At 45.5% G+C, this 53,703-nt stretch carries 51 protein-coding genes and 1 other annotated feature; of the genes, 13 read left to right on the top strand and 38 right to left on the bottom strand.

The window, feature by feature from the left end; genetic code table 11:
• Positions 1-360 (top strand): IS3 family transposase (locus BMW43_RS21405; protein WP_218140728.1); only part of this gene is annotated, 360 nt, incomplete at its 5' end.
• A gap of 154 nt (positions 361-514) precedes the next feature.
• On the opposite strand, the gene BMW43_RS18310 is transcribed toward BMW43_RS21405, so the two are convergent.
• The 6 genes from BMW43_RS18310 to BMW43_RS18285 form a co-directional block, all read right to left on the bottom strand.
• On the bottom strand, positions 515-1,897 hold the full coding sequence (locus BMW43_RS18310) for a hypothetical protein (RefSeq protein WP_091751192.1): 1,383 nt from the start codon (positions 1,895-1,897) through the stop codon (positions 515-517).
• Positions 1,898-1,985: 88 nt separating this feature from the next.
• On the bottom strand, positions 1,986-3,740 hold the full coding sequence (gene pyk, locus BMW43_RS18305; protein ID WP_177173670.1) for a pyruvate kinase: 1,755 nt from the start codon (positions 3,738-3,740) through the stop codon (positions 1,986-1,988).
• Positions 3,741-3,809: 69 nt separating this feature from the next.
• Positions 3,810-4,010: a putative signal transducing protein gene (locus BMW43_RS18300; protein ID WP_091751185.1), complete on the bottom strand. Its 201-nt coding sequence runs from the start codon at positions 4,008-4,010 to the stop codon at positions 3,810-3,812.
• Positions 4,011-4,143: 133 nt separating this feature from the next.
• Positions 4,144-5,151: an electron transfer flavoprotein subunit alpha/FixB family protein gene (locus BMW43_RS18295; RefSeq protein ID WP_091751183.1), complete on the bottom strand. Its 1,008-nt coding sequence runs from the start codon at positions 5,149-5,151 to the stop codon at positions 4,144-4,146.
• Positions 5,152-5,210: 59 nt separating this feature from the next.
• Positions 5,211-6,002, bottom strand: a complete 792-nt coding sequence (locus BMW43_RS18290; RefSeq protein ID WP_091751181.1) for an electron transfer flavoprotein subunit beta/FixA family protein — start codon at positions 6,000-6,002, stop codon at positions 5,211-5,213.
• A gap of 96 nt (positions 6,003-6,098) precedes the next feature.
• Positions 6,099-9,488 carry a DNA polymerase III subunit alpha gene (locus BMW43_RS18285; protein ID WP_091751179.1) on the bottom strand — a complete coding sequence of 1,130 codons (3,390 nt, stop codon included), beginning with the start codon at positions 9,486-9,488 and terminating at the stop codon, positions 6,099-6,101.
• Between the two features lie 414 nt (positions 9,489-9,902).
• Between BMW43_RS18285 and BMW43_RS18280 the strand changes: the two genes are divergently transcribed.
• The 3 genes from BMW43_RS18280 to BMW43_RS18270 all read left to right on the top strand — a co-directional run bounded on the left by BMW43_RS18280 (position 9,903) and on the right by BMW43_RS18270 (position 14,091).
• Positions 9,903-10,772, top strand: a complete 870-nt coding sequence (locus BMW43_RS18280) for an ABC transporter substrate-binding protein (RefSeq protein ID WP_091751176.1) — start codon at positions 9,903-9,905, stop codon at positions 10,770-10,772.
• 16 nt (positions 10,773-10,788) lie between these two features.
• Entirely contained in the window at positions 10,789-12,705 is a 1,917-nt protein-coding gene (locus BMW43_RS18275) for a peptidase U32 family protein (RefSeq protein WP_091751173.1), read from the top strand.
• A 93-nt stretch (positions 12,706-12,798) separates the two neighbouring features.
• Entirely contained in the window at positions 12,799-14,091 is a 1,293-nt protein-coding gene (locus BMW43_RS18270) for an aspartate aminotransferase family protein (protein WP_091751170.1), read from the top strand.
• 5 nt (positions 14,092-14,096) lie between these two features.
• On the opposite strand, the gene BMW43_RS18265 is transcribed toward BMW43_RS18270, so the two are convergent.
• The 11 genes from BMW43_RS18265 to BMW43_RS18215 form a co-directional block, all read right to left on the bottom strand.
• Positions 14,097-14,402, bottom strand: a complete 306-nt coding sequence (locus BMW43_RS18265; protein WP_091751167.1) for a hypothetical protein — start codon at positions 14,400-14,402, stop codon at positions 14,097-14,099.
• Between the two features lie 138 nt (positions 14,403-14,540).
• Positions 14,541-14,957: a cell division protein SepF gene (locus tag BMW43_RS18260; protein ID WP_091751164.1), complete on the bottom strand. Its 417-nt coding sequence runs from the start codon at positions 14,955-14,957 to the stop codon at positions 14,541-14,543.
• A gap of 182 nt (positions 14,958-15,139) precedes the next feature.
• Positions 15,140-16,954 carry a translational GTPase TypA gene (gene typA, locus BMW43_RS18255; RefSeq protein ID WP_091751161.1) on the bottom strand — a complete coding sequence of 605 codons (1,815 nt, stop codon included), beginning with the start codon at positions 16,952-16,954 and terminating at the stop codon, positions 15,140-15,142.
• Positions 16,955-17,163: 209 nt separating this feature from the next.
• Positions 17,164-18,771, bottom strand: coding sequence for an MBL fold metallo-hydrolase RNA specificity domain-containing protein (locus BMW43_RS18250; protein ID WP_091751158.1), 1,608 nt, complete (start codon positions 18,769-18,771; stop codon positions 17,164-17,166).
• Positions 18,772-18,949: 178 nt separating this feature from the next.
• A complete protein-coding gene (gene murB / locus BMW43_RS18245; RefSeq protein WP_091751198.1) occupies positions 18,950-19,873 on the bottom strand; it encodes a UDP-N-acetylmuramate dehydrogenase in 924 nt (307 codons plus the stop codon).
• Entirely contained in the window at positions 19,860-20,210 is a 351-nt protein-coding gene (locus BMW43_RS18240) for a YlbF/YmcA family competence regulator (protein WP_091751155.1), read from the bottom strand. The genes murB and BMW43_RS18240 overlap by 14 nt, the downstream gene beginning before the upstream one ends.
• A gap of 243 nt (positions 20,211-20,453) precedes the next feature.
• Positions 20,454-21,320 carry a TIM barrel protein gene (locus BMW43_RS18235; protein WP_091751152.1) on the bottom strand — a complete coding sequence of 289 codons (867 nt, stop codon included), beginning with the start codon at positions 21,318-21,320 and terminating at the stop codon, positions 20,454-20,456.
• 4 nt (positions 21,321-21,324) lie between these two features.
• A complete protein-coding gene (gene trmL, locus BMW43_RS18230; protein ID WP_091751149.1) occupies positions 21,325-21,783 on the bottom strand; it encodes a tRNA (uridine(34)/cytosine(34)/5-carboxymethylaminomethyluridine(34)-2'-O)-methyltransferase TrmL in 459 nt (152 codons plus the stop codon).
• Positions 21,784-21,882: 99 nt separating this feature from the next.
• Positions 21,883-23,046, bottom strand: a complete 1,164-nt coding sequence (locus tag BMW43_RS18225; protein WP_091751146.1) for a M20 metallopeptidase family protein — start codon at positions 23,044-23,046, stop codon at positions 21,883-21,885.
• A gap of 346 nt (positions 23,047-23,392) precedes the next feature.
• Positions 23,393-25,045 carry a dihydroxy-acid dehydratase gene (gene ilvD / locus BMW43_RS18220; RefSeq protein WP_091751144.1) on the bottom strand — a complete coding sequence of 551 codons (1,653 nt, stop codon included), beginning with the start codon at positions 25,043-25,045 and terminating at the stop codon, positions 23,393-23,395.
• Between the two features lie 266 nt (positions 25,046-25,311).
• Positions 25,312-25,755, bottom strand: a complete 444-nt coding sequence (locus tag BMW43_RS18215) for a YmaF family protein (protein ID WP_091751141.1) — start codon at positions 25,753-25,755, stop codon at positions 25,312-25,314.
• A gap of 382 nt (positions 25,756-26,137) precedes the next feature.
• Here BMW43_RS18215 and BMW43_RS18210 point away from each other — a divergent pair, with 382 nt between their 5' ends.
• Positions 26,138-26,416, top strand: a complete 279-nt coding sequence (locus BMW43_RS18210; protein ID WP_091751139.1) for a TM1266 family iron-only hydrogenase system putative regulator — start codon at positions 26,138-26,140, stop codon at positions 26,414-26,416.
• Positions 26,409-27,836 carry a [FeFe] hydrogenase H-cluster radical SAM maturase HydG gene (gene hydG, locus BMW43_RS18205; RefSeq protein WP_091751136.1) on the top strand — a complete coding sequence of 476 codons (1,428 nt, stop codon included), beginning with the start codon at positions 26,409-26,411 and terminating at the stop codon, positions 27,834-27,836. Before BMW43_RS18210 ends, hydG begins: the two co-directional genes overlap by 8 nt.
• Positions 27,837-27,894: 58 nt before the next feature.
• On the opposite strand, the gene BMW43_RS18200 is transcribed toward hydG, so the two are convergent.
• The 10 genes from BMW43_RS18200 to BMW43_RS18150 form a co-directional block, all read right to left on the bottom strand.
• Entirely contained in the window at positions 27,895-28,764 is an 870-nt protein-coding gene (locus tag BMW43_RS18200) for a prephenate dehydrogenase (RefSeq protein ID WP_091751133.1), read from the bottom strand.
• Entirely contained in the window at positions 28,761-29,777 is a 1,017-nt protein-coding gene (gene aroF / locus BMW43_RS18195) for a 3-deoxy-7-phosphoheptulonate synthase (protein ID WP_091751130.1), read from the bottom strand. Before aroF ends, BMW43_RS18200 begins: the two co-directional genes overlap by 4 nt.
• Positions 29,778-29,849: 72 nt before the next feature.
• Positions 29,850-30,087, bottom strand: a binding site (T-box leader).
• 66 nt (positions 30,088-30,153) lie between these two features.
• Entirely contained in the window at positions 30,154-30,393 is a 240-nt protein-coding gene (locus BMW43_RS18190) for a MoaD/ThiS family protein (protein ID WP_091751127.1), read from the bottom strand.
• Positions 30,394-30,573: 180 nt separating this feature from the next.
• Positions 30,574-31,272, bottom strand: a complete 699-nt coding sequence (locus BMW43_RS18185; RefSeq protein WP_091751124.1) for a C40 family peptidase — start codon at positions 31,270-31,272, stop codon at positions 30,574-30,576.
• A 576-nt stretch (positions 31,273-31,848) separates the two neighbouring features.
• Positions 31,849-32,664, bottom strand: a complete 816-nt coding sequence (speD, locus tag BMW43_RS18175) for an adenosylmethionine decarboxylase (RefSeq protein WP_091751121.1) — start codon at positions 32,662-32,664, stop codon at positions 31,849-31,851.
• A 284-nt stretch (positions 32,665-32,948) separates the two neighbouring features.
• The gene (locus BMW43_RS18170; RefSeq protein WP_091751117.1) at positions 32,949-33,401 is read right to left on the bottom strand and encodes an N-acetyltransferase; all 453 of its coding nucleotides are present in this window, start codon (positions 33,399-33,401) and stop codon (positions 32,949-32,951) included.
• A 180-nt stretch (positions 33,402-33,581) separates the two neighbouring features.
• On the bottom strand, positions 33,582-34,244 hold the full coding sequence (nth, locus tag BMW43_RS18165) for an endonuclease III (RefSeq protein WP_091751114.1): 663 nt from the start codon (positions 34,242-34,244) through the stop codon (positions 33,582-33,584).
• A 2-nt stretch (positions 34,245-34,246) separates the two neighbouring features.
• On the bottom strand, positions 34,247-35,605 hold the full coding sequence (locus tag BMW43_RS18160) for a PFL family protein (RefSeq protein ID WP_091751110.1): 1,359 nt from the start codon (positions 35,603-35,605) through the stop codon (positions 34,247-34,249).
• Between the two features lie 25 nt (positions 35,606-35,630).
• Positions 35,631-35,900: an ACT domain-containing protein gene (locus BMW43_RS18155; RefSeq protein ID WP_091751195.1), complete on the bottom strand. Its 270-nt coding sequence runs from the start codon at positions 35,898-35,900 to the stop codon at positions 35,631-35,633.
• A 389-nt stretch (positions 35,901-36,289) separates the two neighbouring features.
• Positions 36,290-37,201 (bottom strand): NAD(P)/FAD-dependent oxidoreductase, encoded by a 912-nt coding sequence (locus tag BMW43_RS18150; protein WP_091751107.1) that lies wholly within the window; start codon positions 37,199-37,201, stop codon positions 36,290-36,292.
• Positions 37,202-37,456: 255 nt separating this feature from the next.
• Between BMW43_RS18150 and BMW43_RS18145 the strand changes: the two genes are divergently transcribed.
• Positions 37,457-37,666: a DUF896 domain-containing protein gene (locus BMW43_RS18145; protein WP_091751104.1), complete on the top strand. Its 210-nt coding sequence runs from the start codon at positions 37,457-37,459 to the stop codon at positions 37,664-37,666.
• Between the two features lie 148 nt (positions 37,667-37,814).
• Here the strand turns inward: BMW43_RS18145 and BMW43_RS18140 are convergent, their stop codons facing one another.
• From BMW43_RS18140 to BMW43_RS18130, 3 genes are read right to left on the bottom strand one after another with little or no spacing between them, the layout of a single operon-like run.
• Positions 37,815-38,198, bottom strand: a complete 384-nt coding sequence (locus tag BMW43_RS18140; protein WP_091751101.1) for a DUF1540 domain-containing protein — start codon at positions 38,196-38,198, stop codon at positions 37,815-37,817.
• A 56-nt stretch (positions 38,199-38,254) separates the two neighbouring features.
• A complete protein-coding gene (locus BMW43_RS18135) occupies positions 38,255-38,482 on the bottom strand; it encodes a hypothetical protein (RefSeq protein WP_091751098.1) in 228 nt (75 codons plus the stop codon).
• Between the two features lie 45 nt (positions 38,483-38,527).
• Entirely contained in the window at positions 38,528-39,835 is a 1,308-nt protein-coding gene (locus BMW43_RS18130) for an APC family permease (protein WP_091751095.1), read from the bottom strand.
• Positions 39,836-40,146: 311 nt separating this feature from the next.
• Between BMW43_RS18130 and BMW43_RS18125 the strand changes: the two genes are divergently transcribed.
• Positions 40,147-41,499, top strand: coding sequence for a pyruvate carboxylase subunit B (locus BMW43_RS18125; RefSeq protein ID WP_091751092.1), 1,353 nt, complete (start codon positions 40,147-40,149; stop codon positions 41,497-41,499).
• A gap of 50 nt (positions 41,500-41,549) precedes the next feature.
• Here the strand turns inward: BMW43_RS18125 and BMW43_RS18120 are convergent, their stop codons facing one another.
• From BMW43_RS18120 to BMW43_RS18100, 6 genes are all read right to left on the bottom strand, one after another.
• Positions 41,550-43,211, bottom strand: coding sequence for a nucleoside kinase (locus BMW43_RS18120; RefSeq protein WP_091751089.1), 1,662 nt, complete (start codon positions 43,209-43,211; stop codon positions 41,550-41,552).
• A gap of 153 nt (positions 43,212-43,364) precedes the next feature.
• Positions 43,365-43,541: a hypothetical protein gene (locus BMW43_RS21250; RefSeq protein ID WP_177173669.1), complete on the bottom strand. Its 177-nt coding sequence runs from the start codon at positions 43,539-43,541 to the stop codon at positions 43,365-43,367.
• A 207-nt stretch (positions 43,542-43,748) separates the two neighbouring features.
• Positions 43,749-43,955, bottom strand: a complete 207-nt coding sequence (locus BMW43_RS18115) for an alpha/beta-type small acid-soluble spore protein (RefSeq protein WP_091751086.1) — start codon at positions 43,953-43,955, stop codon at positions 43,749-43,751.
• Positions 43,956-44,074: 119 nt separating this feature from the next.
• Positions 44,075-45,304 (bottom strand): aspartate kinase, encoded by a 1,230-nt coding sequence (locus BMW43_RS18110; protein WP_091751083.1) that lies wholly within the window; start codon positions 45,302-45,304, stop codon positions 44,075-44,077.
• A 195-nt stretch (positions 45,305-45,499) separates the two neighbouring features.
• Complete coding sequence (locus BMW43_RS18105; protein ID WP_091751080.1) at positions 45,500-45,892, bottom strand: class II SORL domain-containing protein; 393 nt, start codon at positions 45,890-45,892, stop codon at positions 45,500-45,502.
• Positions 45,893-46,004: 112 nt separating this feature from the next.
• Complete coding sequence (locus BMW43_RS18100) at positions 46,005-47,132, bottom strand: hypothetical protein (RefSeq protein WP_091751078.1); 1,128 nt, start codon at positions 47,130-47,132, stop codon at positions 46,005-46,007.
• Positions 47,133-47,438: 306 nt separating this feature from the next.
• Here BMW43_RS18100 and uraA point away from each other — a divergent pair, with 306 nt between their 5' ends.
• Positions 47,439-48,692, top strand: a complete 1,254-nt coding sequence (uraA, locus tag BMW43_RS18095; protein ID WP_091751075.1) for a uracil permease — start codon at positions 47,439-47,441, stop codon at positions 48,690-48,692.
• A gap of 159 nt (positions 48,693-48,851) precedes the next feature.
• Here the strand turns inward: uraA and BMW43_RS18090 are convergent, their stop codons facing one another.
• Complete coding sequence (locus BMW43_RS18090; protein ID WP_091751072.1) at positions 48,852-49,346, bottom strand: YajQ family cyclic di-GMP-binding protein; 495 nt, start codon at positions 49,344-49,346, stop codon at positions 48,852-48,854.
• 13 nt (positions 49,347-49,359) lie between these two features.
• Positions 49,360-49,611, bottom strand: coding sequence for a hypothetical protein (locus BMW43_RS18085; RefSeq protein ID WP_091751069.1), 252 nt, complete (start codon positions 49,609-49,611; stop codon positions 49,360-49,362).
• A 254-nt stretch (positions 49,612-49,865) separates the two neighbouring features.
• Here BMW43_RS18085 and BMW43_RS18080 point away from each other — a divergent pair, with 254 nt between their 5' ends.
• The 4 genes from BMW43_RS18080 to fba all read left to right on the top strand — a co-directional run bounded on the left by BMW43_RS18080 (position 49,866) and on the right by fba (position 52,754).
• Entirely contained in the window at positions 49,866-50,198 is a 333-nt protein-coding gene (locus tag BMW43_RS18080) for a hypothetical protein (protein ID WP_091751063.1), read from the top strand.
• 65 nt (positions 50,199-50,263) lie between these two features.
• Positions 50,264-50,731 carry a hypothetical protein gene (locus BMW43_RS18075; protein WP_091751060.1) on the top strand — a complete coding sequence of 156 codons (468 nt, stop codon included), beginning with the start codon at positions 50,264-50,266 and terminating at the stop codon, positions 50,729-50,731.
• 84 nt (positions 50,732-50,815) lie between these two features.
• Positions 50,816-51,700: an RluA family pseudouridine synthase gene (locus BMW43_RS18070; RefSeq protein ID WP_091751057.1), complete on the top strand. Its 885-nt coding sequence runs from the start codon at positions 50,816-50,818 to the stop codon at positions 51,698-51,700.
• A gap of 118 nt (positions 51,701-51,818) precedes the next feature.
• Positions 51,819-52,754, top strand: coding sequence for a class II fructose-1,6-bisphosphate aldolase (gene fba / locus BMW43_RS18065; protein ID WP_091751053.1), 936 nt, complete (start codon positions 51,819-51,821; stop codon positions 52,752-52,754).
• The last annotated feature ends 949 nt before the right edge of the window (positions 52,755-53,703 follow it).

Here is a 53,703-nt window from a genome sequence, read left to right as displayed (position 1 = left end):
GACCAGGGGTTTCAATACACCTCACAAGCATATTTCAACCTGACTAAAGAATATGGCATTATGCCCTCCATGTCAAGACGAGGAAATCCTTACGATAATGCTATGGCTGAAAACTTCTTTTCTATTCTCAAAGCAGAGTGCATTCACCGCCAGAAGATCCAAACCTTAACACAGGCTCAGGAACTGATTGACGACTACATCCATTTTTACAATTTCGAGCGTTTCCAAATCAACTACCGACTGACGCCATCCGAAAACGGCGTCAGTCGGCTTAACACAAAGATATTCTACGATTGGCTTTTCTCTTTTGTGTCTATCTTTCCTGGGGCGGTCCAGACCGGCCAAGCTTTTTTATTTTAGGAACCGCTGATTTAATGATCTTGCCGGCCTGATTAGAGATTTTTTATCTGGCAAGCAAGCAAAACTGCAGGAATCATTGGGCTGTTGCAGTTGCAAGGTTTTGCTGACAGAGCCAAACGGAAAAAGATCCTTCAGGACGCTCAGTGCGAATTAATCAGTAGCTCCTTAGAAAAAAGAACAGTTCCTTCTCTCGTTCAGTCAAGAACTGCGGTTCCAGGAGCGGGTCGTTTGCCGTTCTCTCTTTTTTAGCCTGTCTATGATGGGTCTTAGTCCAATAGGCAAAAAGAAGCTGACAAAATTTTGAAATTGTTTTTCTTCGCCCACTATACTCGGGAATCTCAAGCCACCACGCTCTGAGTTGCCTGATGCACTCTCCTTGCAAAACAGTGTAATCCTGCCGCGCAACATAAGCCACCAGCATTACGCATTCTTTCAGGATTTGGAACAATACCTGCTGACGAAATCCATCGGAATATTCGCCAAATTTTACTTCCATAATAAAAAGCTTACGACCCGCGTCCAATAAGGGCACAAACACACAAAATGCATCCCTGAAACTGCGTTGGACAATAGCTGTTTTTATCACTTGGGCCGTCTGACGGATGATTAAGGTCCAAAGCGACAAATCAGCTTTTGCTTCAGCCAGTTGTAACATGAACCGCAAAATTCCCACAGCAAGCGGATTGTAAGGATTCAAGCAAGCAATACCCGCTTGCTTATGCCATTCCAAGACCAAATAATTGATATCCTCATCGGTTAGCCGCCCCGCCCGGAAAAGTTGCCAGGTTCCCTCTACCATCAAATCAAACATGTCCTGGTTTTCTACTTTGACAATCCGATGCAGCCAGGCTGTCCAAACCTGCAAAACAGCCTGTGTAACCTCATGTTCTTCATAAGTAAGCAGGTTTTCACTCCAGCATTTACAGATTTCCCGAAATAACGAAAAATCTTTTCGCCGTAAAGCCAGTAAACCTAACACCTTCAAAACCCGCAAAATATCAAAAATGTGAGAGGCATTAGCCTTCACAAGACTTTTATTTTGCAAAATGAAAAATACATAATCCGCAATGCGGGAAATAAAAAAATGTTGCCTAGCACGAAAGGCAACGACTGCAATCAATACAAACTGCTCCGCAATCACCGGAAAATGCTGCGCCGGCAACTGCAAAAGCATGGGGCGGAAGGTATTCAGTAAAGCAGCAGCAGCATTATACCGACCGGCATGAATTGCCTTGACAACAATACCCATCAAGCGGATAGGCTCATCACTGCGTAGCATCCCTTCTGCATAGGCTGTCTTGAGCAATTCCGCAGCCTTATAGACAATAATATCATTCTCCCTGATCATGCCTTCATTAATAAAGCCGTAAACTTTAGACAAACTTCGGGAGACTTGCCGTTTCGTTTTTTTACCAGACAGCGCTGCTGCCACACGTTCTATACGCCGTTCCAAACGCATAAACCGTATGTAGAAGAGCGCAATAAAACAAACTGTAAAAACGCTGCATAGCAATGCTACTATCCACACGGCCGACATAACCGCCCCCACCCTCATCAGATTCTCTTTACTAAAGAGTCAGCCCGAAACCAAATTCCGGGCTGACAATCTATTACTTAGTTTACTTTTATCGTGCGTTTATTTCTCCCTGGAATACCAGTCCCCTGCCAGCGTCCACCGTAACGGTCGAACCATCGTGCAAGCGGTCGGTAGCACCATCTACACCGACAATCACTGGTATACTATAGCTAATGCCAACAATGGCGGCCTGCGAGGTGAGTCCGCCTTCCACAGCCACAATAGCAGCAGCTTTCGAAGCATAAGGTGCGGTTTCTTCATCAATGCTATGGACAACCAGAATATCACCGGGCTGCAATTTATTTTGAACGTCATTGATCGAGGTGGCAATGCAGATTCTTCCCGTAACTGCCTTTTGTCCGATGCCTGTGCCGCGGAGCAGAATATTGCCCACGATATGAACCCTGATCATATTGGTCGTACCGGTCATACCGGCTGGAACACCGGCGGTCAAAACTACTAAATCACCATCGTTAACCGCACCGGCGGCCAATGCGTACTGCACCGCATTATTTACCATTTCATCACTGTTTTCAGAGGTAACCCCCAGTACCGGAATAACGCCCCACAACAGCATAAGCCGGCGCATGGTCTTTTCAAAAGGCGTTACGGCAACAATATTGGCCGACGGCCGGTACTTGGACACCATCCGCGCCGTGTGACCGAACTGAGTGGAGGTAATGATGGCCGCCGCCCCCAGCTCATGACCAATTTGTACGGTTGCATGACTGATTGCATCGGTAGTTGTACGCTGTGGTACAATTCCCTTGGCCAACAAAATGGAGGAATAATTCAAAGCGGCCTCAATACGTAGCGCAATACGGGCCATGGTTTCCACCGCTTCCACCGGATACTTGCCCTGTGCGGTTTCGCCACTGAGCATAATGCAATCGCTGCCATCCATAATGGCATTGGCAATATCACTGGCTTCCGCCCGGGTAGGACGCGGATTATTGATCATGGACTCTAGCATTTGGGTAGCCGTAATAACTGGTTTTCCAGCTTTATTGCATTTTTCAATGATACGTTTTTGCACTACCGGAACATCTTCGGCCGGAATTTCCACACCCAAATCACCGCGAGCCACCATAATGCCGTCGGCAACTTTCAATATTTCATCAATATTTTTTACGCCTTCCGCATTTTCAATTTTCGCAACGATATCCATCTGCGCTTTGGCATTTTCCAGCACCTTGCGGATAGCAAGCACATCAGCCGCCCGCTGTACAAAAGAAGCGGCGATAAAGTCCATATTTTGTTCAATACCGAATTGAATGTCCAAAACATCCTTGTCGGATAAGAACGGCAGATTAAGGCTTACGCCGGGAGCAGCCACTCTTTTGCGGTCGCCGATTTCACCGGAGTTCAGTACGGTGGTAATAATATCGTTTCCTTTAACAGCCTCCACATTGAGACAAACCAGGCCGTCGGCCAAAAGGATTTGGTTGCCCGGAGAAACTTCCTGCGGCAGCATGCTGTGATTAACCATAGCCCGTTCCGTAGTCCCCAGAATTTCCTCACTTGTCAGGACAAAGGTTTGTCCTTCAACTAATTTTACTTTACCTTCGGCAAACATACCCAGGCGCATTTCAGGCCCTTTTGTATCTAACAGCAAAGCAATCGTCTTACCGGTTTTTGCTGCCGTTGCACGCACATATTGAATACGTTCGGCATGTTCCTGATGGTTGCCATGCGAAAAATTGAATCTGGCGACATTCATTCCCGCTTCCATCATATTTTCCAAAATACCGGCCTTTTCTGTACTCGGTCCCATTGTACAGATAATCTTTGTCTTTTTTAACATATACACACTCTCCTCAAGTAATCTTTAACGTAAAAATCTCAAACTATTCGCACTAAAAATATTCTTTAATTATTTCACCGCATGTTGACAGAGAACGGCATGAGCTTCATCCGCTTCCGATTCTAATACTAATATTTCGTACATCCCATCACCGAGGGCTGATGCTACTCCGGTGGGTCTGGCATTAGCAAGAATGCCTTCGTTGCACAACAAATTTTTTAACATCTCGGCCTGAGCGCGATTAGCTGCTATATATATGGCTATCCACATATTGCCGCCTCCTACCAATTACAGCTTAGCTAGCTGAATAACTAAATATATAAAATGCTTTTCTCCATAGTAAACAGTATTCCTGCTTACTTCCCCTTTTTACCGGAAATATTGCGAACATATCGATGACAAATCAGGATAGTTGTTCAATTAAGGCAGGAATAACTTGTTCGACCTCACCGACTATCCCATAATGAGCCCGCTTAAAAATAGGCGCTTTAGGATCTTTGTTTATCGCCACAACCGTCTTTGCCGCCGCAATTCCGGCAAGATGGTGCACGGATCCGGAAATTCCGCAGGCAATATATAATTTCGGTTTAATAATCTGACCCGTTTGTCCTATCTGACAGGCCGGGTCACTCCAGCCCTCATCTACGGCGGCCCGCGAGGCCCCCACCACACCGCCTAACTTCTTAGCCAGCGTCTCTATCAACAAAAACTGTTTTACATTCCCAACTCCTCGTCCACCTGCAACGACTATGTCCGCTTCTTTTAACGAATTATTTCTGAATTGTTCCTCCAGAGTTTTTACAATCAATGTACGAATCTCGTTAAAACGAACCGGACTATCTACTTGAATGATTTCACCCAACCGACAAGCGTCTCTTACCGGAAGCTCAAAGACTTGCGGCCGGACCGTTCCCATTTGAGGACGGCGTTCCGGACAAACAACCTCCGCTACGACAGCCTCCCCATAGGCGGGACGCGTCCAGATAAGCTGTTTATCATCAGCGGCAAAATAGATTCCAGTGCAATCCGCTATCAGCCCGGTTTTCACCCGACAGGCAACACGCGGCGCCAAATCACGGCCAACCTCTGTTGACCCCAAGAGAAATACTGCAGGTTTATATGTATAAATTAACTTAGTGCAAACAGCCGAAAAGGCATCTGTGGAGTAATGCTCATATTCCGGTCCGTCGACTAAGAAAATTTTGTCGGCACCGAAAGCGATCGCCTCTCTGGCCACCTGGTTCACACCATGACCAATGACTACGGCGGCTACCGTCAGCTTCATCCGAGCAGCAAGCCTGCGGGCTTGTCCCAATAATTCACAGCTGACTTCTTTCGGCTTGTTGTCGGCTTGTTCAATAAAGACCCAAATGTCCGAAGAACAGCTTTTGTTAGTACCATCTATGTCCATTATGGCCTTGACTCCTCATAAGCTACCTACATCTTAGCAAATTCATTCGCAAATATCTATTAAAGAATACGATTTTCGCGCAACTTTCCGATTAACACCCGGGCCGACTGTTCCGGCGTCTGTTCGGTAATCAGTTGGCAAGGCACTGTAGTATCGATAAAAGGGGTAGTAATGCGGCGCACCCTGGTCGGCGACCCGCTGATACCGGTAGAATTTTGGGAAACCGCCAAATCGGCTGCATTCCAGGCAGTGATCTCTTGGTTTCTAGCCCTAATTGCTCCCTTAACAGTCGGCGACCGGGGACTTTGCGGTGCCTGCGAGATTGTGACCAGAGCCGGCAGCGAAGCGGTAAGCCATTCCAAGCCATTCTCTGCTTTACGTTGAACGGTAAGAATATCGCCTTCTATATCAATATTAATCCCCCTGGTAATTTGCACAAAATCCAATTGTGCCGCCAACTCAGGGCCAACCTGCGCCGTGTTGCCATCCAGAGCGCACTGTCCGCAAAGAATCAGATTCGACCCGCCAAGTTTACGTACACCGGCAGCCAGGATATAACTGGTCGCCAGCGTATCTGAGCCGCTAAAACAAGGATCACTTAGCAAAACAGCCGCATCAGCCCCCATAGCCAGACACTCACGAAGGATTTCCCGGGCCTGTTCAGGCCCCATGGATAAGGCATATACCTGGCCGCCATGTTTTTCCCGCAAAGCCAATGCCGTTTCCAAAGCTTCTTTATCATAAGGATTCAACATCCCCAAGGCACTTTGCCGCAGCAACGTATACTTCTCAGGATGAAGGGCGACATCACCGGTCAAAGGCACTTGTTTGACACATACTATGATTTTCATGGTCCTTTTTCCCTTTTACAATTGTCAATTATATCATCACTCACTGAAATGATTCCACAAAAATCTACTTATATTTCTGCAATAAAACATCTTTTATCAAATAATATTCACAACCTGATCGCCCAAGACAGCTTCAATGGCCTTTGTCGCATCCGGTGAAGGGTCAATCCAATATTGCGGCTCGGTTTTAATCACACGCCGGCTGTCAACCAAGTGCAAATAAACAACCGCCGAACCGTGAAAATTGGCAAACACCTTTTTCAAGTCAGCAAATACTTCTGGATTTTCTTGCTCTTTGCGGATTTTAACTCTCACCTCAGGACCGAATTGGTCCAGTAGCACGACATCTTCCGCGATGACTTTACTGCTTTCTTCATTGTTGTTGACTTTTCCAATGACCGCCACAGGCATATCCATGGCAAGAATGGCTCCCTTTCGCTGAAAGAGACGGGGAAAAACAATCACTTCTACCTGGCCGGTAAAGTCCTCCAGCGTCAGAAAGCACATCATGTCACCACTTTTTGTATTGATCCGCTTAGCGCTGCTAATAAGACCGGCTAGTTTTAGTACTTTACCGTCGGGGCAATCGGCAAGCTGGCTGATCGGCACCAAGGATTTCATCTTATCGCGGTATTTATCTAAAGGATGCCCCGTAACATAAAAACCTATCATTTCTTTTTCATAGGCCAGCAATTGATCCAAGGCCAGTTCTTCCATCGGCGGCAATGCGACAGAATCAACATGCTGAAGCGTTTCTTCCCCAAATAAACCCAGCTGGCCGCTGGCCTGATCTTTCTGGCGGCCTGCGGCAACATCCACCGCCTTTTCCAATACCTGAAGAAGCTGGGATCGTTTGGCGCCTAGCGAATCAAAGGCACCACATTTAATCAGACTTTCAATAACCCGTTTATTGACCACCCTCATATCCACCCGAGTGCAAAAGTCAACCAGCGAAATAAACTTTCCGCCCTTTTGGCGGGCAGATAATAAGTTATTGATAGCGTTTTCCCCTACATTTTTTACTCCCGCCAGACCAAAGCGGATATCCTTGTCATCTACGCTGAAGCCGGCCAGACTGGCGTTGATATCCGGCGGCAGAATGCGAATTCCCATCCGCCGGCATTCTTCAATATAGAAGCCCACCTTATCATTCGTGCCCATGACACTGGATAGTAACGCCGCCATAAACTCACAAGGATAATGAGCCTTTAAATAAGCGGTCTGATAGGCAACCAAGGCATAGGCGGCGCTATGGGACTTATTGAATCCGTAATCGGCGAAATGGGCCATCAGATCGAAAATCTCCGTCGCCAGCTTATCGTCAATTCCCCGTTCACGGGCACCTTTCATAAAGTTCTCGCGCTGTGCAGCCAGCACTTCGTGCTTCTTCTTGCCCATGGCGCGCCGGAGCAAATCAGCCTGTCCCAGTGAAAAACCCGCCAGTTCGGAGGCGATTTGCATAACCTGTTCCTGATAGAGAATAACGCCGAAGGTATCCTTCAGTATCGTCTCCAGCCGTGGATGCAGGTAAGTAACCTTCTTTTTGCCATGGCGGCCCTCAATAAAGTCGGTAACCATACCACTGCCCAGAGGACCGGGACGGTACAGGGCAACCAGCGGGATCAGGTCGTCAAAGCTCTCCGGTTTTAAGTCTTTTACCAGGTTGGTCATGCCGCCTGATTCCATCTGAAACACGCCGGCCGTATCGCCGCTGGCCAGCATTTCATTGACTGCCTGATCGACAAGCGGAATGTTGTCTATATCAATGTGAATATTCCGATTTTCACTCAGAAGGGTCAATGCATCACCAATAACAGTCAAGGTACGCAACCCCAGCAAATCCATCTTTAATAGCCCGATCTCTTCAACCCGGTCTTTGTCATATTGCGTGGTAAGAAATCCTTCGGTCGAATTCTGCAGCGGCACATAATGAGTCAACGGTTCTTTTGCAATAACCAACCCGGCCGCATGAGTGGAGGCATGACGCGGCAGCCCTTCTACCGCCATCGCCAGATCAACCAGCTTGGTCACTGCCGGTTCCTGCTGATAAGCTTCTTTCAATTCCGTACTGCTTTGCAGTGCTTTACTAAGCGTAATGCCCAGCTCATTGGGTACCAGCTTGGCAACCCGGTCAACTTCACCATAGGACATATTCAACGCCCGGCCTACGTCCCGGATGGCAGCTTTAGCCGCCATGGTACCAAAGGTAATAATCTGCGCTACCCGGTCCGCGCCATAACGTGCCGACACATACTCAATAATCTTGCCGCGCTTAACGTAGCAAAAATCAATATCGATATCAGGCATGGTTACCCGTTCAGGATTTAAAAACCGTTCAAACAGCAGACCGTATTTCAGGGGATCAATATTCGTTATCCCCAAAAGATAAGAGACAATACTGCCTGCCGCCGAACCTCTGCCCGGCCCTACCGGAATGTTGTTTTGTCTGGCATAATTGATAAAATCCCAGACAATCAAAAAGTAGCTGGAATATCCCATTTTTTGAATGACATCCAGTTCAAAGACCAGCCGTTCAGTAATTACTTCCGTAATATCAGCGTAGCGAAGCGGCAATTTTTCCTGGCATAGCCGGCGCAAATAGGCATCGGCCGTCAGCCCGTCCGGCACCGGAAATTCCGGCAGATGGAAAGTATTAAAATCAAAATCGACCTGGCAGCGCTCGGCAATCTTACAAGTGTTGGTCAGTGCCTCCGGGTGGCCGGGAAACAGGTCGGCCATTTCCTGCGTGCTTTTTAGATAAAATTCCGGCGAAGGAAAACGCATACGCGCCGTATCATCTACAGTTTTTCCCATTTGGATGCAAAGCAACACGTCGTGAAACTCGGCGTCCTCTTTATTTATATAGTGAAGATCATTGGTGGCAACCAGTTCAATCCCTAGTTCACGGGACATATCAATCAACTGCTGATTGACCTGTTTTTGTTCCGGTATACCATGGTCCTGCAATTCCAGGAAAAAATTATCGGGTCCAAATATGTCCCGGTACTCTTTTGCCAGGTCCGTGGCCCGCGACACATCCCCCCGCAGCAGCAGGGCAGGTATCTCGCCGGCGATACAGGCACTAAGACAAATAAGCCCCTTATGATAGGTGCGCAAAAGCTCCCGGTCGACTCTCGGTTTGTAATAAAATCCTTCCGTATTTGCCCGGGATACCAACTCCAACAAATTACGATAGCCTTCATTATCTTCAGCCAGCAAAATCAAATGATAATAGGCTTCTCCCTCGACAGCAGTCTTCTCATGGCGTGAGCGAGGCGCCACATACACTTCGCAGCCAATAATCGGCTTAACCCCCTGCTTAACTGCCGCTTTATAAAAATCAACCACGCCGTACATACTACCGTGGTCGGTGATGGCAATAGAAGTCATGCCAAGTTCCTTCACCCGTTTGATCAAATCCTTGATCCGGCTGGCTCCATCAAGCAAACTATATTCCGTATGTACATGAAGATGAACAAAATCCATGAATATCACCTTTTATTACGTAATAAATACTTACCCTATTGCCCCATCCGGCAGAAATCTGTAGCAGTTCACCGGCCTTTTTGCCGTCAGCCTTCGGTGTCATCGGCTTACATATATCCGATATGCGCGCCTCTCCGTCTTGCCTTACGGCAAAAATTCCCGATTCAATACTACATCTCCCACCGGATGAGGCACTAGCCTGAAAAAGAATCAATTTGAGCAGCTTTAGCAACAAGGTATATATCACATTGAAATATTGTTACTTCCATAGTCCTCTTATAAAATCCTTCTAAATTTTAAAACTATTATCTTTTCCTGACAAATCTACGCAAATTTTGTCTATTCCTGCAGGTATTATTCTATCCCGTATGGAATTTTTATAGGTTACTATGCGTAAAAAAGAGGTGTACTATCTTGTTCCACATTGGCATTCTTCAGTTAACCCAAAATCTTGATGATGCGGTACGCGGTTTCAAAGCCGGCTTAGCCAGCCTCAACATAACCGCACAATTTTATTATTACAATGCAGATGGAAATACCCAAGCACTGAATGGTTTAGTTGAAAAGCTCGGCTCCCATCCCCTTGACTTATGCTTTGCCTGTTCAACACCGGCCGCACTGGCCGCACTGCATTTACCGGGCTATGTGCCTGTTGTTTTTACGCCTGTCTTTGATCCGGTGGGCGCTAAATTGGTCCAAAGTCTCGCAAATCCTGGCGGTAAGGCGACCGGTGTCGCCGGCATGGTAAAGGCGGAAGTCAAGCTGGACTTTATCAAACGTCTGCTGCCACAAGCCAAAAAGCTCGGTGTATTGTACCACTCCGCCGACAGTAATGCCCTCCTGGAAGTAAAAAACATTACCGACGCCAATCAGGGGACGTTTGAACTGGTTTTACTGCCCGTTGACCGGCCAGAGGACTTGTCCACTCTGCCCGATCTGCTTCCGGCCGATTTGGATGCATTATTCTTGCCAATCGGACGCATTATCGAAGAAAATTTCGCTTCCATTGTATACTATACAGACAGCTTAAACTTGCCGGTCATAGCCTCCCATCCACCCAATGTATCCGCCGGCGCCCTAGGGGCGCTGGTAGCCAACCATTATCAATTAGGCCGGGCCTGCGCAGCAAAAGCCTCGGAAATCCTCAGTGGGAAACCGGTCGGCACCATTCCGGTGGGAATAGCTGATCAGCCTGAAGTTTTATTAAACGCCTTCACAGCACAAAACCTATCGATTGATTTACCTGCCTCCTTATTAAAGGAAGCAGTCGAAATATTTGAGTAACCCTCAGGAGGAAACTATGTTATTACAACCAAGCAGTGTAGAATTATTGGCCCCGGCAGGTACCTGGGACGTACTGGAAGCCGCTATTGCCGCCGGCGCAGATGCCGTATATCTTGGCGGCAAACGTTTTAACATGCGCCTGCATCGTACCGACGCCAACTTTGATGACGATATGTTAAAAAAAGCAGTCGACTATGCTCATAAGCATCAGGTGCGACTGCACATTACCGTAAATAACCTGATCAGTGCCGATGAAGTGGATGCCATGCGTTCCTATCTCCAATTTTTGAATGAGATACAACCTGACGCGCTAATTGTACAAGATCTGGCCGTCCTGGCACTGGCCCGAGAAGTCAATCTGACTGTGCCGTTGCACGCTTCCGTCATGATGAACACACACAACGAATATGCCGTCCGTCTGCTGCAGCAGTATGGCGTTAGCCGTGTCGTCGCCAATCGCGAGATGTCACTGCCCCAGCTTACGTTGTTAAAGGAACGGACCGGCATTGAAGTCGAATATTTCGTTCACGGTGATATGTGCATAGCCCATAGCGGCCAATGCACCCATTCCGGCGTATTGTTCGGCCAAAGCTCCAACCGCGGCCGTTGTTTGAAGCCCTGCCGCTGGCCTTATCAAATTATCGATTCGAAAACCTCCACCGCTTTACAAGGAGCCGACAATCCAGGGCCCTATAAACTGGCACTGAAAGATATGTGCATGTATCGCAATCTGCCCGAACTTATTCAATCCGGCGTTTGTTCTTTTAAAATCGAAGGACGTATGCGTACAGCCGATTTTGTAACCAAAATTGTCAATATCTATCGCCGTGCTATTGATAGCTATATGGCTGATCCTACCGGCTACGTTATCAATGAAGAAGATTGGCAGGAGCTTTATGACAGCCGGGCCCGTGATTTTTCGACCTGTTATGCCTTCGGCAATCCCGGTCCCCAGTCCATTGGCTATACAGGCGAACGGGAACCGCGCTTTTTCAGCCAGGCCGTAAAAGAAGCCGGCATCCCCGCCGCCAAGCTGCTAGAAAATATAACCTACCAGCCGACGGTTTCCCTTCCGCAGTTAACCGTACGCGTGGCCGACCTGGATGGTCTGACTAAGGCTTGCCAACAAGGAGCCAATATCGTTTATGCCGGCGGCGAAGCCTTTTACCCGGCCAAGCCCTGGACATTCAACGATTTTAAAGAGGCACTGGCCATTACACTTGAGTACGGTGCCCAGTTGGTAGTCACAACGCCGCGTGTTACTAGTGAGCGGGAATGCGCCGAGCTTTCCCATTTGTTTACCCAACTGGATAAACTACGGCCCCAGGGAATCATGGTCAGCAATCCCGGCGCCCTCCTTTTGGCTAATCAAACAACTTCACTGCCGCTCTATGCGGATGTTTCCTTCAATCTCTTTAATCATTACACAGCGAAGCTGCTTAACGAGCAGCGAGTAGTCCAGGCAGCGATTTCCCCGGAAGCAGCCTATGCCCAGGTAACGGCACTGACTGCCGCCAGTTCCCTGCCGCTGGAGTTGATCGTTCACGGCAGCCTGGAAGCGATGGTCATGGACCATGACATGTCGGCAACCCTTGCGCATGCTTCCGACCACTATGCATTGCTGGACAGTTCCGGTGAACGCCACCTGATTCGCCGTGATCAATACAATCGTCATCATATTTTATTTGCCAAGGACCTTTGCCTGCTGCCCTATTTGCCGGGCCTCTCCCAGCTTCACAGCCTGCGAATTGAAGGTCAGCACTACCAACCGGAACAGCTTGGCGAAATTACCGCTATCTATCGTCAGGAACTGGATAAATTGCAAAAGCAAAAAGAAAATTATCGTTATGACGAAGCTGTTTTAGCCCGGCTTGCCGCGCAAAGCCCCCGGGAATTGGGCATTGGCGCCTTCCGTTATCGTAAATCGCGCTGATCTTTCATTAATAAGCCAGGGTTTGTCTTCAAACTGCCAAAGCAAAGACAACCCTGGCAAACTACAGCCTTGCGGCATTGAGGAGTGATTAAGGTGAATAAACCTATCGGCGTACAAGAAGTACTCAGAAAAAAACGTGACTATCTAATCCCCTGTGTATATCATTTTTACGAAAATCCGATGCAATTAGTACGAGGCCAAATGCAGTATCTGTTCGACGAACAGGGGAAACAGTACCTGGACTGCTTTGCCGGCGTATCGGTTATGAACTGCGGTCATTGCAATCCGGCCATCACCGAAGCTATTGTAAAACAAGTAACCACACTACAGCATACCTGCACCATTTACCTGACAGAAACCATTGTCAATTTAGCGGAAAAGCTGGCGCAAATTGTTCCCGGCCGCCTGCAAAAATCCTTCTTCTGCGCCAGCGGCAGTGAAGCAAATGAAGGAGCGGCCTTACTTGCCTCCATTTATACCGGCAAACATGAATTTATCAGTTTACGGCAGGGCCTCCATGGCCGTACAAAACTAGGGATGAGTTTGACCGGACTTAGCCTTTGGCGGACCGATACCTCACCGGTCGGCGGTATCAGCTTTGCACCGAATGCCTATTGTTACCGCTGTCCCATGAACAAGCGCTATCCCGAATGTGACCTGGCTTGCGCCAACGAGGTGGAAGCTGTCATAAAAACAGCCACGTCTAGCCAAGTAGCCGCCATGTTTGCCGAACCAATCCAAGGAAACGGCGGTATGATCACACCGCCGCCAGGTTATTTTAAGCGTATAAAGGAAATTTTACAGCAATACGGAATTTTACTAATCGTTGATGAGGTTCAGACCGGCTTTGGCCGCACAGGCAAAATGTTTGCCATAGAGCATTATGCTACGGAACCGGATATTATGACTGTCGCCAAGGCATTGGGCAACGGTACACCGGTGGGAGCCTTCATCGCCACACCGGCTATTGCCGATACCTACACCCGGCCAGGTGCCTCTACGCTGGGTGGGAATCCGGTCACATCGGCAGCCGCCCTGGCTACGCTGGACTATATTACAACAAATAAATTGGTCGACAGAGCCGAAACGCTGGGCAACCAGCTAAAAACAGGCTTATTGGAACTGCAGAAAAAATATCCGGTCATCGGCGATGTCCGCGGCTTAGGCCTTATGCTTGGCGCAGAAATTGTTCACGCCGATAAATCACCGGCGCCACAAAAGGTGGATTATATTTTGGAAAAATTAAAGGATCATGGCTTCCTGATCGGGAAAAATGGTCCTAACCGCAATGTACTGGCCTTCCAGCCGCCATTAGTCATCACCCGGGAAAATATTGACGATTTATTGACAAATCTAGAAACTATACTTAAAACCGTCGGCAACTAAACAATCTATTTCAGCAGACCTCGCGTCATTTTTCGCTGAAAACCAAAACTTTTGCGGTGCCCATTGTTATATTCCAACCTAAATTCAGGCGGCAGTTCATAGCGTCTTCGGCGGGAGGCCAACAGCCGCCTTATATGGGCAGCAACCATGATAGCCGCAGCCACAGCCCAGGTAAATGAAAATACCCGTCCTGCATCGGATGAAAGAAATTGCGGCAAAGCCAAGGAAAATACACACCATAAGACCATTAAGATTGTCAGGCAAAATAAAGCTTTGAAAACCTGCGCTTTTTCCTTAAGCGAACTTTTCATACTTCTACCTACCTCGCTTCATTTTAATCCCCTATACATCTTTCATCATCTTATGCCGTTTACCCGGTGCTTATGCCTTTCATAAATGGCAGCAATAAAAAAACCCTCTTCCAAACCTGGGAGAGAGTTTTTCTTGCCTTATAGATTAAAAACCTTATCATTTCGAGCCTTTATATACGTGGGAACCGAATAAGCGTATAGCTCTTTACTAACCCCGACCTTCGCCGGAACATATATCAAAATAAAGTCGGAAACTTTCTCAACGCTCCCACCGGTCACATAGCAAACACCATTTAAAAAATCACTAATCGACTGCTGCAGCTTTGCATCCAACAGTTGCAGATTCACAATGACCGCATGATTGGCCTTTAGCCGGTCGGCGCAAACTAAAGCATCCTGATATTGGCGTGGTATTGTTACTAGTACCTTTAACTCGGCCGGACTATGCACGGTAAATTCAACTTTATTACCTGCTGGAGTTGACTCTTCCGGCTGTTGAAATTCATCTACAGGCATCAGAAAGTTTGTTATTTTATCGATCAAACTGTGAGCCACTTCTTCCAACCTCCCCACCAAATCCTGCCATACCAAACTAAAGATACTATCCCTGATAGTGATATGTATTATCTTATTTCGACAGTTGGATAAAAAATCCTTCAATATTTATTAGGATTATACAGTTATATAGTAATTTTTTCAAAATAACAGCAGTTCCTGAGAACTGCTGTTATTTACTGTTAGCCCTGTGAGGTTTTTCTTTCGCGACCGCGCATCTGCCTGTCAAGAACACTCTTTCTTAAGCGAATGCTTTTCGGTGTTACTTCAACCAATTCATCTTTGTTAATGTATTCAAGGGCCTGTTCCAGGCTTAATATGCGAGGTGATACCAAACGCAAGGCTTCATCGGAAGCACTTGAGCGCATATTGGTAACATGCTTTTTCTTGCAGGGATTTACATCCATGTCCATATCTCTGGTGTTTTCTCCAATAATCATGCCTTGATAAACAGCCTGACCAGGGACGACAAACATAACGCCGCGATCCTGTACGCTATGGATCCCATAAGCAGTTGTTTCACCATTTTCAAAAGCTACTAACGCGCCTCGCGTACGGCCCGGAATATCGCCTTTATAAGGAGCATAACCGTTAAAAATATGATGCATAATGCCATTGCCCTTGGTGTTGGTTAAAAACTCAGAACGGAAGCCAATGAGTCCCCGCGCCGGAATGATAAACTCCATGCGCAAGTAGCCGGCTAATTCAATCATATTAACAAGCTCCGCTTTACGGGTTCCCAGCGATTCCATAACTGCCCCCATATATTCCTGAGGCACATCAATCGTCAAAAATTCCATCGGTTCACAGGATTGTCCGTTAATCGTCTTAAAAATAACCTCCGGCTTACCAACCTGAAACTCATAGCCTTCCCTGCGCATGGTTTCAATCAGAATGGAAAGATGAAGTTCGCCCCGTCCCGACACTTCAAAAGCATCAGGCGTATCCGTTTCTTTTACTCTAAGACTTACGTTGGTTTCCACTTCTTTGAACAAACGGTCTCTTAAATGCCGCGAAGTCACAAATTGTCCTTCCCGACCGGCAAACGGACTGTTATTGACAGAAAACACCATCGCCAAGGTTGGTTCATCAATGTTAATCGTCGGCAACGCTTCCGGATTTTCTGCATCGGCAATAGTATCACCAATGTTAACACTTTCCAGACCCGTAATGGCTACAATATCGCCTAAGCCGGTTTCTTTTACTTCTGTCCTTTTTAAACCTTCATAGGTATATAAGCGGCCAATTCGCGCCTTAGTTACGGTATCACCGTTAAGCACAGCTACAGCTTGTCCATTAACCACCTTGCCGCGCATAACCCGGCCAATGGCGACACGGCCCACATATTCATCATAGTCTAACGTGGTAACCATAATCTGCAAAGGACCTTCCGCTTCGCCGACCGGAGCTGGAATGGCTTCAAGCAGCAGTTTAAACAAAGGCTCTAAGCTGCTGCTTTCATCCTCCATAGTCGTCTTGGCAATCCCGTCGCGGGCTGCGGCATAGATAACCGGGAAGTCCAATTGCTCATCATCGGCATCCAATTCAATAAACAGCTCCAGGACTTCATCTACAACATCGGCCACCCGTTCATCAGGCCGGTCTATTTTATTAATGACCACAATCGGTTTCAGTTTTTGTTCCAAGGCTTTGCGCAAAACATACTTTGTCTGAGGCATAGGACCCTCGAATGCATCCACCAGAAGCAAAACACCATCTACCATGTTTAGAACCCGTTCCACCTCACCGCCAAAATCGGCATGGCCCGGTGTATCCACAATGTTGATCTTAACTCCTTCATACATAACCGATGTATTTTTTGCTAATATGGTGATGCCCCGCTCCCGTTCCAGGTCATTGGAGTCCATAACTCTTTCCACCACTTGTTCGTTGGAGCGAAATACACCGCTTTGACGAAGCATGGCATCCACTAGCGTAGTTTTACCATGGTCAACGTGTGCAATAATTGCGATATTCCGTAAATCCTGTCGTTTCATATTTTTATTTACCCCCTGATAATCCTTAAACTAAAAAACCTTGATAAAAATAAGAAAGGATGGCATGTTCATGCACCCTTTCTTTAGTAAACTCACTGTTTAGATACGAAACTGTAAACATGTACACTTCAATATATTATAATGCTCTTTCCCTGTCAATATTAAACCGAAAATTTTTTATTATTTCACAGTCTATTCAGCGAAAAAACCTATTGTCCAGAAATCACTTTTTTCAAATCACCGGACAGTTTTTTGAATTGATTCATTGCCTCTTTAGCCTTAGCAGTATCGGTAAGCATGAGCTGTTCCAGCTTTTTACGGTATTCTGCCAATTCAGTCTCAATTACAAGCAGCGAATCCTGCAACTGTTTAACCGCCGGATCCATACCGGCAAGTGTAGACGGTTCCATCTGCCATTGCCGCCCGTCAAGTACAGCCGTTTCACCATAGCTGGGTATATAGGTGCTTACCCCCAATTGTTCTTCCACCAGTTTAGCGAAAGGTTCGGACATATCCGATTCACCATGGACAAGGAAAATATTGGCCGGTTTACCGGTAAAATGCTCCAGCCAATCTAATAACTGGCTGCGGTCGGCATGAGCTGAGAAACCATCCATATTGTGAATTTCCGCCCGGACGCTGATCTCTTCACCTAAAATTTTTACTCTTTTCACGCCTTCAATCAACCGGCGACCTAGACTGTCCTGTGCCTGGTAGCCCACAAATAATACGCTGGACTCGGGCCGCCACAAATTGTGCTTCAGATGATGTAAAATCCGCCCCGCATCAGCCATACCACTGGCTGAGATGATAATGGCGGGCTGCTCCATGGTGTTAAGCGCCTTCGATTCCTCCGCCGTTTTCGTAAAAGTCAACTGCGGCATATGCAAAGGATCATCATGCTCTTTAAAGAGTAAATCATAGGCCTCACTATCATATTCCTGAACATTTTTCATAAATACATCGGTAGCTGATATAGCCAGCGGGCTATCGATAATGACCGGAATATCCGGTATCCGCTTGGCTTTAAACAGTTTATGCAGATAATAAAGCAGCGTTTGGGTCCGGCCCACAGCAAAAGAAGGAATAATGACATTGCCGCCACGGTTAAACGTGCTGTTGATTACCTCAGCCAGCGCCTCCTCTTTGTCATAGGTCTCATGCAGCCGGTTGCCATAGGTTGTTTCCGTCAAAACATAATCGGCCTCTGTTATATATACGGGATCTTTGATAATCGGCTGGTCCGGCTGGCCTAAATCGCCGGAAAATACGATTTTGACGGTTTTCTGATTTTCAGTCACCCACACTTCTAAAAGCGAAGACCCTAAAATATGTCCGGCCTCCCGGTAACGGACCCGAATCTCCGGTGAAAGGAAAAGATCGGTATTATAATCAACATAAGCGAACTGTTTTAAACAGGCGTAAGCATCTTCAACCGTATAAAGAACCTCTACCGGTTTTTTGCCGGCACGCTTTCCCTTGCGATTGGCAATTTCCGCATCAAACTCTTGTATATGGCCGCTATCGGGCAGCATAATCCCACATAGCTCCGCCGTAACTTTAGTTGCATGAATCTTGCCTTTAAAGCCATCTTTGCACAGCCGGGGAATTAAACCACTGTGATCAATGTGCGCATGGGTTAATAACACACAGTCAATCTCCGCCGGGTTATAAGGAAACGGACGATAATTTAACGACCGAACGGCTTTCGAGCCCTGAAACATGCCACAATCAATCAGAATCTTACGTTCCGCCACCTCTAAAAGATACGATGAACCTGTTACGATTCGAGCTGCACCCAGAAAGGTTAATCTCATAGCTATTAACTCCTTTACAGCTTCTTGTTTTTCTTCTCACTATCAGTATATATGAAATTCCACTTTTATGCTATACTGTAACCTCAGTTTATAAACCTGGCATTACACTAGTACCTTAGAATTTACAGGCCACTAGACAATAAATAGGACTTGGCAACTGCCAAGCCTGTTCATCATTTCACTCTTCCCCAATAATCCGTACTTCCGGATGAAGCATAACTCCCGCGTATTCGTATACCCGCTGCTGTACTTCTTCGATCAAGGCCAGGACATCCCGGGCCGTTGCACCACCGGCATTAATGATAAAACCGGCATGTTTTTCGGAAACCTGAGCCCCGCCCACCCGCAGCCCTTTTAATCCCGCCTGTTCAATCAAGGTACCGGCAAAATATCCCGGCGGCCGTTTAAAAGTACTGCCGGCACTAGGCAATTCTATCGGCTGCTTGCTTTCACGGCGCTGCGTAAAATCACACATTCTTTGATTGATGTTTCGCTGCTGTCCAAGTAAAAGTTGCACTTCCACTTCATAAATGATGCAATGATTATCCTGAAAAATACTATGCCGGTATCCAAAATCAAGCATATCACGGGTGAAGCGCTTAGCGGTCCCATCCGGACAGACGGCGGACACAGCCGCCACAATTTGGCTCATTTCACCTTCATACGCTCCGGCATTCATAAACACAGCTCCGCCAATACTGCCTGGGATTCCCACCGCAAATTCCATCCCTGCCAGGTGCTGATTCTCCGCATAACGGGACACATCACCCAAGATAGTACCGGCACCGGCAACAATACAGCTCCCTTGCCTTCTTGCATAGCTCATATTTTCGCCCAGCTTCAGCACCAAGCCTCTGATCCCCTTGTCCCGCACCAACATATTGGAACCATTGCCAATCACCGTAACCGGTACTGAAAATTGCTGTGTCAGCTTTAACACGGCCATAATTTCCTGCTCTGAGCCGGGCAGAAAAAGATAATCCGCCGGTCCACCAATACGAAAAGTCGTATGATTGGCCATCGGCTCCTGCAACAGCAAATGTTCCTCTTTTACAACCTCTTTTAAATTTGTTAAAAACTCATTACAGTTATCTTTTTTCAATAAAATCCAGCCCTTCAGCAGTTGCATCACCGATAATTTTATAAACATCTCCCATCATGCGCTGAAACCGCATATAGGCTTGTAAAAAGTCACGCGCCTTGGTATTCAGTGCCAGGACTTCATACATTTTATGCAACTGAGCCGTTTTATTTTTGTCTTCCGGTTTTCCCGACATAATTTCAAACTCCAGTTCCATCTGCTTGGCGATGAATTCCTTGATCATCTTCTTTGCCTGTTCATCCGTATCTATGGCTTGTTTAACCGTCATAAACTCACGGTATTCCGTTGAATGCTTCAAGGCATTGGCCAAATCATGAGCTTTATCATATGTACTCATTATATCCTCCATCTTATCCTCATCAATTAGGATATGCTTATTTACAGTACTCCATGCAGTTCTTAACGCTGGGATGACACTTCTTTATTTAGGGAACCACTGAATTATTCACACCGCGCATCCTGGCGGATCTTTTTCCGTCTGACTGCGTCAGTAAAACTTTGAAATAGGGGCCGCTATTCCTGCGGTTTTACTTCCTTGCCAGCCGAAAAAATCTCTCGCCAGGCTGGCAGGTTCATTAAATCAGCGGTTCCCTATGCCCAACAACCGGAAATACATTTCCTGCATTTGCCTGGCATCAGCGGCCTGTGTGCCGGCTGATTCACAAATAATCCGCGGTGTATAACCCAGCTCGGCGCATAGCTCCAATAGCGGCTCATGCGGTGGTCCGAAAGGATCGGCAAACGTCCAGTGCCTTTTTTCTCCCGCTTTGGTAAATTCAATCTTGCTAAAATGAATATGCAGATGCTTAGCAATTTCAGCACCTAATTCTTCGCCAATCCGGTCAAAAACCGCCGCATATTCTTCCTTGCGGGTATACCCACCGGTACTGACGGCATGAAGATGTCCGAAATCAACGGCCGGAATAACCCAGGGCGACATCCGGCAAAGGGCCAGCACCTCCTCCAGATTCCCTAGTTGGTTCTGTTTGCCCATGGTTTCCGGGGCCAAATATATGCCGCCCAACCCTTCCTTTTCTATCTCATTCAACACCGCAGCAAATGAGGCTTTCGCCTTTTCCAGCGCCGTCTCCCGCGGCTCCTTACCACAGCCGCCCATATGAAAAACAATCCGGTCTGCCCCCAGCCAATGCGCTACCCGTAAAGAGCGGATAAAATGCTGCACCGTATTGGCTGAAATTTGGGCATCATTAGTGGCCAGACTGATATAATACGGGGCATGTATACTAAGCCGTATGCCGTGGGCCATGGCTGTTTGGCCTATGGCGCAGGCCGTTGCTTCCTTTACGCGAGCACCACGGCTGCATTGATATTCGTAGGCCGTGAGCCCGTGTTTTGCCAGCCAGGCCGGCATTTCCACCGAGGCTTTATGCCCGGATTGATAGAATGCGTCCGGATTGCCAGCCGAGCCAAATAATGCGTAAGACATTCAATCACCTTAAATTGATAAAATTTTGCTGCCGCAAACCCTCGTATACCACAATAGCCACCGCATTGGATAAGTTTAAAGAGCGAGCCTCATTCAACATAGGAATCCGGATGCAATTTTCATGATTCGCCGCCAGCAAAGCTTCCGGCAGGCCGGCGGTTTCTTTGCCAAATACTAAGAAATCATCAGTCTGATATGTCATTTCCGTATAGTGCTTCGACGCCTTTGTTGTATTGAAATAAAAATTATGTCCTGCATAGGTGGCTGCCACCTCGGCAAAAGACTCATGAATATGTACTTTGACCAAGTGCCAATAGTCCAGACCGGCACGCTTCAAGTAACGGTCTTCTATGGAAAAACCAAGCGGTTTTACTAAATGAAGCTCACTGTTTGTTGCTGCGCATAACCGGGCAACATTTCCCGTATTGCCGGGAATTTCCGGTTCTACTAAAACGATATGCATATTCTATCACCTACCATTCTGACGAAACCTATACCGAGTATGATTGTAACATTAAACAAACATTCCTGCAAAAAATGTTTTAAAGCCCGTCATGCTGTTTCATAGCAGCTTCAAAGCAGTCCTGAGCAAAAATTCCGTTCCATAAGACAAGGCTGCCTCATCAATATCAAATTTGGGATGATGCTGCGGATAAATAATGCCTTTGGCCGGATTCCCGCTCCCGATAAAGAAAAACCCGCCCGGAATTTTCTCCTGATAACAGGAAAAGTCCTCACCGCTCATCACCGGCGATATTTCCAGCACCTTATCCGCTCCTACGATCTCGGCGCCAGCCAGCATTCCCTGTTTGACAATCTCCGGCGCGTTGATTACCGGCGGGCAGCCGGTTCCTTTTTTAAAGACACAGGTAGTTCCCGTTGCCGCGCCTATGCCCAGAACAATTTGTTCTATCCGGGAAAGAATAGCCTGCCGCAGCTCCAATTTAAAGGTACGTATCGTCCCTCTGATTGTAGCCGTATCGGGAATGACATTATATACATTCCCGGACTGGAAAGAGCATACGGAAAGTACGGCCGAATCCATCGGGTCAACATTCCGGCTAACAACCGTATTGAGCGCTAACACAATCTGTGTTCCCGCTAATAAGGCATCAACCGTCTGATGCGGCATAGACCCATGGCCGCCACGGCCCTGAACGGTAATGATAAATTCATCGGGTGATGCCATCATCGGGCCATAAGTACTGCCGATGGTTCCGACTGCCAAGGCCTGCCATAAGTGAACGCCAATAATCGACGCAACGCCGTCAAGAGCTCCCTCTTTAATTAAAGACATGGCACCGCTAGGCGGCTCTTCTTCCGTGGGCTGAAACAAAAGCCGTGCGGTTCCGCTGAACTCTTTATATTCCGACAGAATTTGGGCAACTCCCAGCAGCATAGCGGTATGGCCGTCGTGGCCGCAGGCATGGCAGACACCGTCATGTACCGAATGATATTCGGCGGTTCCTTCGTCCTGAATTTTCAAAGCGTCCATATCTGCCCGTATTGCCACGGTTTTTCCCGGCCTGGTTCCTTCAATTTCAACAACCACTCCCGTACCGGCGGCCTTACGCGGCTGGAGACCAATAACCGTCAATTCTTCCATGATTTTTTTCTGCGTATTGAACTCTTTCCCGCTGACCTCCGGATACTTGTGAAAATGGCGGCGCAGCAGAATAACTTTCTCAGCATATTGTTTTACAAGTAAACCGATCTTATCATCCATGGTTAACCTCTATGTAATTATTTTTTAACAACTAAATTCGCTATTTTTAAGAATAACCCTCCTAGAGCGTGTCTCCAAACTATCCGAAACGCTCCTTGACGGTGCTTTTTGTGCCATACTTCATTAATTTTTTTTGAAATAGGGGCCGCTATTCCTACAAAATTGCCTGTGCCCTTTAGGGTGTAACTCGGGCTGACGCAAAAATCACTCGCCATGAACCATTCCGTTAGTTTGAAGACACGCCCTAGGCGTGTTTTTTTACAACTTGGGCGTTTGCATAAAAAAACTCCTGACAACCGCCAATACAGGTATTGTGCGCATTGTCAGGAGGGATCATACTTTTCCTTTACTTCACAACAGCTCCGGTGCTGGCCGAAGTTACCATTCTCATATACCTTGCCAGATAGCCGCCCTTCACCTTAGGCTCCGGTGCCGACCATTCATCCCGGCGCCGCGCCAGTTCCTCGTCCGGTATAACGACTTCCAGTTTCCGTGCCGGAATATCAATGCTGATTATATCGCCCTCTTTAACCAACGCAATCGTCCCTCCCTCGGCCGCTTCGGGAGAGATGTGCCCAATACAGGCCCCTCTGGTTGCGCCGCTAAAACGACCGTCGGTTAGCAATGCCACCCGCAGTCCCATACCGGCAATAACCGCAGTGGGATTAAGCATTTCACGCATCCCCGGTCCGCCTTTCGGCCCCTCATAGCGAATCACCACCACTTCCCCATTGTTTACCTGCTTGCCGATAATCGCCTCAATGGCTTCATCCTCAGAATTAAACACTCTTGCCGGACCTTTGAATATCAGCATGTCTTCGGCTACCGCACTTTCTTTTACCACCGCACCATCCAATGCCAGATTACCGTGCAATATGGCAATGCCACCCCGCTTGCGGTATGGCTCCTCAACAGTCTTAATGACATCAGGCCGCCTAATCACAGCCTGTTCAATCCGTGTGCCGATCGTTCCATCTACCGTCAATGCATCGGCATGAATGATTCCTGTTTTGGACAGTTCCCGTATAACCGCCGGAATCCCCCCTGCTTCGTTTAAATCCTGCAAATGGTGTATACCGGCCGGACTTAGCTTGGTAATATAAGGCGTTTTCAAGCTAATCTCATTAAATAAATCCAACGGCAGTTCCACTTCCGCTTCATGAGCAATGGCTGTTAAATGGAGCACCGTATTGGAGGAACCGCCAATTCCCATATCCACGGCAATAGCGTTTTCAAAAGCCTTTTGGGTAAGAATATCACGGGGCTTCACGTCCCGCTTAACCAAATCCAAGATGACCTGCCCGGCCTTTTTAGCCAGCATCTTGCGCGCTCCGAAATGAGCGGCAGGTATGGTTCCATTGCCCGGCAGTCCCATTCCCAGCACTTCTGTCAAACAGTTCATCGTGTTTGCCGTAAACAAGCCGGCACAGGAGCCACAGCCAGGACAGGCGGACTTTTCCATATCATCCATTTCCTCCGCACTGATCTTTCCCGCCTCATACAGTCCGGCAGCTTCAAACATTTGCGTTACGCTGACATCTTTTCCTTGATAGCGTCCGGCCATCATAGGACCGCCGCTGACTACCACACAGGGAATATTAATCCGTGCTGCAGCCATAAGCATACCCGGAACGATTTTATCACAGTTCGGAATAAGTACCAGGCCGTCGAAGGCGTGTCCCATCGCAACAGCCTCAATGGAATCAGCAACCAGTTCTCTGCTGGCCAAAGGATATTTCATCCCCTGATGTCCCATCGCAATCCCATCGCAAATACCAATAGCCGGAAACTCCAATGGAGTCCCGCCTGCGGCCGCTACGCCCAGTTTTACGGCTTCCGCGATAGAACGCAGGTGAATATGCCCCGGAATAATTTCATTAAATGCATTAACAACGCCAATCAGTGGTTTATTCAAATCTTCAGGTGTATACCCCATGGCATAGAATAACGACCTGTGAGCCGCTCTTGTGGACCCTTTTTTTACAATATCACTACGCATATCCTTCAACCACCCTGTTATATTTTTTATCCAGCCAGTCATGGCGGTATATTTCCCGGTTTGCCGGAAAATCACCCGACAGCAGCAATTGTTTTTTCCAATGCGAAACGGAAAAACCGACTGCTATTGTTTGGTTTTCTGCTATATTCCATATTTATATCCAATATCCTGCTACAAAATATAGGTATTTTTAAACACACAGTTACAAAAAGCATAATAAAAAAGCTGCCACTCCATGTAGCAGCTCAAAATGATACATATATCGCTTATTCTTCTACCGGTAATCCATCCTCACGATACTTTTTATTCTTGCTCTTATGATGGTTATCATCACAATCGGTATCGTCATCAGTATCATCATCACAGTCCGGCGCTAAGCCGGCAACTGCGGCAAAACTATGACAATGCCCGCAATCGCGGCTGGTGTCTCCTTCAAAATAATGGGTGTGGGTATCGTCAGGCATATCGATTGCCGGTCCTGATACAACATCAAACCAGTGCCAGTGTCCGTCGCCCTTGCCTGCAAAAAAGGATGTACGTCCTCTCACGCGATGTACGTGAGAATTTCCCGCTTCGCGGGCAGGGCCGGTAACAGCCTGCATAATATGTTGATGATCGTCAGCCACATTAGTTATGGTATTGAACGTATGCACATGGATCGTATGCCGGTCATCTTGATCCACTGAATTAATCCGCCCTTCGTCAGCCATTTTTCCTCCTCCTAATCATTGATTTAGACTAGCCATTATCAGGTCCACTATATATTACGCGGTGGAAAGCAATAAAGTTACAAAACAAGACTACTTTAATAGGCTCCCGCTTCCGTCTGCCGGGAAATTTATATTATCGGTTTCCGACATTTTGTTATATAATAAAGATATCTGACGAAGGGTGCCTAGTGCGCGCTTTGAAGGACAAACCTATTTTTCTGCAAGCAAGGGCTATATGCCTGCGCATAGGAAGACCATGTACCTGCCATCTTCTAAGGGCCGGCCTTCTTACTGTGTAAGAAGGCCTTTTTTATCATCATTCCGAAACAACTACTCTCCGCAAGGCGATCATTTTTCTTCTATATTTAAGGAGGCAACCAGTATGTCCAAACGGATTGGTGTTATCGGCATCATTATTGAAGACCCTAAAAGTGCAGCCCACCGGGTTAATACGATTCTTTCACAATACGGCCATCTGATTACCGGCCGCATGGGCATCCCTAATCATAAGGAAAATGTGGGGGTCATCGCACTTATCATCGAAGGAAATACTGACGAAGTCGGCGCTCTGACAGGAAAACTTGGCAATCTTCCCGGCGTAACAGTAAAATCCGCCCTTACTGCAAAAACTATTGAAAAGGGAGAGAACCTGCATGATTGATGAAAAAGAACGGACAAGCGATGCCTTTATTGACGACTCACTGATTTCCCGGCTTTTAGCTGATGCTAAAGTAAAAGCGCAAGATCCTGGCATCGTAAAACAGATTTTAACCAAGGCGCTCGGTTATCAGGGCTTATCAGCTGCCGATGCCGCAACTCTTCTCGAAGTAAATGATTCCGACCTGCTGGAAGAATTATTTGCAGCTGCCTCGACCATTAAAGAAGCCATTTACGGAAAACGGATTGTTCTGTTTGCCCCTCTATACATTGCCAACTACTGTGTAAACAACTGTACCTACTGCGGCTATCGCCAGGCAAATCACCAGCATCGCCGCCGGTTGACAATGGACGAGATCAGACGGGAAGTGGAAATCTTAGAATCTATGGGACACAAACGGCTGGCGGTAGAAGCCGGTGAAGATCCGCTCAACTGTTCGATTGATTATGTGGTTGAAGCATTACAGGCCATTTATAGCGTTAAGTCCGGCAATGGTGCGATTCGCCGGGCCAATGTGAACATTGCGGCAACAACTATTGACGAATATAAAAAACTCAAGAGCGCCGGCATCGGAACCTATATTCTTTTTCAGGAAACCTACAACCGTCCAATGTACGCCAAGCTTCATGCCAGTGGACCAAAAACTGACTATAATTGGCACACCACGGCGATGGACCGTGCTATGCAGGCAGGTATTGACGATGTCGGTATCGGCGTGCTGTTTGGTTTATATGATTATAAATACGAAGTAACTGCCATGCTTCTGCATGCGGCTCATCTGGAAGCTACCTACGGAGTCGGCCCCCATACGATTTCAGTGCCGCGCCTGCGCCCGGCACCGGGCATTACACTTTCCACTTTCCCCTATCTGGTCGATAACGCGGCCTTTCAAAAAATAATAGCCGTAATACGGCTGGCAGTCCCTTACACGGGCATCATCCTTTCTACCAGGGAGGACTCTGCTTTCCGTGATATATTAATTAACTATGGGGTATCCCAAATCAGCGCCGGTTCCTGTACCGGCGTCGGCGGTTATCAGGAGGCTTATCATACCGACACGGTACCGGCCAGCGCGGCCCAGTTTGAACCGGCCGACAATCGCTCGCCGGAGGAAATTATCCGGATGTTATGCGAACATGACTTTATCCCGAGCTATTGTACGGCCTGCTACCGTCAGGGACGCACCGGCGACCGCTTCATGCGTCTGGCCAAAAGCGGCGAAATACAAAATGTCTGTTTGCCCAATGCCTTGCTGACTTTCCAGGAGTATTTACTGGATTATGCGACAGATGAACAGACCAAGGCCAGCGGTGAAAAGATGATTCAAAACGCCCTCGCTACCATTCCACAGGAAAGTATCCGCCGTCAGACAGTAAAACGCCTGAAGGAAATCACGGAAGGTTCACGCGATTTATACTTTTAAAAACCATGTGGACCGGAGAAGAACTCCGGTCCACATGGTTTTTATTCCCAGCCAACTCCTATAATGATGCATTAATAAGCGCATCCCGTCTTTTCTTGGCAATGCTGAAAAATGTATGCAGAGCCTGCCTGTCGCCCTCCTCGATATCCTCAATAACCTGTGAAAGTATGGCCCGTAAATTTTGCAGACTATCCGTAATCGCCTGGGGATTTGTCAGGCAAATATCCGACCACATATCGGCATTGGAAGAAGCAATTCGCGTGGTATCACGAAATCCTCCGCCGGCCAGCTTAAGACTTTCTTCCATATCATGAGAGAAATCCAGCAAATGAACCATCGCTGCCGCCGCCACATGGGGTACGTGACTAATCACCGCCGCACAGCGATCATGATCTTCGACCTTCATGGTCGTAATCTTCGCTCCGGTAAGCGCGATGAGTTCGGCTACTGTGTTGACCGCTTCGGCAGAAGTGGATACTTCGGGCACTAGAATATACCATTTATTGATAAACAAGCGCGAATCAGCCGCCTGCATACCACTTTGCTCTAACCCGGCCATGGGATGACCACTCACATAAAAAACACCCGGCGGCAAAATGCGGTTAATCTGTTCGGCTATATAACCTTTGGTACTGCCAACATCGGTAATGATAGTCCCTTGTTTTAAGAACGGTGCTATTTTTTCCACGATAGGTACGATTTGCAACACCGGTGTACAGACAAAAATAATATCGGCATCGGCTACACCTTCCGTCAAATCGACAATTGCCCGGTCTGCCGCCTTACGCTCTAAAGCCAGCTCCAACGTAGCAGCACGAGTAGCCACTGCTGTAATAAAAAAACGGTCGGGATCGGCTTCTTTTAGTGCCAGTCCAATTGAGCCGCCAATAAGCCCCATGCCAATGATGGTGATATTCAATTTCTTCATAGCAAGGACTTACCTACCACAGCCCCAATCTGAGCAATCTCCTGCATCACCAGCGAAAAATTTTCCGGCGTAAGCGACTGCTTGCCATCGGACAAAGCCCTGCTGGGATCGGGATGAACTTCAATCATCAAGCCGTCTGCACCGCCGGCAATCGCAGCGCGCGACATGGGACGAACCAGTTTCCATTTTCCCGTTCCGTGGCTTGGATCCACAATAATCGGTAAATGGCTGAGACTCTTTACCGCAGCAACCGCGCTTAAGTCCAGCGTGTTACGGGTATAATCTTCAAACGTCCGGATGCCCCGTTCACAAAGCGCTACATTATAATTCCCCTCACTCATGATATATTCCGCTGCATTGAGCCATTCATTAATCGTAGCGGCCAGACCCCGTTTTAAGAGTACCGGCTTATTAGTCCGTCCCACGGCTTTTAGCAATTGGAAGTTCTGCATATTTCTTGCGCCAATCTGCAGCATATCCGCATAGGCGCTCACGGTAGCTACTGATTCCACATCCACCACTTCGGTAACAATTTTCAGGCCTGTTTTTTCTCTAGCCTCTGCCAAAAATTCCAATCCCTGTTTTTCCAAGCCCTGAAATGCATAGGGTGAAGTGCGCGGTTTGTAAGCACCGCCCCTTAAAAATTGAGCACCCGCCGCTTTAACAATATGGGCCGATTCCAAAAGCTGTTCACGACTCTCCACGGCGCAGGGACCGGCCATAACAGTAAGCCGTTGTCCGCCGATTTGTACACCGCCAACATCAATGATTGTGTCTTCCTGCTTAAAGTCACGCCCAACCAATTTGTAGGACTCGGTCACTGACACAGTCTTCTCCACGCCAGCCATGGCTTCTACCGGTAATTCCGCAATGACCTTTTTATCGCCAATAACTCCGATAATCGTGCGGGTCGAACCTTCCGATACATGTGCCTTTAGGCCGGTATTGGTCAGTTTGTCGATCACTTTTTTAATTTCCTCTTGCGTGGCATTTTGATTCATGACAATAATCACAACGATCCCTCCGTTATCACCTATTGATCTTATTATTTTACAAAAAAGAAACGCAAAAAATCCCGTCCCCTACTCAGGGACGGGATTAACCCGCGGTACCACCCTGCTTGCATTGCAAGCCGCTCAACTCAGGTACGAGACAAAGTCTGTATACCCTAGCCTATGGTAACGGTGGCGCTCCGGCAAAGTCTACTCACATTTCGACCTGCTACTCCTAGGTGTATTTCAATCAGACCATCTACCGGGTCTCACCACCCCCCGGCTCTCTGCAAGACAAATCTAATTTACTTCTCCTACTCATTGCATTTACATTTTTTTGTTAAAGTTACTATAACAAAACCGTTTAACAATGTCAAGAAAAACTTATAAAATACGCTTAGCTGATCAAACCACTGGCAGGTAATAAATCTACTCTGTCTCCGTCTTGCAATGTCTGCCTGGCGCTACCGGCATTACCATTGATTTTGATACTGCCGACTTCCGATGCTGCAATCTCCAACTCTTCCAAGAGCTCCTCTACCAGAATGCTTTCCGATACATCTACTGCCAATATGCCACTGCTGCTCGAAGGTGCATATTTTTTTAATCCGGCATATAACCTTACTTCTATTACCATGTAACCCAACACACTCCCCTATACTTAAGTCCAGATCAGTTCATTTACTATATACTCATGGCTGTGGCATAAATAACAAACACTTTAATAAGTTACTCATGTTTATTCGGCAGGAATTATAAAAATTCCTGCCGAATGTAATTTTTTGGAAAATATTTTATTTTCCTTTAATTTCCCAATTCAATACAAAACACGCCGGGCCCCTACATAACGGGGTTTCCAATACACGTCATCCAGGCGACTTACCATAACGCCCCGACTGGAAGAGGCATGAATAAACTGTTGTTCTCCTAAATAAATACCGCAATGGGAAGCACCCGGCTCATAGGTAGAAAAAAACACCAAATCACCAGGTTCCAGCTTCTTTAATTCCACTGCGCTGCCCGTTTTAAACTGTTCATCCGCCATGCGCGGCAAACGTTTCCCATTCTTACCAAACACATATTGAACCAAGCCGGAGCAATCAAAACCGGTCGGTGTTTCTCCGCCGAATCGATAGGGAGCCCCCAAAAGTTTTCTGGCTGTAGTAATGACTGGTTTTGCCTTTTCCGGCAGGGTTCCCGGCTTGTCCTGTCCGGGCAGATCACGGCCCATCAGCAGACGATAGGTCTTTGCATCCACCACACCGGTTTCTTTTAACTTCTTATTTCTCTGGTATTTTTTCACGGCAACCGTCGTTCCCGCTGAAAAGTACCCGTCAAGCCTCTCGTTTTTGCTCTCCCGGTAATAGCCGAGCTGCTTCAGTCTAAGTTGTATATTTTTAATTTCCGGCGCCCGGTCACCTTGCCGATAACCGGCCTCACCGGCATAGACAGTTGAAACTGACAGCAGCAGCACCAATATTAAAATGGCTGCTATCTTTCTATGTAAAATAAACATACCGCTTCCTCCATCGGGCTGGATAGAATTCTTTTTTCCACTATTTGTTAGAAGATTCTACATATAGTTTCAATATCCTGCACCGTTCGCTCAGTTATACCGCTAATTTCCAGGCATATCTCCTGTATTTTGACTCACAATAACAAGGAAAGGGTCCGTAATGGTTGAGCCAAGACTGGCGTCGGGTCTCGCACAGGGGTTCGGCGTTGGTCGGCCAAAGATCTATACTGGGTCTGCGGGCTCAGTATCGGTCGGCGGGAAGATCGGTATGGGCCGTGTAAGGCTGTGCGGTAGCCCAACTGTTATCGTATGGTCGATAGCGGTGTATACCGGTCGAGCAAAGATTGCCAAGGGTTCCGGAATTTTATCCCGGAAAATTCACAGAGGTCTATTGTAGTCGGGAGATTGCAGTAGGTTTCCCAGGTATCTTTGGTAGTCGGGCAAAGGTCTTGGCCGGCGGTGTAATGCTTGTACGTAGTCGAAAGATTGCGCACAGGTACGTAATGGCTGGTCCGGGCCGTAGCGAAGATCATTGCGGGCTCTTTTCCGTTATTATGCTTCATAAAAAAAACATCCCTATACTTTAGGGATGTTTTTTCCATAAAAAATCTCGGCCATTTCTTTTTTCAACCGCTGCTTAATTTTCTTTTTTTCGCCGGGAATCAATTCCTTTTGGTCAGTGCCGAATAAATAATTATCCAAGTCAAATTCTTTAAGCAGCATTTTGGTATGAAATATATTCTCCTGATACACATTGACATCAATCATATGATAGAGTTCACGGGTATCTTTGGAAATATAATTTTGAATCGAATTTATTTTGTGATCAATGTAAAACTTTTTACCGTTCACATCACGGGTAAAGCCGCGAACCCGGTAATCAATAATCGCAATATCCGAATTAAAGCTGTTTATTAAATAATTCAACGCTTTCAGCGGCGAGATTTCACCACAGGTAGATACATCAATATCCGCGCGGAATGTACTAATCCCCTTATCCGGGTGGCTTTCCGGATAGGTATGGACCGTGATATGGCTTTTATCCAAATGAGCCACAACTGCATCCGGCAAAGGATCGTCAAGCCCGTTTGTTATACTTTTAGTCGGTCCGGAAGAAAGCTTTCCTTCCGAAATGAGCATAGTTACGCTAGCTCCCTGCGGATCATAATCCTGTTTAGCAATATTCAAAATATTGGCACCGATAATGTTGGCCACTTCGGTAAGAATTCCAGTAAGACGCTCCGCATTATATTCTTCATCGACATACTCAATGTATTTTTGACGGTGTTGAGGAGTCTTAGCATAGCAGATATCATACATATTGAAACTTAACGTCTTGGTCAAATTATTGAAGCCATAGAGCTTAAGTTTTTTAATTGACTTAATTTCCATCATCTTCTCCTCCTTACTAAAAATCTAAATACTGATGAAGAATAGTAAAGTATCATTTTTATATTACGATACAGCTTCCATAATACATTATACTTTTCTTACATAGTTTTTCAATATATTTATTTTTACAACAGACCACTAGCGATCCGTCAACTTTGAAAGTACAAATTAAATTGGCGGAAAAAGATCCGTGAAGGAATTGTAAATTCAAAGCTGACGGACTGCTAGCCTTAATGTAGCCACATAAGAAAATCCGTATCCCGGCTTTGGATACGGATTTTCTGCTAAATTTTTCTTATCATGGCAATCTCATCACAGTTAGGAAATTTAGCACAATTAATACATTCTTTCCACACCTTGTGCGGCAGTTGTTCTTTGGGAATTTCCGCAAACCCTAATTTCGCGAAAAAACCCGGCTGGTATGTTAAGGTAAACAGCGTTTTAATGCCAAGCGTATACGCTTCTTTAATCAATAATTGAACGATCTCCCGTCCAATCCCCTGTTTCATATAATCAGGTGCAATCGCCATCGTCCTGATCTCCGCCAATTCATCCCATACCAGATGGAGCGCGCCTACACCGACAATACTCCCTCCATCTTCAGCTAAAATCATATCCCGCAAGGTTTCATACAGCACGTTTCTCGAACGGGGCAGCATAACACCCTTCTCAGCATAATCATTTACTAATTTATGAATAGCCTCTACATCTTTAAACGTGGCCTTACGATAAATCATCTACTAATCCCTTCCGACTTAAAATTATTCTCCAGGGAACCACTGATTTAATAAGCCTGACAGCCTGGCGAGAAATTTTTTCGTCCGGCAAGCAAGCAAAAGCACAGGAATAATTGGGCTATTTCAAGGTTTTGCTGACTCAGCCAGACGAAAAAAATCCGCCAGGACGTGCAGTGTAAATTAATCAGGGATTCCCTGATGCTGCTGATCCGGCAGCAGTGCGCTCGGGCACAGCTCACCCAAACAACAAGCCGTACATTCCGGCTTGCGGGCTTTGCAAACTTTCCTGCCATGCCAGATAAGCCAATGATGAGCATCACTCCATTTGTCCCGGGGAATGGCTTTCATTAATCCTTTTTCTACCTCTAAAGGAGTCTTACCTTTAGCCAATTGTAACCGATTTGCCACTCTAAACACATGGGTGTCTACAGCAATGGCCGGAATATGAAACAATTGGCTGACCACCACATTGGCAGTTTTTCGGCCAACACCGGGCAATTTGACTAATTCCTCTATACTATCGGGAACCTGCCCCTGATATTGCTCACACAACATCGTACAGGTAGCAATAATATTCTTAGCTTTGCTATGATATAATCCACAGTCACGAATTTGTTCTTCCAAACCACTCTGGCCTAATTCCAGTATCTTTTCCGGGGTATTGTACTTCGGGAACATCCTTCCGGTAATGATATTGACCCGAACATCAGTACATTGAGCCGACAAAATAACAGCAATTAATAATTCAAACGGCGTTGTATAGGTAAGGGCTGTTGTCGTATCCTGGTATGTTTCTTCCAGCAGTGCCAGCATCTGCTGTTTTATGACTTTGGTAACCCGCATAATTAGTTGGTCAAGCTTCTGACAGGAGCCGGAATCCTGCCACCGCGTGCAATAAAATCGTCCGATTTAAACGGACTAACCGGAAATATGGGACAATACCCAAACAAACCGCCATACTCGACTTTATCGCCGGCTTTTTTACCCGGTGCCGGAATAATACGCACAGCCGTGGTTTTATTATTAATCATGCCGATAGCCGATTCATCGGCAATAATAGCTGAAATGGTAGACGCCGATGTATCACCTGGTATGGCAATCATATCCAAACCAACCGAACAGACACAGGTCATGGCTTCCAGTTTTTCCAGACTTAGGCTGCCACGCTCAGCCGCTGCAATCATACCGGCATCTTCACTGACCGGAATGAAGGCACCGCTCAAACCGCCTACATGCGACGAGGCCATAAGACCACCCTTTTTCACTGCATCATTTAACAAAGCTAATGCGGCAGTAGTTCCGGGAGCACCACAGCTTTCCAGACCCATTTCCTCAAGGATATGGGCAACGCTGTCACCAACGGCCGGTGTCGGTGCCAACGAAAGGTCGATAATCCCAAAAGGCACTTTAAGACGGCGTGAGGCTTCCTGGGCTACAAGCTGGCCGACCCTGGTGATCTTAAAGGCTGTCCGTTTTATGGTTTCGGCAACTACGCTGAAGTCTTCCCCTTTTACATCTTCCAAAGCCCGTTTTACCACGCCGGGACCGCTTACACCTACGTTAATGATATTTTCCGCTTCCCCTACACCATGAAAGGCACCAGCCATAAAAGGGTTGTCCTCAGGCACATTAGCAAATACAACCAGTTTAGAGCAGGCAACAGCGTCCCGATCCTTGGTAAGTTCGGCTGCCCGCTTGATAACTTCTCCCATTTCACGCACCGCGTCCATATTAATGCCTGCCTTGGTAGACGCCACATTAACCGACGAACAGACCCGTTCCGTATAGGCCAGGGCTTCGGGAATGGATTGGATAAGAATCCGGTCTCCTTTGGTATAGCCTTTTTCGACTAAAGCGGAAAAGCCGCCAATGAAGTTAACGCCGACGATTTTTGCCGCTTCATCCAACGCCTGCGCCACAGGCACAAAACTGTCGGTATGACAGCTTTCTGCAGCAATAGCAATTGGCGTTACGGATATCCGCTTGTTAATAATAGGAATCCCATATTCAGCTTCAATAGCCTCGCCTGTGCGGACCAGATTTTCAGCCAGCCGGGTTACCTTATCATAAACATTACGGCAAAATACCTTTACATCCGGATGGGCACAGTCCCGAAGACTGATCCCCATGGTTATGGTCCTGACGTCCAGATTGTTTTCTTCAATCATGCGATTTGTTTCAAAAATATCCTGAATAGTTAACATGAGTGGATGCTCCTCCCTAATCGCCTTATACACGATGCATAATTCTAAAAATATCTTCGTGCTGAGCCTTGATTTCCAGGTTGATTTCTTCCCCTTTTTTCTTCAATACTTGCTGCAATTCGGTCAGACGGATCGTACTATTGGCCATATCAACAATCATGACCATGTTAAAAAAGCCATCGACTATATTCTGGTTGATATTTAAAATGTTAACTTGGCTTTTGGCTAAAATATCGCTCACCATGGCGATGATGCCAACACGATCTTCTCCCACTATCGTTACTACTACTTTCATCATGTATCACACTCCATATTTTTTTTACTTCCACTAATTTCACACATATGTAATAGATATTGAATTATATTTATTATACGCAATTTCTGAGAAAAGCCAAGTATTTATAAGAAAAAATTCTACTATTATGCATAAAAAAACAAAGATGAGCCATACAGCAGCACATAACTGACCTGACGGCTCATTAAAAATTAAAAATAAGTAAGGACAAGAAAACAACTAGAAATATTCAAAACCAATAGCTTGCCACTCTAAAACAGTAGAATAATGGCAAAACTATTTCCCCAACGCAAGGCGAAAAAAGCATACCGGGAGCTGCAGACTGACGACAAACGGCGTGTGGAAACTAGACCGCCAATATTCACTGAATTAGGTTGATAAAGTATCAGCTACGCATGACGAAGCACATAATTATACGCCATCAGTGCAGCTTTGGCCCCGTCACCGGCGGCGATAACAATCTGTTTGTCAGGGCCGTTATTCACATCACCGGCCGCGAACAACCCCGGAATCCCTGTACCGGTTGTACAGTCCACTGCAATTTCACGTTCACCATTTAATTTTACCAGGCTTTCCACAAACTCCGAATTAGGTTTCAGCCCAATTTCGATAAACACTCCTTGAACCGCAAGTTCTTTGGTTTCATTCCCCTCGGTCTGACTGATAATAAATTTTTCAACTACCTGTCCACCGACAATTTCCTTGGCAACATATCCCACTAATTCAACCACATTGTCCAATGCTCTTAGTTTATCCATCAAAATAGCATCCGCTCTATATCTTCTACGTACTACCAAATAAACCCTTTCCGCCACACCGCCTAACTCAATAGCAGCCTGCACCGCCGAATTACCACTGCCGATAACGGCTACGCTTTTACCGGCGAACAGAGGACCGTCACAAGTCGCACAGTAGCTGACCCCTCTCCCCGTAAATTCCTCTTCTCCCGGGACCTCCAGCCGCCTGGGGCGTTTACCGGATGCAATGATAACCGACTTAGCCTGATATTCATTCCCTTCGTCACTTGCCAGCGTAAAAGACCCATCGTCATTGCGCCGGAGCTGCACAATTTCCTCATATTTTATCGGAGTGGCAAACCGTTGCACCTGTTCTTCAAACTTTGCCATAAGCTCAGGACCTGTAATAAATTGATATCCCATATAGTTTTCAATTTCCATCGTCCACATGGGCTGACCGCCAAACTCTTTCGTAATCAGCAAGGCATTCATTTTTTTCCTGGCGGCATAGACGGCCGCCGTCATCCCGGCCGGTCCTCCACCTATGATCAGTAACTCATACATATGAGTACGCTATCCTCCTTTACGCGCTATCCCAACAACAAATACCGGTATAGAAACTATCATTTTGATTATGCCGTTTAGGACAGAAGGAACTGTCAAACAATTCCTTACAAATTATTTTTCCAAATAACAATCGCCAATATTTTACTTTTAGTTTATCATCCTTTGTTACATCCTTCAACGGCTATGAGAAAAGTTGACACCTTAATGAATATTTGATAATATTTTAGTATTTCTTAGATTGGAGTGACCTAATTGATAACTCCGGAAGTTATTGCCAGGATTAACGAACTGGCTCAAAAACAAAAAAACGGTGTTCTTAACGATTCAGAAAAAAAGGAGCAAGCCCAATTACGACGTCTTTATATCGACAATATAAAAAAGCAAGTGAAAGCACAGCTTGATTCCGTAACCGTCGTGCCTCACAGTGAGACCTGCGGCTGTGGCTGTCACGCAAAACACTAGTACCTTGTCAACCCTAATCCTGTGAATAATGACGGTCTATTTTCTGCAAGCCATTATTCCCACAGTTTTAGAATTGACAAAGTACCAGTCTCTAAACCTGGCGAAAGTCCGCATAAGTTTGCGGACTTTCGCCATATATTTTACCTGTCTATTTTTCCTTAAAAGTTTTACAATCGGTATCCTGCGGATTTGCCGCGTTATAGCCTGCAACTTCAATGGAAGAAGCCTGACAAACATTGTTTTGGTGCCAATATGCACAGTGGTTGACGAAGCATTCCACTTCCGGAGTGAGTTGTTTACCATCCATGAAAGCGCCTGTTATCATTCCGCCAATATTCGAGTTATGAACTGCGCCGACCATATCTCCCACTGTTTTCCGTTGATGAAATGATTTGCATTGCGTATCTCCATCTTCCGAAGAGTAGCCCGCCTGCTCATTATTATATACGCTGATTTTGGCAGCCATACACTGATCTCCCGGCATATAATGCGTGCATTGATCAACCGTGCATTTTACTGTAGGATTGGCCATACTGAACACCTCCTATTATTTTTATTAGTATGGCCTTTCCCATTCTTTTTATCCGGCTAAACAATCACCATTTCCCAGGCAGCCCGGACATCATAGTGGCAGTCCGGGCAATATAGCAAATGTATGCAATAGTTCTGTTCCTGCCACGTGCTTTTTTCCATGTAAGGGCTGTATGACCCCAGGTAATCTTCTACTGGACCACCGTCCAGCATCGGTTCTCCACATTGCGGGCAAAAAGCTTCAACCGGTGTCAATCCGTTGCATACAGGGCAAACGATTTCCATAAACCTCACCCACACCTTATCAAATTTCGCCTGATCCCTTTCCAGTTATTTCTCCACAGTTTTTCTAAAAAAGAACAATGGTATCCCGGCAGCAACCCAAAGTACCGCCCAACAGGCATCCAACGGTTTATCAAAAAACATACTGATGACAATATAGCCTGCACCACCTATCGCGACAAGCGGCACCACGGGATACAGAGGAACCTGGTAAGAATAAGCAGTTCCTGGCTGCTGTCGCCGGCGCAAAATAAAGACGGCTGTAAATGCCAGAATATAAAAAGCCCAAATGATAAACATGGCAATATCTGTCAAGCTATCGGGTTTCCAGAATAAAATCAGTGTAGTGGCCAAGCCTAATTCCAGCAAGGTTGCATATACCGGAGTTCCCCATGAACTGTGGACTCTTGACAGCACTGCAGCCAAAGGTATCACACCTCGTTCAGCCATAGCGAAAGGAACACGGGAGTTGGTCAGTATATAACCATTTAATGTTCCAAAAATGGAAATCAATATGCCGATGTTAATCAGCTTTCCTCCAAAAGCTCCAAACAACAACCCGGCTGCTGTTCCTGCCGCCTGTGTGCCCAATGCCATCATGTCCTGGGCAGGTAATATGTGCAAAAGAGCGATATTCATGGCAAGATAGGCGGTTATGACAATGCTTAGCCCCACAAAAATAGACCTGGGAAGCAGCTTGCCGGGGTCTTTCATTTCTCCGGCCACATAACTAACCCCCACCCAGCCATCGTATGCCCATAATGTAGCTAAAATCGCTGCCCCCATACTGCCTCTTTCACTGACCGGCACACCTAAAACCTGATTTTCCCCCTGCAAAAGGCCGAAGGTAACAATCAGCAAAATCGGAACAAATTTAGCCACCGTAGCCGCCGACTGAATATAACCACCATATTTAGCCCCCAGACAATTTATGCTGCCCAACAGTAAAACCACACCCATGGCCACTCCCTTCTGCCAGGTGTCAGGAAGCGTAAAAAACGGCAGGAACAATGCGGCGAAATATAAAGCCAGTGCCGCAATGGTTGCCGGTCCGTATATAACGCTTTGCACCCAACCAAACAGAAATGCCGGAAATTTACCATATATATTTTCCAAATAAGCATACACGCCGCCGGTTTGAGGAATACATGCCCCCAATTCGGCTATTGTCAGTCCAGCACATAATGTGATGATGCCTCCTGCCGCCCATGCTAAAAGCGCCATATTAGAATTACCTGCCAGTTCCACCACTTTGCCGGCTTTAATAAAAATCCCTGAGCCAATCACCATGCCAACGACTAACGCTAAAGCAGCAGCGAAATTAAGCTCCTTTTTCAGTTGTTGCTTATTACCCAAACGCCTTCTCTCTCCCTTGATCCATTTTTCCGGCAAAATTCCCCACAACAAGATACGTACTAATCTTATTGTGCCCACTCAATATACCGGCAATTACAAATAACTTTGTTTCCTGGATATGGACAGTTACTTAAATGAAATAAAAAATGAACTTTTCAGAAAAACTATAATGTATACAGTCTACAAGACACAATAGGTTTGCAAAACCAAAGGCAATGAGGTAAAATAAGGGTGTAAAAGATTGTTCAGTAAATAACTTTCTTTACTATCATCGAAGTTATTCTGATAAACATTGAACGGAGGGGAAAAATATGTCTGCAAAAAGACCTGTAAAAATTACGGAAACAGTTTTGCGTGATGGACATCAATCACTAGCTGCTACTCGCATGCGTATCAATGATATGCTGCCTTCATTAGAGCAACTTGATAATGTCGGTTATTTCGCTTTGGAAGCTTGGGGCGGCGCAACTTTTGACAGCTGCCTGCGCTTTTTGAATGAAGATCCCTGGGAAAGACTGAAAACTTTAAAGAAACACGTGAAGAAAACTCCTATTTCCATGTTGCTTAGAGGTCAAAACATTTTAGGCTATAATCATTATGCCGACGATGTGGTTGAATTGTTCGTTAAGAAAATGGTTGAATATGGCGTTGGCGTGATTCGCGTTTTCGATGCCCTCAATGACGTCCGCAACCTGGAAGTGGCCATCAAAGCCGGTATTGAGTCAGGCGCTCATGTGCAGGGTGTATGTGTGTACACTATCAGCCCTTACCACACAAACGAAAGTTACATCAAGTTGGCCCATGAATTGGTTGATCGCGGTGTAAACTCCATTTGTATTAAAGACATGTCCGGTTTATTGAAGCCTTACGTGGCTTATGACCTGGTAAAAGCTCTCAAATCGGAAATCAAGGTTCCCATTGAATTGCATACCCACTATACCAGCGGCTTCGGCTCCATGGCTTATTTAAAGGCTATTGAAGCAGGCGTAGACATTATTGACTGTGCTTTGTCTCCGTTTGCTCTTGGTACGTCCCAGCCTTGTACCGAAAGTATGATTGCCACCTTGGAAGGCACTGAATATGATACCGGCATTGACCGTAAAAATCTTAAACCGTTGGCCTTGCATTTCGCAGACGTTAAGAAGAGCCTGGCTAAAGATTTCGGCCTGAAAACCTACTTTGATGTAGACACAAATGTGCTTGACTTCCAGATTCCTGGCGGTATGCTTTCCAACCTGTACAACCAATTAAAAGAACAAGGTATGGAAGAAAAATACCAAGATCTGTTGGAAGAAATGCCGCGTGTTCGCGCCGACCTTGGCTATCCTCCGTTGGTAACTCCGACCAGCCAGATTGTCGGTTCCATGGCTACTTTCAATGTCATGCTGGGTGAACGTTATAAAATTGTTCCCCGTGAAGTTAAAGACTTGGCCCGTGGTAAATATGGCCGCACTCCGCTGCCGGTTGCCGAAGAAGTACGGGAAAAAATCATTGGCAATGAACCGATTATCGACTATCGTCCTGCAGATGATATCCCGCCGCAATTGGATACTCTTAAAGCACAGCTTGCCGAAAAGGGTTATCCCAATGCTTCTGTTGAAGATGTATTGTCTTACGCATTGTTCCCGGAAGTTGCACTGGAGTTCTTTAAAAACAACCGTTAAGCTAAACAAAAAGCCCCTCGTCCTGACAGGACGAGGGGCTTTCGTTTTATTTAATAAAAGCAGGAATTTCCGATAAACTCCCGGATGATGGAATTGTGTGGTATTTCATCTGTCTCCAAATTACTGAAATAAGATAGAAACTTAAGTAATCGTTTTGCCTCCGGATATACATCATCATTTAAAGTGACTCTTTCCAGCAGAGGTTCGGCATATTTCTTCAATACGGCTAATTCATACAACAAGGCCGAATTAAACATGACATCCGCATCTTCCTGGTAGGGAAAAATATTCTTTTCCTCTCCTCTCCTCACAGACAGCCACATCCGCAGCGTTCCCAGGGCATCATGGGATCTAAACTGACTATCGCGGACAATTCTCCGGATCAGCCGGGTATCCGTTGTGGGAATACGGTTATGAGTATCAATCGACAACTGGGTAAGAGCACTAATATATATCTTTATTTTTTGTTCCCGCGGAATAGCTGCGGTAAGTCTTTCATTTAATCCGTGAATTCCCTCTATGATCAGAGGCTGGTCCTTATCAAGCCTGATTTTATTCCCTTGATACTCTCTTTTTCCTGTTAGAAAATTGAATGTCGGCAAGTCCACTTCCTCACCACGTAACAACTGGATCAAATGCCTGTTAAATAATTCTAAATCAATAGCCTCCAGCGCCTCGAAATCATAGTCACCATTCTCATCATGTGGCGTGTGCTCGCGATCAACAAAATAATCATCAAGCGATATCGGAACCGGTCGGATATCATTCACCCGTAATTGAATACCCAGACGACGGGCAAAAGTAGTTTTACCTGAAGAAGAAGGACCGGCAATTAGAATTACTCGGACTTGATCACTATGACCGGCAATAAAATCGGCAATCTGGGCCAGTTTCTTCTCGTGCAGCGCTTCGGCAACTCGAATAATATCACTGATTTTATTTGTTGTAATAAAATCGTTAAGCGCAGCCACATAGCCACACCCCAAAATCTTGCCCCACCGCTCTGCTTCTAAAAAAATCTGCGCTAATTTGGGCTGATCGATGAAGGCGGGCAATGCATCGGGGCGTTCTTTTTCAGGAAAACGCAAAATTAATCCCGGTTCATAAAAAGTCAATTCAAACACCTGCAAACACCCTGTGCTTGGCGTCATTGTTCCATAAAAATAGTCAAATACCTGTCCGCAATAATAAACACTGACATTTTCCCGTTTCACCTGCTTTAATAAACGCACATGCTCCACTTGGCCATCTGCTTCCAACAATCGGATTGCCTCTTCTCTCGGCATCGTCTTGCGAACAATCGGCCTGTCTTCCGCCACTATTTCGCGCATTCTTCCTTCTAACTGAGCAATATCTGCCCGCTCCGTCTTTCTGCCTAAATACAGCTCACAGTATAATCCCTTGCTTAAGGAATGTTCGACTGTTAATGTCGCATTGGGAAAAAGCTCCTTAGCTGCGGCAATCATAACAAAAGTCAAACTGCGCTCATACACTTTGATTCCGGTTTCCGTTTGCAAATCGAGAAAATCAATAGAACAATCTGAGTCAACCCGTGATTGCAAATCCTTTATTTCATTATTCACTTTGGCAGCAACAATCGGAGATGTGTATAGGACTGCCCGTTCACGGGCAATGTCTAATAAAGAACTGCCTTTATCATATTCGCCGACTTCCCCGTTAGTAAATTGAATTTTTACATTTGAACTCTTCATAGATAACCTCCAGAGTAATAATACTCAGTATATGCATAGAGCAATATATAATTTGCACTTATGAAACATGATCTGGCTAATATAGAAATAACTGGTTTGTTGTTATATTAAGAAAAATGGTGAACTTCTGTTCACCACGACAGGAAGCCTTTATTACCTTAATGTTTTTAATAAGCGAAACAGGATGACAGGTAGTGGCGCCCGGCGGGCAGCAAAGCGCATTCCCATAAGAAAAAGCAGTAGTGAACCTGCCACATGAATAATCCAAAAACCAGTCCTGGGAAATTCAAAACTTGTATCATCAATCCAGTTTTTCCTTCGATATCCCATGCTACTACCTCCTTCTTACTTGGCATAGGATTATTATTTCCGGAACACAAAGGCACTACCTATAGATAATAATGTAAAATCGTGTCTGTATTATTTTCTAAATTCTCTATATAAAATCCTGCCACGCCTGACAATTTAACGATATTATCCATATTTATACTCATTACCATTGTAGTACATAAAAAAACAGGCCAAATGGCCTGTTGCTTACTTACTATTGCTAAAACTGTTTTCTTGGGCCTGAATCATTTTGCGGACCATGTGCCCGCCGACTCTGCCGTTGTCGGCTGAGGTCAGAGCACCTTTATAGGTGTTCTTATAGTCCTTCAAGCCAATTTCTGATGCCGTTTCTTCCTTAAGCTGGTCGAGAGCCTTTTGCGCCGCCGGGTTCACAGGTTTTTTACTCCTTGACATTACGCAAAACCTCCATTTCATATTTTATATTGTAACCTAAGGTTCTAATGATAGAATGCCACAGAGAAAACAGACATATGTGTTGAAAATATTAGCAGTTATTTCGCTTCATCCCGTCCTTATGACGCACTAAAAAAGCGGGCATGGATCGCCTGAACAGCCTCATTTACCTGTTCGGCCTTTATCACGCAAGATATGCTGATTTCTGAAGTACTGATAACTTCAATATTTATTTCCGCATCGGCCAGCGCCCCGAACATATTAGCGGCAATCCCTGGATTTCCCAGCATACCGGCACCAACTACAGAAACTTTGGCCACATTTTCTTCCACTTGAACTCCCATAGTCCCCAGTTCTTCACCAATTTTTTCCACAATTTGCCTGGCTTGTACAATATCAGGCTGCGCAATAGTAAACACCATATCAATAATATTTTTCTGGGTACTGCGCACACTTTGTACAATCATATCGACGTCTATATTGGCCTCTGCCAAGGCAGAAAAAAGTTTATATGCAATACCCGGACGATCAGGCACACCCAATACAGCAATTTTAGCTACATTCGTATCATGAGTTACGCCGCGAATAATAAATTCTTTTTCTTCCACTGTATATTCCTCCCTAATAAAAGTTCCCTCATTTTGTGTAAATGTCGAGCGGACATGGATAGGAACACCGTAAAATTTCCCCATCTCAACCGATCTGGGCTGCATAACACCGGCTCCGAGGCGAGCCATTTCCAACATCTCATTATAGGTGATCTCTTTCATTTTTCTGGCCGTAGGTACTACTCTCGGATCGGCAGAATAAATTCCATCAACATCGGTAAATATTTCACAGGCATCGGCCCGCAATGCTCCCGCCAACGCCACTGCCGAAGTATCTGAACCGCCCCGCCCTAGGGTGATGATATCCCCGTCCGGCGTCACGCCCTGAAAACCTGCTACTACAACGATTTTACCCTTATTAAGCTCAGCCAGTACCCGTTCGGGCGTAATATCCAAAATTCTCCCTTTACCATATGCGGTATTGGATTGAACACCTGCCTGCATTCCGGTAAGCGATATGGCTGGCTGACCCAGCCGCGCAAAAGCCATGGATAATAAAGCAATAGAAATCTGCTCACCGGTTGCCAGCAGCATGTCCATCTCCCGGCTATTATTATAAACCGGATCCATAACCGCATTCGCTAAAGAGATTAAATCATCCGTAGTATCCCCCATCGCCGATACCACCACAACCACCTTGTCTTCCAGACTCTTTTCGGCTAGCACTCTTTGAGCCACCGCCAATATTTTTTCCGGGGTAGCTACCGAGCTTCCACCGAATTTTTTTACAACTAATGCCATTCCTATCCCCCTTTTTCTTTACCAAACCGCCAGCAAACCCTAACTCCTAGCAGTTACCATACCCACTCTTTGCTAAAATAAGCATGAAATCTTATATTCTCTCTAGAAAAACAAAATCCTCTTAAGAATGGACATTTTTGTATAAAAAATAAGTAAAAAAACAGCGCTTGGCAAATCAAAGCGCTGTTTTTTTACTTATTCGACTGTTATTTCCTGTGAACTTTCCCATAATCCATGGATATTACAGTATGCCGTTGCGATAAACGTTCCGGAAGCCGTCAATTTTACAGTGGCCTGTGAATCAGTTTCTGTGTAAACAGGTCCTTTGTTGGCGCCGTCTGTTGACTCACCATGGGCGTTGAACTCAAAGGATGCAACTTCATATACAAATTTTCCGTTAGTGGGCTTAAAGTACAATTTAATCCAACGAATGTGATGTTCCGTTGTATTCGGATGAGCAATTTCCTGGCCAACACAGACCTTCACGCTGAATTTTTCTCCCGCTTTTACCTGTGCCGGCGCGTTAATCACCGGTACGTGTTTTTCAGCTTTCCAATCGGCAGTTTGAATAACCTCGGCAATTTTCATTATAATCCCCCTTATCTTCGCTGAAATTATGTATGTAACACATATAATAAACATTCCGCTCAGGTAACCCAAAATCCTTCTTTCCGGAATATTTATTAATTAGTAATTATCATTATTTAAAAATTTTAATGTTTATCCCACGAATATCCTTCCGTTCAACATCGGCCCACTCAGCCGGACGAACGGCTTCAATAGGGGATAATTTTAAATTGGTGTCGCATTCAAATTGCGTATCCAGCGCCTGGGCAGCAGCCAGCACATTGGCCGCTTCACAAGCGACCGTCAAGCTTTCCCGTTCTAAAGTTATATTCATTAAACAATTATTTTGCAATTCTTCTTTCGATACCCCATATATATATCCCCGGTCAAACGATGGAATATGTGCATAAATGACTAACATAATTTGGATAAGAATTGCCGTACACAATTCCAAATACTGTTTATTAATATCCCGTAATTCCTTTTCCGTATATTTTAACCGCCCGGAAGGCAATAGTTCGCAAGTATTGCGCGGAATAACATCTCGATTAGGCAGCCAGACTCTCACCAGGGGTATATTATTATAGAATTCGATATCAATATCTACAGGAAAGGGAAACCCTATCTTCGGCAATACATTATCCAACCTTAAGATAACAGCCGAAAGATCACCGTCCAACAATTTTTCTATTTCCGATACCCGGGCATCCTCACTTTGCTCATGTACCATTTTTGCCTGCTCATTCATGTTTTTTTCTTCATTTTCCAGCCGTTCCACCTCGAATTGGGCCTCCGCCGTCGCTTTTTCCAAAGCACTGCGTTTATCATTGACAATAAAATATAACGAAGCGGCTACAGCGGCGCCTAAAACTCCTGTAATCCACAAAACAATCGCATTGGCACCAATAACCAGCACTACAATTAAAGCGATAATTATGGCAATTCTTTTTATCACCCGGAAAAAATAACTTTTCTCTACCTGATCTTGGGCATCCACAACCAGATAAGAAAAATCAGTAAGCGGCTGATCCTTCCAAGGAGTACGGATCACCAGAGAAGCATAATCAACAGGATCATAAGTCAGCTTCTTTACAGCCGCCAATTGGTTTTCAACTATTTGCTGCTGTCTATATTCCTGACGCCAGCGTTCTTCCTGATCAACGTACCGAAAACGATGCTGCTCTCCAAAAACCGTTTCCTTCTCTCCCCCAAGCTCACGTAAGGCCGTATTGTATCCTGTTCCATTTATATTATTAGCCATTATCTTCTCCCCTTTACGCAATGCAACATAAATTCTCGCAAATTTAATGACAACTAATGATAACTACTCTTTTTTATTATATTGTAACGAAAAATATGGCAATTGCCCAGTCTATTTTTGCAGAAAAAAGTAGACAAGCAAAGTAAAGTATGTTACATTCTTTATAAAATATAGTATATTCCTTTAATTTAGTCCGGAGAGACTAAGAAGGTACACCACAGTAAACAATAGAACTGTGATATATCCATGCCTCTTACTCCGGTAAGAGGCTTTTTATGTGTACCAAAGGATTTGGGAGGTTATTTTATGATAAATCGAGTTATCCAAGTTGAAGAAAGATTGCCTTTATTACAAACCTTTCCCTTAAGTTTACAGCATTTATTTGCCATGTTCGGCGCTACCGTACTTGTACCAATCCTCTTTAAGGTCAATCCTGCCACTATTTTATTGTTTAATGGCATTGGTACCCTATTGTACTTAATGATTTGCAAAGGAAAAATTCCCGCTTACCTTGGCTCCAGTTTCGCGTTTATCTCACCGGTTTTAGCGGTTATCCCACAATATGGTTATCCGGCTGCTTTAGGCGGATTCATCATCGCAGGCGTTATTTTCTCCGTGGTGGCATTAAGCATCAGCGCCACAGGTACTAAGTGGATTGACGTCGTGTTTCCTCCTGCCGCCATGGGTGCCATTGTAGCCGTAATTGGATTGGAACTGGCTCCCGTAGCTGCTGGAATGGCTGGCCTTACAGCCGAAAAACTGGACCCCAACGTCGTTACTGTCTCCATCTTCACCCTGTTAGTGACCGTATTCGGTTCCATCCTCTTTCGAGGTTTTATGTCTATCATTCCCATTCTGATTGGTGTTTTGAGCGGTTATGTGCTGGCTTCCCTCACAGGGCTTGTCGATTTAAGCGGCATTGAAAAAGCCCCTTGGTTTGCCATTCCTCAATTTTATGCCCCTGAATTTAATTTCAGTGCCATTGCGGTTATTATCCCTGCTGCCCTTGTAGTCATTGCCGAACATATTGGACACTTAGTCGTAACAGGAAATATTGTTGGCCGTGATCTGACCAAAGATCCTGGCCTTCACCGGTCTCTGCTGGGCAATGGGCTATCGACACTGTTATCTGGCTTCTTTGGTTCTACACCGAACACAACCTATGGTGAAAACATCGGCGTTATGGCCATTACTAAGGTATACAGTGTTTGGGTTATTGGCGGTGCGGCGGTTCTTGCCATTGTTCTATCCTTCGTTGGAAAATTAGCTGCTGCAATTCAAAGTATTCCCACAGCCGTAATGGGTGGCGTATCTCTGCTGCTGTTCGGTGTCATTGCAGCATCCGGCATTCGCATGCTGGTAGAATCCAAAGTAGATTACAGCCGTTCCCGCAACTTGATTCTTACCTCTATCGTATTAATCATCGGTGTCAGTGGCGCCAGTATTACCTTTGGCACAGTGACCTTGAAAGGTATGGCGCTGGCCACAATCGTTTCCATTATTCTCAGTCTGGCATTCAAGGTGCTTGATGTCATTGGTCTGACTAACGATCAACAGTAATCTATAAAAAGAGAAAGGGTCTGCACGAGAATCAGCGTGCAGACCCTTTCTCTTTATCATAACCGGATACTCATGTATTTATGTCTTCACGCTCCCTAGTAACTAACCACCGCATCAACAAACATGCTAAAGATAAAACTTATCGAAAAACAAGTCTTTTTATGATCTGAAATTGACAAACTGTAAATCTACCTTAAAATCCATTTGCTTTAACTTGGCAATGGTATTTTGCAAATCATCTTTATTCTTCCCTGACACGCGGACTTGATCATCCATAATCTGCGGCTGAACTTTAAGTTTGCTTTCCTTGATAGCAGCTACAACCAGTTTGGCCGTCTCCTTGTCGATTCCCTTTTTAATCTTGATGATCTGACGTACCGTACCATGCGATGCCGGATCGACTTTACCATAATCAAGCGCTTTTAGCGATATACCCCGTTTAACGATTTTGGTCTGTAAAATATCGATTACACTTTGTAATTTATAATCGTCATCGCCAATTATTTTAATTTCTTCGGCCTCCAGCGCGATGGATGACTTACTGCCGCGAAAATCAAAACGCTGTGATATTTCCTTCGCAGTCTGATTAACCGCATTATCCACTTCTTGCATGTCCACATCTGAGACAATATCAAAAGAACAATCCTTAGCCATAGTAGTATTCCTCCTACTTTTTTATACTAAATTTGATCGCCATGCGTGCTACTACATAACAAAAAGCGATTGAACCGCCTATTGTAAAGAAAAAAGCAACCGGCTTAATCATCATAATCTCGGAACTGGCGATAAGGCAAAATAACAATGCCGTCATATATGCCAAAAACGATTCTCCGTATTTGGGACTATTGAAACGTGGTGCTATTACCAGCCAAACCAGAAATCCGTATAATATGGTGCTGGTGTTCTTAAAGAACTCCATGTTTCCCTCCTGCAGATAATATAATGCGTAACTGGTTTATCAATTCGAGACAAAATCAACTTCTCCTGCATATTCTATCGTAAGACCTGCCATTAGAAAATAAAAAGGACGCTTCAATTCTGCTTTTCCAGATATTTGGCTTTTAAAACTTTACCTCCAGTAGCATTATGTTTCGTCATTTCATACTATATAGCAGGTAGATATCAAAGAATTCTATCGGTTGATAATATGAATAAAGGAGGCTCACGATTTTTATGGACTGTAAATATCCACATTGGTACCATGATGAAGAAAAAATGGAACCATGTTGCGATCCCATGGACACGGGGATGTACGATTCTATGCCAGGAAAGGTTTTATCGTTTCCAGATGCACACTTTAAAGATCGTTTAATGTGCTTACTAGGCGATGAGGTTTTATTCTCGGTTGACGCAAGATTTTGTGGACGCGAATCTTTTTGTGGTACCTTATGTTATGTAGGTTGTGATTTTATTATCGTAAATACCTGCTTCCACCGCAAATCAATCTCTATGCATATTCCTATCAAAATGCTGCGGTTCATTGCCCCTTTTAAAGGCCGTCGCTAACGCAAATACTCTCCACCCACACACCTTACAAACACTTATCCAACTGCAAGGAGGATTGATCCAGGTTGAGAAAATTCAGCAGTCGCAGACCTATGTCGTTGGATATAGACCATATGCGTATGCTGCATGAAGAGGCAATCGAACAACTTGATCTTATGAAGACAGCTTTAGAAGCAGCAATGCAGGCCAGGGACACTATTCGAGATAATTTAGACCAGATAATGCTAGACCATTGGCGTTACTATCTGGATGTAATTCACATGATATCCAAGCATGATGAAACAATTACTCTTGTATTTCAAGAACGAGGAATGGAACTTTCCGAACAAGAAGAAGACCTTTCAGCACGAGAATTCAATCCTAATTATACCCTTTTACTGCTTCTTTTGCTGGCTCTCTCCAGACGTCATCGCAGAATATGGCATGTTTTAGGATTGCACGGTGAACCTATGACGGAACATCTGAAAGACTCACTCATCATGGAACGCGAACATATGGCTAATCTTGTATCCATGGTTCAAAGCCTGATATAATAAGGTACAGCAGCGGGTAGAGCAGGGACTTATTCTTAATTGTCTCTGCTCTATTGCATATACTATGAGCAAAAAGGAGAAATCATGCTGGAAATCATTGTCCCCGGAACTTTCCACAATTTGCCGCTAAAGGATTTTCTACGTCGCCACGCAGGCATATCTTTATCGTTATGGCGAAAAGTAAAACATACTGGTACCGTCTCTGTCAATGGGCTGCAAGTAACACTACCAGTCAATGTGCAATCCGGTGACGTCGTGAGACTAACCTGGCAGCAAGAATCAACTCTTCTGCCAGTGGCTATGCCACTCTCAATCATTTACGAAGATAGCTATCTGCTTGTTATCAATAAGCCGCCGGGACTATTGGTTCATCCAACGACACAGGAACATACTCTTTCACTGGCCAACGGCGTCCTCGCCTACTACCAGCAGCAAAACATAGCTTGCTCATTTCATCCGGTTCATCGCCTTGACCGCAACACTTCCGGGTTAATCCTTATCGCCAAATTTCCCCATATTCAACACATGCTGTCTTCATCAAATTTAAAAAGTATTCAAAGAATTTATTGGGCACTGGCTTCAGGTAACATGAAGCAACAGCAGGGAATTATTGACGCCCCAATTGGGCGTTTAAAAGACAGCATTATTCAGCGCACCATTGATCCGGAGGGACAAGCTGCTATTACGGCTTATAAAGTTTTACACTCCTTTTCACGGGGCTGCTTATTGGAGTTGCAGTTATTCACCGGGCGAACTCATCAGATCCGTGTTCACCTCTCTTCTCTGGGCCATCCACTTTGGGGTGATGACTTATATGGAGGCTCTACAGCCCTTATTCAGCGCCACGCCTTACATTCTTACCGGATGACATTCAAACACCCGGTTACGGAGCAACTACTCGATCTGACAGCACCTCTTCCAGAAGACATGTATAATCTCATGCAAATTCTAGACCAACCGGTTGAATAATCATTGTTTTATTTTGCACATAAATCCATTTTTCCTCGGATATATATTTTTTTTCCATGAATTATGGTATAATAGCAAGAGTGCATACTATTTATAATTACTTAGGAGGGACTCCACAATGCCATTAGTTACAACTAGAGAAATGTTCAAAAAGGCTTACGAAGGCGGTTATGCAATTGGCGCTTTCAATGTAAACAACATGGAAATCGTTCAAGGAATTACAGAAGCAGCTAAAGAAGAAAATGCACCCCTTATTTTGCAAGTTTCCGCCGGTGCAAGAAAATATGCGAAACATACGTATTTAACTCATTTAGTACAAGCAGCTCTTGAAGATACTGATCTTCCTATCGCCCTTCACCTGGATCATGGTGCTGATTTTGAAATTTGTAAGTCCTGTATTGATGGCGGATTCACTTCCGTTATGATTGATGGTTCACACCATAGCTTCAAAGACAATATCGAATTGACAAAACGTGTAGTTGACTATGCACACAGCAAAGGCGTTGTTGTTGAAGGCGAATTAGGACAGCTTGCCGGTATCGAAGATGATGTAAACGTGTCCGCTGAAAATGCTTCTTATACCCAACCTGAACAGGTTGAAGAATTTGTAAAAAGCACAGGAGTTGACTCTTTGGCTATCGCTATTGGTACAAGCCATGGCGCCTTCAAATTCAAACCGGGTCAAAAACCTCAACTGCGTTTTGACATTTTGAAAGAGATCGAAGAAAGACTTCCTAATTTCCCGATCGTTCTGCATGGAGCTTCTTCCGTTATTCCGAAATATGTTGAAATTATCAATAAAAACGGCGGTAACTTGGCTGATGCTATCGGTATTCCGGAAGATATGTTACGTGAAGCAGCTAAAATGGCTGTTTGCAAAATCAACATTGACTCCGACCTGCGTCTCGCTTTAACCGCTGGTATCAGAGAGCATTTCACCGCTCATCCTGACCACTTTGACCCGAGACAATACTTAACACCTGCCAGATCTTACATAAAAGAATTGGTTAAACACAAACTGGTTCATGTTCTTGGTTGCAACGGTAAGGCTTAATTTTCTTAGTTGCATTGATGTAAAGGCCGTATTTTATACGGCCTTTATTTATTGGGAATTTTAAGGTTCCTTTTTCAGATACGCCCTCCCGCCTCACTTTTAGGAGATAAACTATCTCCAATTACTTAATTCCCCCTTTTTGTCATGATACAAAAAGGGGCAAAAAAATCTAGGCCTACACTCCAAAAGACTCGCCAGAAGGGGGAATTTCCTAAAATCCAAAGCTTCGCTCAAACAAATACCCAAAGGGCACAGGTGGATTTCTTAACGGAAGTTCCCCCTTCTGGCATCCTACGGACCGTCTTTTTACGTAAAGGCCGCCGGGAACGGCTCAATTAAACAGTCTTGGACAAATAAGTAAATTACTCATAGATGAGTATTAAAAGGTGCCATACGCACTACTGCTACCCGGTAAGGGCTATATCTTAACATAAGCGTAAATCAGCGATAGCGCTGCAACGTTGTTATGATACAACCCTCGTCGGCCCGCCTTGATGTTAATGTCCTCACATCGATTCCTATGAGGACTTAGCTCTCAGCCCTACACTCATCTTTACACAACAAAAAAGCACCCACAAAATGTGAGTGTTTTTCTCTTAACCAGCAACTATCTATCCTCCCGGGCCGTTTCCAACCAAGTCTTCCGTTTAAACCGGCAGCCACTGACTTATTTCATTTTCGTTACTAAAGACGATAACTCTTCTACCTAGCCACACACAGGAATAAATCAAAGGTACGTCAGTACCTTCCTTGACGTATGTGAGCTTAACTACTTCAACTTATCAGCACAAACAAAAAACACCCACCAAAGTGAGTGTCTTTCTCTTAACCAGCAACTATCTATCCTCCCGGGCCGTTTCCAACCAAGTCTTCCGTTTAAACCGGCAGGCACTGACTTATTCCATTTTCGTTACTAAAGAAGATAACTCGTCTACCAGCCACACACAGG

Origin of the sequence: Propionispora vibrioides, assembly GCF_900110485.1 — a bacterium.
GTDB classification, from domain to species: Bacteria; Bacillota; Negativicutes; order Propionisporales; family Propionisporaceae; genus Propionispora; species Propionispora vibrioides.
The sequence above is the reverse complement of the archived record's forward strand: the minus strand, read 5'-3'. Positions and strand labels throughout refer to the sequence as shown.

Bases quoted from the DNA above. Each gene is read 5' to 3' on its own strand.
- BMW43_RS18310 (WP_091751192.1), bottom strand. From the start codon at position 1,897: ATGTCGGCCGTGTGGATAGTAGCATTGCTATGCAGCGTTTTTACAGTT.
- pyk (WP_177173670.1), bottom strand. From the start codon at position 3,740: ATGTTAAAAAAGACAAAGATTATCTGTACAATGGGACCGAGTACAGAA.
- BMW43_RS18300 (WP_091751185.1), bottom strand. From the start codon at position 4,010: ATGTGGATAGCCATATATATAGCAGCTAATCGCGCTCAGGCCGAGATG.
- BMW43_RS18295 (WP_091751183.1), bottom strand. From the start codon at position 5,151: ATGGACATAGATGGTACTAACAAAAGCTGTTCTTCGGACATTTGGGTC.
- BMW43_RS18290 (WP_091751181.1), bottom strand. From the start codon at position 6,002: ATGAAAATCATAGTATGTGTCAAACAAGTGCCTTTGACCGGTGATGTC.
- BMW43_RS18285 (WP_091751179.1), bottom strand. From the start codon at position 9,488: ATGGATTTTGTTCATCTTCATGTACATACGGAATATAGTTTGCTTGAT.
- BMW43_RS18275 (WP_091751173.1), top strand. From the start codon at position 10,789: ATGTTATTACAACCAAGCAGTGTAGAATTATTGGCCCCGGCAGGTACC.
- BMW43_RS18265 (WP_091751167.1), bottom strand. From the start codon at position 14,402: ATGAAAAGTTCGCTTAAGGAAAAAGCGCAGGTTTTCAAAGCTTTATTT.
- typA (WP_091751161.1), bottom strand. From the start codon at position 16,954: ATGAAACGACAGGATTTACGGAATATCGCAATTATTGCACACGTTGAC.
- BMW43_RS18250 (WP_091751158.1), bottom strand. From the start codon at position 18,771: ATGAGATTAACCTTTCTGGGTGCAGCTCGAATCGTAACAGGTTCATCG.
- BMW43_RS18240 (WP_091751155.1), bottom strand. From the start codon at position 20,210: ATGAGTACATATGATAAAGCTCATGATTTGGCCAATGCCTTGAAGCAT.
- BMW43_RS18235 (WP_091751152.1), bottom strand. From the start codon at position 21,320: ATGTCTTACGCATTATTTGGCTCGGCTGGCAATCCGGACGCATTCTAT.
- trmL (WP_091751149.1), bottom strand. From the start codon at position 21,783: ATGCATATCGTTTTAGTAGAACCGGAAATTCCCGGCAATACGGGAAAT.
- BMW43_RS18225 (WP_091751146.1), bottom strand. From the start codon at position 23,046: ATGGATGATAAGATCGGTTTACTTGTAAAACAATATGCTGAGAAAGTT.
- ilvD (WP_091751144.1), bottom strand. From the start codon at position 25,045: ATGCGTAGTGATATTGTAAAAAAAGGGTCCACAAGAGCGGCTCACAGG.
- BMW43_RS18215 (WP_091751141.1), bottom strand. From the start codon at position 25,755: ATGGCTGACGAAGGGCGGATTAATTCAGTGGATCAAGATGACCGGCAT.
- BMW43_RS18210 (WP_091751139.1), top strand. From the start codon at position 26,138: ATGTCCAAACGGATTGGTGTTATCGGCATCATTATTGAAGACCCTAAA.
- hydG (WP_091751136.1), top strand. From the start codon at position 26,409: ATGATTGATGAAAAAGAACGGACAAGCGATGCCTTTATTGACGACTCA.
- BMW43_RS18200 (WP_091751133.1), bottom strand. From the start codon at position 28,764: ATGAAGAAATTGAATATCACCATCATTGGCATGGGGCTTATTGGCGGC.
- BMW43_RS18190 (WP_091751127.1), bottom strand. From the start codon at position 30,393: ATGGTAATAGAAGTAAGGTTATATGCCGGATTAAAAAAATATGCACCT.
- BMW43_RS18185 (WP_091751124.1), bottom strand. From the start codon at position 31,272: ATGTTTATTTTACATAGAAAGATAGCAGCCATTTTAATATTGGTGCTG.
- speD (WP_091751121.1), bottom strand. From the start codon at position 32,664: ATGGAAATTAAGTCAATTAAAAAACTTAAGCTCTATGGCTTCAATAAT.
- BMW43_RS18170 (WP_091751117.1), bottom strand. From the start codon at position 33,401: ATGATTTATCGTAAGGCCACGTTTAAAGATGTAGAGGCTATTCATAAA.
- nth (WP_091751114.1), bottom strand. From the start codon at position 34,244: ATGCGGGTTACCAAAGTCATAAAACAGCAGATGCTGGCACTGCTGGAA.
- BMW43_RS18160 (WP_091751110.1), bottom strand. From the start codon at position 35,605: ATGTTAACTATTCAGGATATTTTTGAAACAAATCGCATGATTGAAGAA.
- BMW43_RS18155 (WP_091751195.1), bottom strand. From the start codon at position 35,900: ATGAAAGTAGTAGTAACGATAGTGGGAGAAGATCGTGTTGGCATCATC.
- BMW43_RS18150 (WP_091751107.1), bottom strand. From the start codon at position 37,201: ATGTATGAGTTACTGATCATAGGTGGAGGACCGGCCGGGATGACGGCG.
- BMW43_RS18140 (WP_091751101.1), bottom strand. From the start codon at position 38,198: ATGGCCAATCCTACAGTAAAATGCACGGTTGATCAATGCACGCATTAT.
- BMW43_RS18135 (WP_091751098.1), bottom strand. From the start codon at position 38,482: ATGGAAATCGTTTGCCCTGTATGCAACGGATTGACACCGGTTGAAGCT.
- BMW43_RS18125 (WP_091751092.1), top strand. From the start codon at position 40,147: ATGTCTGCAAAAAGACCTGTAAAAATTACGGAAACAGTTTTGCGTGAT.
- BMW43_RS18120 (WP_091751089.1), bottom strand. From the start codon at position 43,211: ATGAAGAGTTCAAATGTAAAAATTCAATTTACTAACGGGGAAGTCGGC.
- BMW43_RS21250 (WP_177173669.1), bottom strand. From the start codon at position 43,541: ATGGGATATCGAAGGAAAAACTGGATTGATGATACAAGTTTTGAATTT.
- BMW43_RS18115 (WP_091751086.1), bottom strand. From the start codon at position 43,955: ATGTCAAGGAGTAAAAAACCTGTGAACCCGGCGGCGCAAAAGGCTCTC.
- BMW43_RS18110 (WP_091751083.1), bottom strand. From the start codon at position 45,304: ATGGCATTAGTTGTAAAAAAATTCGGTGGAAGCTCGGTAGCTACCCCG.
- BMW43_RS18105 (WP_091751080.1), bottom strand. From the start codon at position 45,892: ATGAAAATTGCCGAGGTTATTCAAACTGCCGATTGGAAAGCTGAAAAA.
- BMW43_RS18100 (WP_091751078.1), bottom strand. From the start codon at position 47,132: ATGGCTAATAATATAAATGGAACAGGATACAATACGGCCTTACGTGAG.
- uraA (WP_091751075.1), top strand. From the start codon at position 47,439: ATGATAAATCGAGTTATCCAAGTTGAAGAAAGATTGCCTTTATTACAA.
- BMW43_RS18090 (WP_091751072.1), bottom strand. From the start codon at position 49,346: ATGGCTAAGGATTGTTCTTTTGATATTGTCTCAGATGTGGACATGCAA.
- BMW43_RS18085 (WP_091751069.1), bottom strand. From the start codon at position 49,611: ATGGAGTTCTTTAAGAACACCAGCACCATATTATACGGATTTCTGGTT.
- BMW43_RS18080 (WP_091751063.1), top strand. From the start codon at position 49,866: ATGGACTGTAAATATCCACATTGGTACCATGATGAAGAAAAAATGGAA.
- BMW43_RS18070 (WP_091751057.1), top strand. From the start codon at position 50,816: ATGCTGGAAATCATTGTCCCCGGAACTTTCCACAATTTGCCGCTAAAG.
- fba (WP_091751053.1), top strand. From the start codon at position 51,819: ATGCCATTAGTTACAACTAGAGAAATGTTCAAAAAGGCTTACGAAGGC.